The following is a 45,783-nucleotide window of genomic DNA, read 5'->3' as shown; positions in this document are numbered from 1 at the left end:
GCGCTATAATTGTGGGTGAAGGAGGCGCCGTCGCCATGACCCTCACCGCCCCGCCCGCAGCAGCCGGTTCAATCCCGGAGCCCGCCTCTCGGGTGGCGGCGATTGCTCAGGCCGGTGCGATTCTGGCAGGGGCGTTAGACGGGGTGCGGTTTGGTCAGCTGGATGACTCCGAAGCGGTGGCGGTGCTTGCGGCGCTCGAAGGGCTGGGCCGCAAGGTTGATGGAGCCAGGCTACGGTCGACCGCCGACATGGGTGCGCGGGCCGAAACCGACCTCGGCAATGGGTCGTTGGCCTACCGAAACGGATGCCGCAGCAAGGTAGATTTCATCACCCAGCTTGCCGGTATCTCTGGCCGTGAGGCCAAGCGGCGCCTGAAACTTGGCGAGACAGCGGTGGAACGCACGCCGCTGGGCCTGCCGGTCCCCGCTCGGTACCCGGTCATCGCCGACGCGCTGGGTAGCGGCGAACTCGGCATCGAGGCGGCCGAGATCATCGCGAGCACCCTCACCGCCCTGCACGGGAAGGTACTACAAGACGACCTCGACCACGTCGAACGTGCCCTCGTGGCGTCGGCGACCGGGGCGATCACGCCGGAGACCGCCGGGCTGCCGGGCGCGGGCATCCGCTTCGCGCCGGACATGCTGCGGGCGCAAGCTTTGGAGTGGCAGGGACGGCTCGACCCCGACGGCACCGCCCCGGGCGACGACGCCGTCGAAGCAAAAAGCACCCTCACATTCGGGCTGCTGCGCAACGGGCTCTATCCGCTGCGCGCCGACGTCACCCCCGAGCTGCGCGGCATCATGGACACCCTCTTCGATACTCATCTATCGGCTCGGTCGCGTACGCCGCGGTTTGAACCCACCGATCCGGCTGACAGCGCCGTCACCGCGTTGAGCGGCCTGCACATCGACGACCCGAACGCAGACGCCGGCGTCGACGGTGAGCGCTTCAGCGCCGACCCGTTCAGCGCCGACCCGTTCACCGGCGATACCCGTTTCGACGGCGACCACCGCACCGCGGGTGAGAAACGCGCCGACATCCTCCGCACTGTGTTCGAAGCGGCCGCCCGCGACCCGAAAACCCCGACCATGGGCGGCGCCGCCCCCACCGTCATGATCCACATCAACGCCAACGACCTCGACAACGACCGCGGTGTTGGCTGGATCGATGGCCTCGACGCACCCATCTCGATGCGCAGAGTGAAAGAAACCATCTGCACCGGTGGCGCCCAAAGCGTCATCATCGACGACCACGGCGCCATCCTCTACCTCGGCGAGAAGGTGCGGTGCTTCACCGCCAAACAACGCGCCGCAATCGCCGCGCGCGACGGAGGCTGCATCATTCCCGGCTGCACCATCCCCGCCCGCTGGACCGAAGTACACCACATACTCCCCTGGGAGCAGGGCGGCCCGACCGACCTCGACAACGGAACACTGTTGTGCTGGTTCCACCACCACACCATCAACACCAACGGCTGGACCATCCGCATGATCAACGGCCGACCCCAGGTACGCGGCCCACTCCTNCGGCTGGACCATCCGCATGATCAACGGCCGACCCCAGGTACGCGGCCCACTCCTCTGGGACCCAACGCAAACCTGGCGCCCCGCCCACACCCACCCAGCCAACACCCCCAGCCCAGAACCACCCTGGCGCACCTAGTAGGTGCTTGCCCTACGGTTGCCCAGTTTTTCCGTTCCTCTTCCTGCGAAACTCGGCAGTAGTCACGGCTGGAAGATCGTAGTCACTCCAAGCCCGCCAACTCGGCCACCCGTGACAGCGCCAGCTGGGTGTACAGGGCGGTTCCGTCGGCCAGGACATCGTCGTCGAAGGTAGTCGGGGGAGTGGTTGAAGGCGGCGGCCGCATCCGCTTTTCTTGGCACGGCCGAGAGAAAGACGAGGGTCCCGGAAACCTGTTGCAACACCCGCGAGAAGTCTTCGGAGCCGCTGAGCGGGTTCGCCATGCCCTCGCGCAGCCGGGGCACGACGCGTGCCAGCTTCTCCCGCGACTGGGGCGTGTAAGAACGCACGGTCGCCTCCAGCCGCGCTGATTCGGGAATGATATTGCGCTTGGTTCCGGCCTGCAGCAACCCGATCGAGAGCACCACCGGGTCGAACATATCGAACTGGCGAGTGACCAGCACCTGTAATGCGGTGACCATTTCGGCGATGACGGTCACCGGATCCTGCGCATTGTGCGGAGCGAAACCGTGCTCTCCGGCCCCATGTACCGTCACCGTCAGGCCATCGCTGGCCGACGTCAGGGTGCCGGCGCTGCTCGCGAATTGCCCGTTGGGGGCGCCGGTTATGAGAACGTGCAGGTCGTGACCGCAGGCGTGCATGGCGCCGTCGATGCGCGAGCTGAACTCAACCCCGGTGCGTTCTCGAAGGGGCAGCGCATCCATATCGCCGCGCAGCAAGACGACTGGCCGTTAAGCGGATGCCGCCGCGCCGGTTCCGCGCAGCACCGCCGTCACCGAGGTGGTGGCGGTCCCGAGCGTGATCTCGTCGGGAAGGCCGTGGGGCCCCGAGTACTTTCTCCTGGGTGCGCGTCAGCTGCAGCCCGATTTCGGGTTCCTGATGCAGTCGGTAACGCAGGTCGGGTTGGGTATGACAGCAATTTTGGCAGCGCCGCCTCAGGCGGTGGAGCGAAGGAAAGTGTCCTACCGTCGGGAGTATTTCACCGATCATCCTGTGCGACCACACCCTTTTTTGCTAGCATTGATAGCACTCTGCGGANTCTGGGACCCAACGCAAACCTGGCGCCCCGCCCACACCCACCCAGCCAACACCCCCAGCCCAGAACCACCCTGGCGCACCTAACCTCGACTGTTCCCAATATGGCGGAGCGTTGTCGGTGGCTTAGCGTCTATCGCTGAACGAGTCTGGCCTCGTTCTGAATTTGCCGCAGCGACAGCCGAGTGGGTCACACCCCCGCGCGAATGCACTGCGGATGCGATACTGGGCGCAACAAGCGAGTAATCATGGAATGGGTAGCGATGTCTATTGGCACCGTCACCGCTATAGCCGTGGTCGTCGTCGCCATCTGGCAGCTCATCATTCCGGCGTTTCCACTTATGGGTGCGTTCATCTGGATCTCCCGGGGACAGGACTCCGTCGCCCGCCGCGCCCCCAGCCCGCCGGACTGAACCTGTCAGTGCTTTCGACGGGCGAGGAAGGCGTCCATTCGAGTGAACTTGGCCTCGGATTCGAACAGAATCGACTGGGCGACATTGTCGACGAGTGGATGTGCCGCCCGCGGAGCGTGGAAAACTTCCTTGGCCAGACGGGTCGCCAGCGGGTCCTGCGCGGCGATGCGGTCGGCCAGCGCGTGGGCAGCAGTGAGCAGGTCGTCGGGGTCGTGCAGCTCGGTGACCAGATGCACGGCAAGGCATTCTAGGGCGCTCAGGATGCGTCCGGCCAGGATGATCTCCTTGGCCACCGGCTCACCGACGAGCTCGGCCAGTCGCCAGAGCGCACCGGCGGCAGGCAGAATGCCGAGGGCTGTCTCTGGATTTCCGATCCGGGCGCTCGTGGAGGCAATGCGAAAGTCGGCCGCATAGGCCAGTTCGGCGCCGCCGCCGAGCGCCCAGCCGTCGATCGCGGCGATCACCGGCATCGGCAGCTTCGCGATGCGTGAGAACAGCCCGGAATTGATGCCGAGCAGCGCGTCGTCGCGGCGGCGTTCACGCAGCTGGGCGATATCGGCGCCCGAGGCGAAGACACCGTTCACGCCGCTGATGATCAGGATGCGCGGCTGCTGCTCCAGTTCGGCGCAAATTGCATGCAGCTCACCGATCATGCTCTGGTCGATGGCGTTGCGCACGTCGGGCCGGTCCAGTTGCACGTGTACTCGGTCGTCGCGGCGCTCAATCGTGAGGGTGTTCGGGGTACTGGTCATTGTGGGACGTCTCCGTTGAGGTCGGGGCTGGAATCGGGGTCAGTCGTGCCGGCCGGGAACACCCGCTTGTAGCTGCGGCCGTCGGGCAGGGTCACCGTGCGGCTGACCAGGGTGCCACGCCGCACCTGCAGGTAGATGGCCTGGGCACTCACACCACGTTCGGCCGCTGCATCGGCGACGGACAGCCCGGGGAGGTCGGTCGGCACGCTGCTCGGCCGCACGGATCGTTTGCGGCCGGCTTCGAGGCGGGCGCTGATCTCGTCGTCGGTGCCGCCCCAACGCCATTTTGCCGCCGGAGGTTTGAGTCCGGTCGCATCAGCGATCTGATCCCATGGCACGTCGTCCGCGAGGGCGCCGCGAACGGCGGCGAGGGTGGCTGGGTCATTATCGAGAGCGGTCTGCAGCAAGCGGATGGCCCGCAGCCGATCCAGGGACGAGCCCGCGGCATCCGTTTGCAGCGTCAGCAACCGCTCGAGCGCGGCCGCCGTTGTCGGCGCCAGAAATGATCCCATGCGTGGTCCCTCGTCAAATCGGCTGCGACTGGAGGCAGCAGCCCTATCTTGCCAGACCCAAGGCGTCGTTTGAACAGATCAAGCCAGTACGACGACCGAGTGCGGGGCCAGCTGCAGGGCGTTGGGCAGTCGGCCCTGTACGGCATCGCCAGCGGTGGCGAAGGCGAGCACGATCTCTCCCCCGCCGGCCGGGATGCGCACCGAACGCTCGCCGAGGTTGATCAGAATCTTGGTGCGGCCACGATGCAGCCGCAGCCACCCCTCGGCCGCATCACATTCGACGGCGATCTGGTCGAACCGGGGATCGGTGACGTCGGGATGTGTGCGGCGCAGCACCGCCAGCGCACGGTAGAACTCGAGCAGTCGAGCGTGCTCGGGCTCGACCTGTTCGCTCCAGTTGAGCTTGGAGCGCTCAAGCGTCACCGGGTCCTGCGGGTCCGGGACGATCGGCGGATCCCAGCCCATGCGGGCAAACTCGCTGATGCGTCCGGTGGCCGTTGCCGTGCCGAGTTCGGGTTCGGGATGCGAGGTGAAGAACTGCCAGGGCGTCGTCGCTCCCCATTCCTCCCCCATGAACAGCATTGGCGTATACGGCCCGAGCAGGGTCAGCGCCGCGGCAATCGCGAGCTGGCCGACATCCAGCTGGGCGCTGAGCCGGTCACCAACTGCCCGGTTGCCGATCTGGTCGTGATTCTGGGAAGCGACGACCAGCCGCCAGGTGGGTGTCCGTTCCCGGTCGATACGGCGACCATGGGTGCGCTCGCGAAAACTCGAATAGGTGCCGTCGTGAAAAAACCCGTGGGTGAGTACCTTGGCCAGTGCGTCGAGCGGCTCGAAGTCGGCGTAGTATCCCGAGGTTTCCCCGGTGAGGGCGACGTGCACGGCATGATGAAAGTCGTCGCTCCACTGGGCGTCGATGCCGTAACCGTTCGCCTCTCGAGAGGTAATGAGGCGCGGGTCGTTCAAGTCGGATTCGGCGATCAGGGTGAGTGGCCGCCCGGTCTTAGCGCTGAGCGCGGCGACCTCGACGGCGAGTTGTTCGAGCAGGTGGGTGGCACTGCTGTCGCGCAGCGCGTGCACGGCGTCGAGTCGCAGGCCGTCGACGTGGTAGTCGCCGAGCCACATAAGTGCGTTGTCGAGAATGTAGCGGCGCACCGGGTCGGAGTGCGGCCCGTCGAGGTTGAGTGAGGATCCCCAGGTATTACCGGCGGCCTCACTCAGGTACGGACCGAACTGTCGCAGATAATTGCCACTCGGACCGAGGTGGTTGTAGACGACATCCTGAATGACACCGATACCACGCTGGTGACAGGAATCGACGAACGTCTGGTACGCGGCCGGACCGCCATAACCTTCGTGCACGGCGTACCAGAGCACACCGTCGTAGCCCCAGTTGTGGGTGCCGTTGAAGGCGTTCACCGGTAACAGCTCGACGAAGTCGACGCCGATCGATTGCAGGTGATCTAGCCGCGTGGCGGCCGCTTCGAGGGTGCCCTCTGGTGTGAACGTTCCGAGGTGCAGCTCATAGATGACGGCGCCGGCCAGCTGTCGACCGGTCCAGCTGGCGTCTTGCCAGATATGGGCCGACACATCGAAACTGCGCGACAGGGCGTGCACCCCGGCAGGCTGCCGCCGCGATCGCGGATCAGCGTACGGCCCGCGCCCGTCCACGATGAAGCCGTAGTCGAACTCGGAGTGCACCGCCGGTCGAGCGGATGCCGGGAGTTCCCACCAGCCGTCGTCGCGCGCGGCAAGTTCCAGCCGTCTAGTACCCAACATCAGGTGCATGGTCTGCGCGTCGGGTGCCCAGACCTCGAATTTCTGCTCATTCATGCGTATCGTCCGATGCGGTTGGGCGGGCGGACTCGGTCATCGGCAGCCACTAATAACGCCACCGGATAGCGGGCCAGCACATCGGCGACTCGCAGGCTCGGGCCGTCAAAGCGCTGGCGAGTGAGCACATCGACAACGGTGCGACCGGCCACGGCGATGGCCGTGTCGCCCCAGCCGCCGGCCTCATGCAGCCCAATCGGCAGCCGCGTGGTCAGGGTGATCGCCCCGCCGCGGTCGAACGCCACAACGTTGTTCGAGGCCGGGCCGAAGGCGGGTACGGGCAGGTAGCGGGTGAACAGGTCCGGCCGGTCGCGGCGCAGATGCAGGGCGCTGGAGGTGACCAGCAGCTTGGCCGCGCCGGTCTCGTCGACCGGCGGGAGCCATCCGTTCTCAAGGCGGGTCAGCAGGTCTCGGCGCCGCGCATAGTCGACCGGGCGACGATTGTCGGGGTCGACGAGCGATGTCTCCCACAGCTCGCTGCCTTGGTAGACGTCGGGGACGCCCGGCATGGTCAGCTGCAGCAGCTTCTGGGTGAGTGAATTGCTCCACCCGGGCTGCTGCAGCCGGTCAACCAGTGCGATGAGGAGTTCGCGGGTCGGCCCCGACGCGACGGCGGCCGTGACGAGGTCGCCGAGAGCCGCTTCGAAACCGGCGTTCGACTGCGTCCAGGTAGTCGCCGTGCCAGCTTCGCGCGCGGCCTTGAGCGCATAGGCGGCGAGCCGCTCCCTGCTGGCAGGCCAGGCACCCACGATGGCTTGCCAGAGCAGATTCTCGAAAGGCGCATCATTGAGCGGATGCGCCGCCCGCAGCTGCCCGAGCGCGGCCTCCCACTCGGCGGGGATCTCGGCGAACACCGCAATGCGTGCGCGCACGTCTTCGCCGCGTTTGGTGTCGTGGGTCGACAGCGTCGTCATCGAGTGCGGAAAACCCGCCTGCCGCGTGCGCTGCCGCTCGTGAAATTCAGGCGCCGTCACAGCGAACTCGTCGGGGTCGGCACCGACCTCGTTGAGCGAGGTCAGCCGACTGAATCGGTAGTAAGCCCGATCTTCCACACCCTTGGCCATGACCATGCCCGAGGTCTGTTGAAACCGCACTGCGGCCAGATGTCCCGGGTCGCCTAGCAGGGGCAGCAGCCGGTCGATCTCGGACTGCAGTTCCGGGCGCTGGAAGGCCGAGCGGCGAGCCGCCTCGCGCAGGTTCTCCAGGCCAACGGGCAGGTAGGAGCGATAGACCGGAAACCAGGCCAGCAGGTCGGCCAGAGCCTCAATTGTGGGTTCCAGGTTTTCCGCATCGCTCGGCACGAGTCGGGCGATACGCAGCACCTCGGAACGCAGAATGCCGTCGGTCACGTCACGCTTGTTGCGATAAACCAAGTCGGACCAGCCGGTGGCAACGCCCTGCAGCCTGGTCTCGAGCGCGTCGAGAGGCTCTTGGCCGGCCGGATCGACGAGCACCCGGTCGACGTCGGCGAGGGCGTCATAACCGGTGGTGCCGGCGGTCGCCCAGCTGGCCGGCACCGCCTCGCGCCCTTCCAGGATCTTCTCGATCAGAACGTAGCAGCCATTGGTGGCCCGCCGCAGGGATTCCAGGTAGCCGGCCGGATCGGCGAGCCCGTCGGGGTGGTCGACCCGCAGGCCCTGCACGAGGCCGTCGCGTACCCAGCGCACGATCTCACGGTGCGATTCCTCGAACACCCAGGGCACCTCGACCCGGATGCCGGCGAGACTGTTCACCGCAAAGAATCGGCGGTAATTCAACTCGGTGTCGGCGCGACGCCAGTTCACGAGCTCATAATTCTGTCGATCGTGCACGACGATGGGGCTTGCTCCATCGTCGGCGGTTCCGGAGGCCAGCGGATAACGCATGGAGAAGTAGCGCAGCTCGCCGTCCACGATCTCGAGCCGGTCGAGTTCCGTGCGGCCGTCCAAACCATCATCGCCGAGAACCGGAATACGAATCTTGCCATGACCGAACGCCCAGTCGACGTCAAAGGCCTCGGCGTAACGCGACTGCTGACCGTTCTGCAGCAGGTCCCACCACCAGGCGTTCTGCACCGGGCTGGCGACACCCACATGATTGGGCACAATGTCTACGAGCACGCCCCGACCGGCCTGATGCGCCGCCGCCGCAAGCCGGACGAGCCCCGCCGCACCGCCACGGGCCGGGTCGACCAGCGAGTGGTCAACCACGTCATAGCCGTGATCCGATCCGGGTTCGGCTTTCAACAGCGGCGACAGGTAGACCCAGTCGGCACCGAGAGAGCCCACGTAGTCCACGATTTTGGCCGCTGCATCAAGGTCGAATCCGGCCGTGATCTGCAGCCGGTAGGTACTCAGCGGCACCGACATCAGGTCAAGACCGGGAGGGTTATCAACCCGGTGTTGCCCGCGAGTGACGCGGCCACCGAATGATCCGGGTTAGCTTCGGGTTCGTGATAGGCGCGCATTACCACGAGGGACCGACCAGCTACCGTTTGACTGGCTCCGGCCGGACGGGCAATGGAATCGGCCCCCTCACCGGCGGTGTCGACGACGATCTCCCAGGCCGGGGCATATTCAACGGGCGGCAGCTTGAATTCGATGTCCTCGGCATCCGCGTTGAACAGCAGCAGAAAATTGACGTCGACGACGTCTTGCCCGCGCGCGTCACGCTCGCGGATTCCGTTGCCGTTGAGAAACTTGGCCAACGTGCGAGCCAAATTCTCGTCCCAATCTTCTGACGCCATCGGCTCACCGTCGGTGTTGAGCCAGACGATGTCGGGCAGGGACTCCCCCGCCACCCTTTTGCCCGGGCGCCCGTCGAAGAACCGGCTGCGCCGAAACGTCGGGTGCTCTCGGCGTAGGCGAGAGACCGCCGCTGTGAATTCGATCAGGGGCAGGTCGGCTTCGTCCCAGTGCACCCAGGTCAGTTCGGAATCCTGCGCATAACTGTTGTTATTGCCGAGTTGGGTGCGGCCCAGTTCGTCGCCGTGCAACAGCATAGGAACCCCCTGCGACAGCAACAGGGTGGCAATAAAATTGCGCGCCTGACGGGCACGCAGCCCACGAATCTCGGGGTCGTCTGTAGGACCCTCGACGCCAAGGTTCCAAGACCGGTTGTGCGATTCGCCGTCGTTGTTGTCTTCACCGTTGGCGTCGTTGTGTTTTTCGTTGTACGACACGAGGTCAGCGATGGTGAATCCGTCGTGCGCCGTGACGAAGTTGATCGAGGCCATCGGGCGACGCCCCGAATGCTCGTACAGGTCGGCCGACCCGGCCACGCGCGAGGCGAACTCGCCGAGTGTAGATGGCTCTCCGCGCCAGAAATCCCGCACGGTGTCGCGGTACTTGCCGTTCCATTCCGACCACTGCGAGGGAAAATTGCCGACCTGGTAGCCGCCGGGCCCGACGTCCCACGGCTCGGCAATGAGCTTGACCTGCGACACGATCGGGTCCTGCTGCACGAGCTCGAAGAAAGTGGAGAGTTTGTCGACTTCGTACAGGTCTCGGGCGAGAGCGGAGGCCAGATCGAACCGAAAGCCGTCAACGTGCATCTCGAGCACCCAGTAGCGCAACGAATCCATGATGAGCTGCAGCACGTGCGGGTGCCGAACATTGAGGGTGTTACCGGTGCCGGTGTAGTCCATGTAATAGCGCTTGTCGTCGTCCATAAGACGGTAGTAGGCCTCATTGTCGATGCCTTTGAACGACAGGGTCGGCCCCATATGGTTGCCCTCGGCGGTGTGGTTGTAGACCACGTCGAGGATGACTTCGATTCCGGCGGCATGCAGGCTGCGCACCATGCCTTTGAATTCCTGCACCTGCTGACCAAGATCGCCGGTGGAGGAATATGTGTTGTGCGGCGCGAAGAATCCGATCGAGTTGTAGCCCCAGTAGTTGTTCAGACCCTGCTCCATGAGGGTGCCATCGTTCACGAACTGGTGCACCGGCATGAGTTCGATGGCCGTCACCCCTAATTTCTGCAGATGGTCGATGACCGAGGGATGCGCCAATCCCGCGTAGGTACCCCGCTGGGTCTTCGGTACCGACTGATGCAGTTTGGTTAGTCCCTTGACGTGCGCCTCGTAGATCAAGGACTCACTGTATGGAGTGCGCAACGACCGGTCGCCGGTCCAGTCAAAGAAGGGGTTGACGACCACGCCGAGCATCACGTGCGAGGCGGAATCTTCGTCGTTCGGGGAGTCCGGGTCGTCGAAGTCATAGGAGAACAGCGACGGATCCCAGTCGATGGCCCCGTTCGTAGCTTTGGCATAGGGGTCGAGCAGCAGCTTGCTCGGGTTGAGCCGGTCGCCCGCTGCAGGGTTGTAATCGCCGTGCACCCGATAGCCGTAGCGCTGGCCCGGCTGCACGAGCGGCAGATAGCAGTGCCAGATATAAGCGGATGACTCGCTCACCTCGACGCGCGTCTCACCGCCGTCTTCATCAAAGAGGCACAGCTCGACGCGTTGGGCAGCTTCACTGAATAGGGCGAAGTTGGTGCCGCTCCCGTCAAAGGTGGCGCCGAGGGGATAAGCGGTTCCGGGCCAGGTTTCCATGAGACTCCTCAGAGTGAAAGGGACACGGTGTGAAGATGGAACACGGTTTAGATCGAACGGGAGCCGGACAGAATACGAGCACCTAGTTCAGACCGAGGCTCGCTTAAGGAATACGCTACAGGCATCCGCCGACATCTCTGCACACTCGCCGGTAAACCTACCGCGATGAAGTTCTGATCGCCCTGGTCGCTGGGGGAATGAGTTAGGAGATCGAGGTCGCAACGCGGCGATCACGGCGTGCGCGCCACCAAGCCCAGGCCCGAGTGACGATCCGTTTGAGGAACGCGCCCACCCGTCGAGCCGAGGCGAACTCCGTTCCAAGCACGGCGAAGCCCAGAAAAACGATGAGCCAGCCCGGCCCCGGCAGGGGGACCAGAATGATTCCTACCAGAACGACGAGGGTGCCCAGCAGGGCAACCGCAAGGCGATAGGCGAAGAGCAGATACGGATGCCCCTCAACCCACGCGCGTGCCCGACCCAGCGCGCGACGCACCGGGTGCCGGGGGTCGGTACCGGTTGCGATATCGCGGGAGAAGGCGTTAGACATATCATTCAATCTATGACGTATGGCTGGGAAGACGCTGCCGGGGGAGGTCAGTCCGCCGATTCGCCGTCGAGGTAACACCAACGCCCCGCCACCTTCTGAAAGCGGCTAACTTCATGCTGCTGCCCAGGAATACCATCTCGCCGATAGCGGGCAATGAATTCGACGACGCCGTCGCTATCGAGCATGCCCCCGGTCTCGGTCCGCAGAATGTCGAGCCGACGCCAAGTGACCGACGAGTCTAATTCGAGCGAGCTGGGCTTAGTGAGCGGATGCCAGCTGTCCAGCAGGTATTGCGCGTGACCGAGCGCAAAGGCACTGTAACGCGACCGCATCAACCACTGGGCAGTGGAAGGAACGGCCGTACCAACGTGAAACCGACCGCAGCAGGCGGAATAGGTGTCCCCGCTCAGGCAGGGACACCGCAAATCCTCGTGCAGTACGGAACCTGTCTTAATTGGCCTGTGCGCTCGAATAGGCCGCACGCACGGTCGCGGCAATGCGCCCGCGGTCGGAAACCTGAATGCCATTGGCTGCAGCCCATGCCCGGATTGCCTGGAGCTCACCACGATCCGATTTTGCTCCGCTGGCGGCTCGCGCTTTCGCGGGCACATAGCCAACTCTGCGGGCAACGTCGGCGTAGGGCTTCAAGGCTGCTCGAAATTCAGCGAGATTCTTTTCTGACAGATCGACCTCATAGGAGTTGCCCTCAAACGCGAAAGCAACGGATGCCCCCGAGCCATTCTCGATAACGGAACCGTCGAGGTCATCTAACAATTGAACGGTGGTCTTCTTCATGCTGTATATCTCCAATTTATGAGGGATGCATTCGGGACGCATATATTGAATTCGTGCCTGTGGGGTTAACCACTAAGAGATTATCGCTGACCAAAACTTTTTCCGATACCCGCCACGCGGTATTTCTTCGGCAGTTTTGAACCTGGCAAGGATGCCGCTATTGCGCAGGCAGGTCGTGGACTCAACTAACTCTGGCAATTGCCCGCAGAAACTCCCGAAAAAACTTGTCACGAAGATAGCAGCATTCTTCAGCCCGCTTCAGAAAACCGGGGAAAGAGTACAAAAAAGCCCCGACATTATCGGGGCTTTTTCTGTTTTGGTGGATCCGAGGGGATTCGAACCCCTGACCCCCTGCATGCCATGCAGGTGCGCTACCAGCTGCGCCACGGACCCAGATTGTTGTTTCAAACCTCTCCGAAACAACTTTGTTAGCTTACAACACAGAATGTGATCTGCGAAACCGAAGCTACTCCGCGACCTCTTCCACGTCGCCCTCTGCGCCAGCTTCGGCTGCCACTTTGGCCGGGATCCCGGTCGGAATCACCGGGCAGTCCTTCCAGAGGCGTTCCAAGGAGTAGTACTGGCGCTCTTCCTCGTGGAAGACGTGCACGACTAGGTCACCGAAGTCGACGAGTACCCAGCGTCCGGCAGCGCGCCCTTCACGACGCAGCGGCTTGTAACCGGCCTCGATCAGTTTGTCTTCAATCTCACCGGCAATGGCAACGACGTTGCGCTCTGAGCGCCCGGTGACGATGAAGAAGATATCGGCCAGGGGAAGCGGATTGGACACATCAAGTGCGACCAGATCTTCGCCTCCCTTCGAATCCGCGGCGGCAACGGCAATTTTGAGCAGCTCGAGAGCGTGAGGCGATGTGGTCATAACTGAATCCTTGAGATTATGCCGCGGGGCGTGAATGCGCACGCGGCGATGAAGGGGGGAACTGAGGAAAACGCGTCATATCGACGCGTCGGCAGAAATGAGGGGAACGATCCGCGCAGCGGCACTAGAAAATGCCTGACAGGTAGCCAGTGATAAAGAGCGTGAGAACACTGACCGCAAGAATCGCGGTCGTGATGACCAAAACCATGGGAAGCGACGCCCGCTGCTTCTTCGGCGGGGTCAGCATGCCGCGAGTAGACGCATGCGTACTCACGGCGCGACTGGCGCTGACCGGTGCCGAGTCGCCGCCAAGCTGGTCCGCATCGAGCTGGTCCGTCATGTGGTCCATCTCGGATGAATCAAACAGGTTGGGATGCGCCCCGGTCGAGCCAAGGCTGCGTGGCAGATCGAAAGATCCCGTGATCATGATCTCACCGGTGTTGGAGATCGGACTCACGTTGGGGCCCTGATGCGGAAGCGACGGTAAGATGAGCGCATTCGTCGTCGTCGGGATACCGCCGGCGCCGATTCCGCGATTGATCAGTTCATCTAGCGACTGTTCGGGTGCGTGCACCGGCGTTTGCTCGCCCGAATCAACGGACCAGTGACCGACGGGCGGAGTCCAACCGGTGGACTCATTCCGCTTCGGCTCGATCAGCTCGGGCTCGATCAGCTCGGCCTCGATCAGCTCGGCCTCGATCAGCTCGGCCTCGATCAGCTCGGCCTCGATCAGCTCGTGCTCGGAAACCTCGGTCGCGGGTACGACTGGCGCTGACACTGTCGGAACGGCATCCGCTAGCTCTGATTGGTTTTGACGCGCCTGCAGGGCTCGCAGTTCGCGGCGACTCAGGGTGTGCTCCGCGGCGGGAACGACAGACGGAGGTGTCGACGTTTCCACGGGTGCAGTGGATGCCTCAGGTTCTGCGGGCACGGCTGGTTCGCTGGCTTGGTCGGGCGTGTGATGGCGGCTGGACCGCCGCGCGGCTGGGGCATTCCCCTGGGCTGCCAGCGCAGCGGGACGCAGGGCTGCGGGGGTCAGCGCGGGCACGTCAAGGACGGGGACGGGCTCCTGATGACGCGCAAGTTCACGCGCCTGACGTCGGCTGAGCGGCTGAGGCTCTCCCAACGTCATGCCACACTCCGATACAGATGATGCTTTGAGATGTACTGGACGACCCCGTCGGGGACCAGATACCAGACCGGGAAACCCCGATTGACCCGTGCCCGGCAGTCAGTGGACGAAATGGCCAGTGCCGGAACTTCCAATAAGCTTACGTCCTGGTTAGGTAAACCCGAAACGCTCAACTCATGCCCCGGACGACTCACAGCGACGAAATGGGCCAGCTGCCAGAGCTCGTGTACGTCTTTCCACCCGAGGATCTGCGTGATGGCATCCGCTCCGGTGATAAAGAACAGTTCGGCGTCTGGTCGTTCCTCGTGCAGGTCCCGGAGCGTGTCGATCGTATAGGTCGGCCCAACCCGGTCGATATCGACGCGACTTGTGGTGAATCGCGGATTTGACGCGGTGGCGATGACCGTCATCAGATAACGATGTTCCCCGTGGGTCACACCGCTTTTCTGCCAGGGCTGCCCGGTGGGTACGAAGACGACTTCATCGAGGTCGAAGCTCTGAGCCACTTCGCTCGCGGCGACGAGGTGTCCGTGGTGGATGGGGTCGAAGGTACCGCCCATCACGCCGATGCGCGGACGACGAACTGTCACGTTACGATCAGGTTTCTAGTGGCCACCGGTGCTGGAGCCGTGTCCGCCGTGTGCTGCCGCGTAGGCGTCGGCCTTGCCACTGTGACGGTTGGAGACATCGCGAAAGCTCCACAGCACGACGCCCAGGGCGAGAAACAGCACGGCCGCCACCATCGGGTAGGCAATCAGGGGCAGGGGCAAGGCGATGTGCTCGACCTCGGTCAGCACGGCAGTCACAAAGGACATCGGTTCTCCATTCAGGCACAACGGCAAAGCACGTTACTCGAGCTCTTCATATCCAAATTACGGGTGCGACGTTTCACGCCGCCGCACCCATTCTAGCGGCAGCCAGCAGTTACCTGGCCAAAGCTACGAGCGCACCTGCCCGGTGCCGCGCACGATCCACTTGGTGCTGGTGAGCTCGGGCAAGCCCATCGGGCCGCGGGCATGCAATTTCTGGGTGGAAATACCCACCTCGGCTCCGAAACCGAACTCGCCACCGTCGGTGAACCGAGTCGAGGTGTTGACCATGACCGAGGCCGAATCCACCTCGTTCAGGAACCGCTCCGCATTCTGCAGGTCATTGGTGATGATCGACTCTGTGTGCCCGGTCGAATAGCGACGGATGTGCGCAATCGCCTCATCGAGAGAATCCACGATTGCAACCGAGAGGTCGAGACTCATATATTCGGTGGCCCAGTCATCATCGGTGGCCGGGACTGCGGTCGGGTGGAGGGCGCGGGTGCGGGCATCCGCGTGAATCGTGACCCCGGAGGCTTCCAGCTTGCCCAGCACGTCGGGCAGAAGTCGTTCGGCGGCGCTGCGGTGCACGAGCAGGGTTTCGAGGGCGTTGCAGACGCTGGGCCGGTGGGTCTTGGAGTTGTGCACGATATCGATCGCCCACTGCTTGGTGGCCGTTTCGTCGAGGAAAATGTGCACGACGCCGGCGCCGGTTTCAATGACCGGAACCTGAGACTCGGTCACGACGGTGCGAATGAGGTTGGCGCTGCCGCGAGGAATGAGCACATCGACATAGCCCCGTGCTTTCATGAGTTCGGTCGCGCCTGCGCGGCCGAAGGGATCGATGGTCTGCACCGAGTCTGGGTCGAGCCCGGCGGCCGCGATGGCGGCCTGTACGAGGTCGATGAGAACTCGGTTGCTGTTCTCGGCGGCGGACCCACCGCGCAGCACGACAGCGTTGCCGCTCTTGATGGCGAGGGCGGCGAGGTCGACGGTGACATTGGGGCGGGCCTCGTAGATGACGCCGATGACGCCGAACGGCACCCGCACCTGGCTAATCTTGATACCGTTGGGCAGGCTGCTACCGCGCACGACCTGGCCGACCGGGTCGGTCAACAGGGCGATCTGGTCGACGGAATCAGCGAGAGCCATGATGCGTGGCTCGTCGAGCTTGAGCCGGTCGAGCAGCCCCGCGATCAGACCGTTGGTCGTCCCGGCATCGAGGTCGACCTGGTTCGCTGTGACGATGGCCGTGACGTTTTCCCGCAAAGACTGGGCGATCAACTTGAGCGCCTTGTTCTTCACCTCCGTCGGTGCCGAAGCGAGTGACAGGGAAGCGGTGCGAGCGGCCTCAAGGGTGGGCGTGAGTTGGGCGACATCGTTCAGTGACTGCAACATGCCCTTTAGTTTACCGGAGGGCATGTCGAGAGGCTATTTCGATTTCCTCAGCGGATGCGCTGGGCCGACGGTGCCGACGAGGGTTCGAACCAGGTTCCGACCGGTTCGCCGCGCAACGCTTCAGCCACGAGACCGGTCGCGGTGACGAGCACGGCGGTTCCCGCCTGCGCGGCAATCCGGGCGGCCGTGATTTTGGTACTCGCTCCCCCGGTGCCTACCCCGTTGACCTTGGTTGCGCCGAATTCCATGCCGATCAGCGGATCGCCGGAGGCCACGTGGCTGATGCGCTCTGCTCCGGGCAAATGGGGCGGGCAGGTGTAGAGCGCGTCGACATCACTGAGCAGCACCAGCAGGTCGGCGTCGATCAGGATGGCCACAAGGGCGGCGAGTCGGTCGTTGTCGCCAAATCGAATTTCGTGGGTCGCCACCGTGTCGTTTTCGTTCACGATCGGCAGGATCCGCAGCGCCATCAGGCGTTCCATCGCCCGCTGGGCATTGCCCCGGTGGGTGGCGTTATCGAGATCGCTCGCGGTGAGCAGTACCTGCCCGGCGACGATGTCATAGCGGTCGAGACTGTCCTGGTAACGAAAGATCAACAGATTCTGACCAACGGATGCCGCCGCCTGCTGGGTCGCCAGGTCGGTGGGGCGTTCCTGCAGCTGCAGGTACGGCATGCCGATGGCGATCGCACCCGAAGACACTAAGATAACCTCGGTGCCGCGGCCATGGGCTTCGGCGAGGGCATCAACAAGGGGTGCGATCTGCCCGGAATTCTCGCCACTGATCGACGAGGACCCCACTTTGACGACGATGCGCGCCGCCGACCGAACCAGTTCCTGCGAGCGGGCCCTCACTCGGAAACCATGAACACTGCACGTACCAACGGATTGCAACCGCACATGTAACTGGTCCTCCGGCGAGAATTAGGGACGCAACGGAAGCGACCAGAGGCAGTTTAGCGCAGCCGGGTCGGGCCCCCAATCAGGCTCAGAGCAGCGCGCGACGCTCGTGGCTGGGCGTCGGCTCGAACCAGGTGCCGACGTGCTCGCCGCGCAGGGCAGCCGCGGCCAGCTCGGTCGATGTGACCAGAACGGCGGTTCCGGCCTTGGTCGCGAGCCGGGCGGCGACGACCTTCGTGCTCGCTCCTCCGGTGCCGACGCCGGTCGCTCCGCTCGAGCTGAACACGAACCCATCGAGCGGGTCATCCGCTGCGATGAAATCGAGCTTCTCGGCACCGGGCAGATGCGGCGGCTTGGTATAGAGCGCGTCGACGTCGCTGAGCATGATGAGCAGCTCCGCATGGATAAGCGTGGCTACCAGTGCGGCGAGCCGGTCGTTGCTTCCAAAGCGCAGGCCATACACGGCGACGGTGTCGTTCTCGTTGACGACGGGCAGGATGCGCAGGTCGAGCAGACGCTCCAGCGCACGCCGGGTATTGCTGCGGTGCGGCTCTTTGAGAGCGTCGCCCTCGGTCAGCAGCACCGTGCCGGCGGCGATGCCATACCGGTCCAGGCTTTCCTGGTACCGAAAAATGAGCACATTCTGCCCCACTGCAGCGGCCGCCTGCTGGGTGGCGACGTCACCGGGCCGTTCTTTTAGGTTCAGAAACGGCATGCCGGTGGCAACCGCGCCGGAGGAAATGAGCACGACTTCGGTTCCGCGACCATAGGCCTCAGCCAGCGCGTCGACCAGTGGGGTGATCTGGTCAGAATTATCACCGCTGATCGACGAGGAGCCGACCTTGACGACGACGCGTTTCGCGCCCGCGACGTTTTCTCTGGCTAAGCCAGTCACTTCTGAACTTCTTCCGTCGCTTCGCTGTCGACGTTCGCTTCCGCTTCGGCTTCGGCTTCGGCTTCGGCTTCGGCTTCGGCTTCGACCGTGGTGTCCGTGTCGACCTCGGTATCAGTGTCGGCCGTAGCGTTAGTGTCGGCCGGGGCAACACTGCCGTCCGCTGCCACCTTGACGTCGGCGAGGCGCACGTCTTCGTTGTACTCTTCTTCGCCGGTCTGCCACATGCCGGCTTCGCGCTCTCGAATGAGTTCGGCCCGTGCGGAGGACTTCGCATCCATGCGGCCGAAGTACTCCTCGCGGCGTTCGTTGCTGGTGCGGCGCTTGGGCTCGTCGACGCGGGGGTCCGTTCCGCGGGGAGCAGTGATGAGCTCGGCGGTCGAGGTAAGCGTAGGCTCCCAGTCGAAGACGACACCGTGGCCGGGGCCGATGATGACGGTCGAGCCGGCGATGGCACCGGACTTGTACAGTTCGTTCTCGATTCCGAGCTTAGCGAGCCGGTCGGCGAGGAAGCCGACGGCCTCGTCGTTGGTGAAGTCGGTCTGCTGAATCCAGCGTTCCGGCTTGGTGCCGAGGATGCGGTAGATGTTGCCGAAGGTGCCACCCTCGACCTTGATGACGAAACCACCCTCGTCGACGGCTTTGGGCCGGATGATGATGCGCGGCTTCTTCGCTTCGGCAGCAGCTGCCTCGACGCGGCCCTGTTCGACGACCTCGGCGAGGGCGTAGTTGAGCTGCTTGAGGCCCTCATGGGTGACGGTGGAGATCTCGAAGACGCGGTAGCCGCGGCCCTCGAGTTCGGCCTTGACGAAGGCGGCGAGTTCGCGGCCCTCTGGTACGTCGATCTTGTTCAGGGCGACCAGCTGTGAACGCTGCAACAGCGGCTTCTGACCCTCGGGCACCGGGTAGGCGTCCAATTCGCCGAGAATGACGTCGAGGTCGCTGATCGGGTCGCGGCCGGGCTCGAGGGTAGCGCAGTCGAGCACGTGCAGCAGGGCGGTGCAGCGCTCGACGTGGCGCAGAAACTCCAGGCCGAGACCCTTGCCCTCGCTCGCGCCCTCGATCAGTCCGGGTACGTCGGCGATGGTGTAGCGAGACTCGCCGGATTCGACGACGCCAAGGTTGGGGTGCAGCGTGGTGAACGGGTAGTCGGCGATCTTGGGCCGAGCCGCGCTCATGGCGGCGATGAGGCTGGACTTGCCGGCAGAGGGATACCCGACGAGCGCGACATCCGCTACAGTCTTGAGCTCGAGGTAGACATCGCCTTCCCAACCGAGCGTGCCGAGCAGGGCGAAGCCGGGGGCCTTGCGTTTGGTCGAGGCGAGGGCAGCGTTACCGAGCCCGCCTTGGCCGCCGGGCGCGACGACGAGGCGCAGCCCGGGTTCATTCATATCGAGCAGCTCGTTGCCCTCGACGTCCTTGACGACGGTACCGATGGGTACCATGAGCTCCCGCAGATCGCCATTGTGCCCGTTGCGGTGGTCACCCATGCCGGGGCCGCCATTGTCGGAGCTGCGGTGCGGTGAGCGGTGGTAGCCGAGCAGGGTGGTCGTGCTCGGATCGGCCACGAGCACAAGGTCGCCGCCGCCGCCGCCGTTGCCGCCGTCCGGGCCGGCGAGAGGTTTGAATTTCTCGCGCTTGACCGAAACGCAGCCGTTTCCTCCATTGCCCGCTCGTAAATGCAGCGTCACGTGGTCAACGAATGTGGCCATGGAGTGCCCCTTTCAGGTGGCGCAAGAAATGCTTCAAAACGAAGGTGCTATGAAACGTTGTGCGGTAAATCAGTACTGCGGTGAATCAGTACTGCGGTGAATCAGTACTGCGGTAATTCAATGCTGTGTTTGATCAACACCGCTGTGAAACACGTAAGGGCGGACCGAAGCCCGCCCTGACGATGTGCTGAAAAGCACCGTACTGTGAAAACCTACTCGGCTGCCACCACGATGTTGATGACCTTGCGGCCACCCTTGGCACCGAACTGCACGGAGCCGGCTTCCAGGGCGAAGAGTGTGTCGTCTCCGCCACGACCGACGTTGACGCCGGGGTGGAAGTGCGTGCCGCGCTGACGAACGATAATCTCGCCCGCTCCGACAACCTGACCGCCGAAGCGCTTTACGCCGAGGCGCTGAGCGTTCGAGTCACGACCGTTGCGAGTGGAACTCGCACCTTTTTTGTGTGCCATTTGTCTATCTCCTCAGGCCTAGGCGATGCCGGTAACCTGAACGCGAGTGAGCTCCTGACGGTGCCCCTGACGCTTCTTGTACCCGGTCTTGTTCTTGAACTTCTGGATGACGATCTTCGGACCGCGAAGGTTGTTCAAAACCTCGGCGGTGACCTTGATTTTGGCCAGCGACGCCCCGTCAGAGGTGATCTTGTCGCCGTCGACGAGAAGCACTGCGGCCAGCTCGACGATGCCGTCCTTGTCAGCCTTGATTCGGTCCATCGTAACGATGGTCCCGACCTCTACCTTCTCCTGCCGCCCTCCGGCGCGCACAACTGCGTAAACCACTTTACGTACCAATCTCTGGGGAGCCCAAGGCTCCGAATCTGAAAATTCACTAGCGTGAACTGACTGCTGTAATTGACTGCAGCGCACGAACCGGTTGGCTCAGCACACTCAGAAAACCTCGGCATTTGCGTTGATTTTGCCTAACGCACACCAAGGGTTGACTTTACCTGATTCGCTACCCGTGGTCAAACCAACAGCGCGGCGTGTCCGAACCACATCTGAAACACTGTGCGGCTCGTAGACTTCGATCATGGCAATACTTATCGACCAGCCTAGCTGGCCGGCGCACGGAACGGTATGGGCGCACCTCGTGAGCGACTTGAATCTTGACGAATTGCATGCCTTCGCCACCGCCGTCGACCTTCCGCGGCGCGGATTCGATCTGGACCACTACGACGTGCCGGAAGCCAGCTACGACGAGTTGGTCGCCGCGGGCGCCCTCCCGGTCACTTTTCGCGAGATGATCGTGCGGTTGCGCGCCAGTGGGCTGCGGGTGACCGCTCGGGAGCGACGCGGAATGTAACAGCCGCGGCGTCAGCCACCCGGCAACTACTGCCAGGTGGCGTCGAAACCGAGTACGCTGCGGCGCAACTCACCGGTCGCCACGTTCACAAACAGGGTCGTCGCATCCGTCGCCTGGGCATTCACCGGGTATTCGTCAGAGAGTTCGCTGTCGCGGTTGGGCACGACCTGCACCGCCAGGTACTGGTTGTTGGGTGAGATCTCGAATCCGACGATGGTTTCCAAAGCGGATACCGGCGCGTAGACAGTGCGCGCCTGGCCCCCCGCAACGAGTGACAGGTACTGCCGCACGGCACCGGTCGCGGGATCGAACTCGGCCACCCGCTGCACGTACCGGTCGGTCTCTGTATCTCTGTCTGTCCCAGCCAGAAACCGTAGCTCGGCGGTGTACTGCGTGGTGCCTTCCACGCTCTGCGGCACAATCGTCGACTCTGTCCCCTGCGAGAGGTCGAGCACGTATTGCCCGTCACGGTCGGAGACCGCGATGCGTACCCCGTCGGGGGCGAACGTGGTGAGGTTGGCGAACTGACCGAGTGGAACCGGTGCGTCGAACTCTGGTTCATTCTCGAGCGGGTTGCCCCCGGACTGGTCAAGCGGATTGATCAGCAGCAACGTCGAATCGTACTGCTGCGCGACGATATCGGCCCGACCGGCCATGAAATCCCAGGTCGTGACACTGAGCGGATCGCCGAACAGACCGGGCACCGGAGTAGACGCGTTGGTGCGCAGGTCGAGGACGAACAGCACGTTTTCGTAGCGGGGGCCCGCAGTATCCGCTGCGCTGGTGAATCGAAAGCCGAGCAGCGACTGGCCGGGGGCTGCCTGCAGGTCCTGAACGAGCCCCGTTCCTGGCAGGTTGAGCGCCTCGGCGGTGCCGTCGGCATCGACGCGGTAGAGCGCGTTGGTGAGGCCGCTACTGCCCTGCTCGGAGTTGACCGTAACGACGGCCAACTCTGCGCCGATCGGCACGAATTCCTGAATGTTCGCGGACTCAAAGGCAACGACGGTCTCGGCGGAACCGACCGTCGTGCGCAGAATGCGGTCGACTCCCCGAGCTTCGGCCCCGCTCGCCGGGGCGGCTCGGCTCAGATAATGGAGCGACGGTTCGGAGGTACTGAATTCTGCGCTGAGTGACGATTGGCGGTCAACTGACGACCCGGTGACGCCTCGCACGGAAACCGTGTAGTCCGTGTTGTAGGCGAGGGGCTGCGGGAAGGAAATAACGACCGAGTTGCCGCTCGTCGTGAGCTGGAAGTCCGTGGTCGGCGCGATGCTCACCTGGTCGCGCGTGACGTCCACCAGCTGGCGGTTGGTCGCGAGCACCAGCCGCTGGTTGGCCGAGGAAACGACGGCCAGGGTGTCGACATCAACGGAAGTGAGCCGGGGTCCGCTGCTCAGGTTCACTGCGACGAGGGCGAGGCAGACGACCACCAGTCCGCCCACGAGCAGCCAGAGAGCACGGCGAAACGGGCGCAGCTGCCCGGCCGACGCTAAATCAGTCGCTGTTAAATCAGTAGACATAGGGATCATTCGGCTGGTCAACGGGTAGAATTTCGACCGGCGTGATTGCGAGGGCGTCGCTTGCCGCGGCGCTCGCGTTCAGGTCGAAACGACCAGTGACCTGCACCCAGTCATCGACCTCGTACTCGTCCTGCCAGCCGGGCAGATAGACCGGGACGCCGATCGGCTGGGCATCGACTGCGCAGCAAGTCACGACGAACCGGGCAACGTAGAACACGTTCTCCGGATCATTGGAATCGGGGGTCACAAACCCGGTGACCTGTGCGGTTTTATCGGAGTAAAACGCTGGGTCGGATGATTGCGCGAGCAACGACACCCATTCCCGCACGCTCAGCTGCTCGAAATCGCCCGTACCGATGAGTGCAGCGGCCTGCTCGGCATCATCATCGGTGCCGAGTCCGCCGGAGTTCACCTCGCGCTGGGTAGCGGTTGCGCTCGTCAGTGTGGTTGGCGGCACCACGACCATGGCGACACCCATGACGAGCAGCAGCACGACACCCACACCGGTCAGGGTCGTTTCCACCCGGCCGGTGCGTTCCACCGCGAAGTGGCGACGGCGCGCGAAACCGGCGCTCACCAGCACGAGCCCGACGAGCGCCATCGCGATCGTGAAGACGAAGTAGCGCGGGTGGATATACAGCCCGAGCTGACCGCTCAGGCCGAGCCACAAGGTCGCCACAACGACGACGAGGCTGAGCACAACCCCCTGCCACCGCTCAGCCCAATAGCGCAGAACCTGACTTCCGCCCGAAATTTGGCTACGCCGCATAGTTCACCAACAGTCCAAGCGCCGCACTCATCAGACCCACCACGACGGTGATCTGCACGAGGGTGCGGCTCGTGAACGTCGTGCGCATCAGAGCCAGCATCTTCACGTCGATCAGGGCACCGAAGACGAGAAAAGCCACGATGCCACCGGGGAGAAAAGTGCTGCCAAAGGACAGCACGAAAAAGGCGTCGACGTTGGAACAGACTGCCACGATGAAGGCCAGGGCCATCATGGCCAGCACGGACCAGACCGGATTGCTGCCGAGGGCCAGCAGCACCGAGCGCGGCACGAACACCTGGGTAAGGGCGGCCACGGCCGATCCGATGAACAGGGCCGGCATGATGACCGAGGTCTCGCGAATGAAGATTTCGGTGGTTCGGCTGAACCGGCTCTCCCTGGCATGCTCATGGCTGTGCTCCTGAGCATCGTGCCCGCTAGTGGAACCGACAGCACAGGCCGCCGCGAACTTCGTCGTCAGCAGACTTTGCGGGTCCGGGTGCTTGCTGAACAGCCAGCCGACGACATTGGCGATAAGGAACCCGCCGAGCAGCCGGGCCACCAGGATGTGACCGTCCCAGCCGAACGCCTGGTGGGTGGTGATGATGGTGATCGGATTCAGAATGGGCGCGGCGAGCAGAAAGGTGATCGATTCGGAGACGGTGAACCCACCGACCATGAATCCGCGAGCGAGCGGAACATTGCCGCACTCGCAGACCGGAAAGAACATGCCAAGCAGCGAGATCGACGCCCGCCGCAGTACGGGGTTGCGCGGCAGATGCCGGGCAAGCACGCCGTGCGGCAGCCAGACCTGCACGACCGCGGACAGCAGAATACCCAGAAAAACGAACGGCACCGACTCGATGATGACGCTGATCGCGAGGGTCAGGGTGTCCTGCACTCGGTCCGGTAGCGAGAAACCGCTCAACTGCTCGTCGACGAAGGCCGGCGACAGGGCCCGCACGACGAAAACGGCGAGCACCACCAACACCCCTGCAGTGAGGCCGAAGTGCCATCGCCGCAGGAGAGGGAGCTGCCCGCCGATTTGCGTTACCGTCTAACTTTTCTCGGGACCTACTCGCCCGTTGCCGGCTGGCTCGTACTGGTGGCCGACGCGACCGGAGCCGCACCGGTCGCGGTCAGGATGGCCTGTCCGGTGGAACCACCGGCGGTTGTGACGCGACGGCTGCGGGCACGTCCCTGGCCGGGCAGTTTCGGCTCGGGCAGGGAGTCCAGTACGGAGTCCAACAGCTGGTCAGTGACCTGCTTGCTGGGGCGCCGCGTGTTGCGGGTGGACTTCTTCACCGGGATGTCGAGAATGTCGAGGGACTCCGACTGCTCGGGCGAGGGCGTTTGCACAGCCGGCGCACCGGCTGCTAGGTTGCTGCGACCGCGGCGGCTGCGCGGTGCTGCTTCCGCGGCTACGGACTCCACTGCCGGCTCGGGTGTTGCCACGAGTGCCGTCTCAGCGGCCGGGGCAGCGGATGCCGCTTGCTCGGTCTGCACGGTGTTCGCCTGAGCTGTGCCGGCCTGCTCTGCCTGGCGGGCGCGTGCCTGTTCGGATCGCGACTGCTGGCCGCGCCCACCCTGGCCACGCGAGCGCGACTGGCGACCACGCGAACGCTCGGTGCCTGTCGTCGGTTCGGCCGGTTCTGTACTGATCGAATCGGTGCTGATCTGCTCAGTCTGCGCCAAGTCGGCGGTCGACTGATCCATCGCTGTCTGTTCGGTACCGGCTGGCTCGATGCCAACCTGCGGGAACGCAGCTGCGGCAGCATCCGGCGCGGTCACAATGGCGATGGAACCGGTGCGGGTAATGGTGCGGGCGGCGATCAACGCGAGGGCATGCTTGGCGTCCTCGGTTATGCCGTGCGTGCCCGGCCCGTTCTTGGAAGCGTCGGACGATGAATTTGAACCCGCGTGCTGGTCGCGGTTGGAACCGTCACGCTGGCCAGAGTTGTGCGCGCTGTCACCGTTGGTCGTGCCCCCGTTGCTTCCGCTCTTGGCGCGCGGGCGTCGTTCCTGCGGCGGCTGCGCGGTCTGGCGGTGCTTGATGACCGTGTCGTGGTGCACGATGATGCCGCGGCCGGCGCAGGACTCACAGTTCTCGCTGAACGATTCGAGCAGCCCGAGGCCGAGCTTCTTGCGGGTCATCTGCACGAGTCCGAGCGAGGTGACCTCGGCCACCTGGTGCTTGGTGCGGTCCCGGCTGAGGCATTCTATCAGACGACGCGACACGAGGTCGCGGTTGCTTTCGAGCACCATGTCGATGAAGTCGACGACGATGATGCCGCCGATGTCGCGCAGGCGCAGCTGGCGCACGATTTCTTCGGCCGCTTCGAGGTTGTTTTTGGTGACAGTCTCTTCGAGGTTGCCGCCGCTGCCGACGAATTTGCCGGTGTTGACGTCGACGACGGTCATGGCTTCGGTTCGGTCGATCACGAGGGATCCCCCGGACGGCAGCCAGACCTTGCGGTCTAGGGCCTTTTCGATCTGCTCCGAGATGCGGTACTCGTCGAAGGCATCGACCTCGCCCTCGTAGGTTTCCACGCGCTCGAGCAGGTCGGGGGCGACTTGGCTGAGATAGTTCTCAATTGTCGAGCGCACGTCGGGTCCAGCCACGACCATCCGCTGAAAATCTTCATTGAAGACGTCACGCACGATCTTGACCAGCAGGTCGGGCTCGCTGTGCAGCTCGGCGGGCGCCTGGGCCGACTCGACCTGCTCGGCGATGTTCGCCCACTGCAGGCGCAGCCGATCGACGTCGACGGTGAGTTGCTCGTCGGTGGCCCCTTCGGCGGCGGTGCGCACGATGACGCCCACGTTGTCGGGCAGAACCTCCTTGAGAATCTTCTTCAAACGGACCCGCTCGGTGTCTGGGAGCTTGCGGCTGATGCCGTTCATCGACCCGTTGGGCACGTAGACCAGGTAGCGGCCGGGCAGCGAAACCTGGCTGGTGAGGCGGGCACCCTTGTGGCCGATCGGGTCCTTGGTGACCTGTACGAGAACCTTGTCGCCGGGCTTGAGCGCGAGCTCGATGCGGCGGGCCTGGTTGCTGCTGCCGGAGTTCTCGGCGGCGGCGTCCCAGTCGACTTCACCGGAGTAGAGCACGGCGTTACGGCCGCGTCCGATGTCGACGAAGGCGGCTTCCATACTGGGGAGCACGTTCTGCACCCGGCCGAGGTAGACGTTGCCGATGAGCGAGGCGTCCTGGTTCTTGGCAACGTAGTGCTCGACCAGCACGCCGTCCTCGAGCACACCGATCTGGATCTTGTTGTGCTTGGCGCGCACGACCATGAGGCGGTCGACGGACTCGCGGCGGGCGAGGAACTCGGCCTCGGTGATGACCGGGCGACGGCGACCGGCGTCACGGCCGTCACGGCGACGCTGCTTCTTTGCTTCCAGCCGGGTGGACCCCTTGATGCGCTGGGGTTCGGTGATGAGTTCGGGTTCGCGCGGTGCACGCACCTTGACGACGGTATTGGCGGGGTCATCGCTGCCCGAACGGTTCTCGTCGCCGGTGCGACGACGGGCCCGACGACGAACCGTCGTGGCCTCTTCTTCTTCGTCGTCATCTCGCTCGTGCAGCTCCTGGTGCGATTGCTGCTGGGACGAGCGGATACCGGTGCGCGCCGACAACGGCAGAATCTCCGGCGCCTGGAACAGCAGGGAGAACGACGGTCGAACCGGGGCTGTGGCCTGGTCGTCCTTCTGGTCGTCTGTCTTGTCGGCGCTGGCGGTGTCTGGGCTGGAGTCGGTCATCTGCTGTGCTCCGGTGACGTTGTTGTACTCGGCGATGGCCACCTTGGTAATCGGAGGCTCCGGCGGCATTGCGGGCGCTTCGATGACGGGCGCTTCGACTGCTGGCGCAGCGGTCGGCACAGTGACCGGCGCCTTCCGGGTTGACTTGCGAGTGCCGAACAGGCTCTTGCGTTTTTTGTTTTCGTTGTCTTCCACCATCACTGGTGCGCTCCTTGACCGCTGTGAATGACCGCGCCATCCACCGGTTAGTCTCTCGTGCGAGGTCTTCACCTGCGTGAAATCCCCGCGAATCTTTTACTGCTGCACCCGGCTTTGACCCCCGGTGTAAATTCGGGGACCTGTGCTCTGGCTGCTAATACTGCGGGTCGTGGGACCCTTCTACTGGGCGACTATTGCCCATTAAGCTCTGTACTCGTTAAGCACTGTGGCGTCTGCTTGAGCGCGGCTCAACGACTACCAATGATTATCGCATGCAATCGCACAAAGCCACGCCGTGCGGGTGGCATAATCACAAGCGTGCCACAGACAGAGCGTTATCACCGTCCAACCGGGCTGGCCTTTTTCCTGATCATCGCCGGAATTATCGCGTTTGCCGCTGCATTCGCTCTCACGCTGGACAAGATCCACCTGCTGGAGGATCCCAATGCGCAGCTCAGCTGCAGCTTCAGTGTGTTGATCGGCTGCGCGACGAATCTGTCCTCGCCCCAGGGAGCCATTCTGGGCTTTCCCAATTCGCTGATCGGGCTGGCCGCCTGGAGCGTCATGATCACGATCGGCGTGGTCATCCTCGCTGGCGCCCGCCTCGTCCGCTGGTTCTGGGTCGGTCTCAACATCGGAGTTCTCGGCGCGATGATCTTCGTGATCTGGCTGATCGGCGAGAGCATCTTCGTGCTCGACGTACTCTGCCCGTGGTGCATGGTGACCTGGGCGGTGACCATTCCGGTCTTTTTAGCCGTGACGCTGTACAACTTCAAGGTCGGCAACCTGCCGGGTGGGGCATCCGTTCGCCGCGCGGCTGCCGGGGCTTATTCGTGGATGTTCGTCATCACGATCGTCTGCTATATCGCGTTCTTCCTCGTCGCCCAGGTCAACATGGACGTGCTGAACCGCCTCTAACGCGTCGCGCGGGAGTTGCGCCTCCGCGCAGCGGCGCAAGTCCCGCGCAGGCCGAAAATGCTCTCAGTCGAACCAGAGCGCAAGTTCGCGGGCTGCGGATTCGGGCGAATCGGAGCCGTGCACGAGGTTCTGCTGAACCTTGGACCCCCAGTCGCGGCCGAGGTCACCGCGAATGGTGCCCGGAGCGGCAGTCGTGGGGTCTGTGGTTCCGGCCAGGGCGCGGAAGCCCTCGATGACGCGATTGCCGGCAACACGGAACGCGACGATGGGGCCGCTCTCCATGAATTCGACGAGGGGCTCGTAGAACGGCTTGCCCGCGTGCTCGGCGTAGTGCGCTGCGAGCAGTGAGCGGTCCGGTTCGACGAGCTTGACGTCGACCAGGGAGTATCCCTTGGCCTCGATGCGGCGCAAAATTTCGCCGGTCAGGTTACGGGCGACGCCGTCGGGCTTGACCAAAACGAGGGTTTCTTCAATCGGGGTGTTCATTCAATCTCCTTCTGTTGATCTCGATGCGTGTGATCTATGCGCGAGCCGGTGACCATGCAGTAGGTCCACATGGCGGCAAACAGAGCGCCGACAAAAAACATGGCCGGGGTGACGAACCCGGTGGCGATAATGATCGCCTGCAGCGCCCAGCCGATCGGGTAGGACCAGCTGTAGCGGAGCAATGGGATCAAGGCCACCATCGCTGCACAGAGCAGTACGCCGCCGATGATCACACCGAGCGGTGAGACCGGGCCGGGCTCGGTCGCCACGGACACCAGCCCCAGGGTGACGACGGCGCCCAGAAAGACGACGATGGTCTCGAAACCGAGCAGGATGGTTGCGAGCGACCGCTTGACCGAGCGGCGACCGCTCACTTCTCCATCCACTCACCGGCGGCGGCGAGGGTGATCGCGTCGCCGACGAGCACGATCGAACCGGTGACGAGCACGGCACGCTTCGGTGCCTCGGCTGCCCATTCGCGGGCGCTCTCCAGGGCACCAGCTAGGTCATCGAAGCGGAAGGTGACCTGTTCGCTGGTCCACTCGGCGATATTATCGGCGAGGTCGTCCATGCGCACGGCCCGCGCGGAGTGCGGCTCAGTGACGTAGAAGCGGTCGACCTGCGGCGCGAGCGCAGCGATGATTCCCTGCGCGTCCTTCTCGACCAGAACTCCCACGACCACGGCGATTTCGTCAAAGTCGAAGTAAACCTCGAGGGCCGCGGCGAGGGCGGTGGCGCCGTGCGGGTTGTGCGCGGCGTCCACGAGCACGGTCGGTTCGATACCGACGAGCTGCAAGCGGCCGGGGGACGTCGCCGTCGCCAGGCCCTCGGCGAGGAGATCGCTGGCGAGAGCCTGATTTCCGGCGCCGAGAAACGATTCGACGGCCGCAATGGCCACTGTTGCATTCTGCGCCTGGTGCGTGCCGTAGAGCGGCAGGAACAGTTCGTTATAGGTACCGGCCAGACCGCGCACCGAGATGACCTGCCCGCCGACTGCGACGGTGCTCGAGAGCAGTTCGAACCCCTCATTCTCGCGGGCCAGCGTCGACTCGGTCAGTTCGGCGGCACGATCGAGTTCGGCCTGCACCTCGATGCTCTGCGCCGCCGAGACAACGAATGCCGCCGGCTTGATGATTCCACTCTTGGTGCGCGCGATCTCGGCGACGGTATTTCCCAGGCGCAGCGTGTGATCGAGAGCGATCGGGGTGAACACGGCAACCTGGCCGTCGGCGACGTTGGTGGAATCCCACTCGCCGCCCATGCCGACCTCGATCACGGCGACATCCACCGGCGCATCAGCGAAGCAAGCGAAGGCCAGCACGGTGAGTGCCTCGAAGAAGGTCAATGGTTCTTCGCCGGCGGCTTTAAGTTCGCCGTCGACGAGTTGCAGGTAGGGCTGGATATCGGTCCAGTTCGCGGCGAGGATCTGGTCGCTGATCGGTTCGCCATCGATGACGATGCGCTCGTTCAGCCGCACCAGGTGCGGACTGGTCAGCAGGCCGGTACGCAGACCGTAGGCGCGCACGATGCTCTCGACCATACGGCTCGTGCTCGTCTTGCCGTTCGTGCCGGTGATGTGAATGATCGGATAGGACGTCTGCGGGTCGCCGAGGAATTCCAGGGCCCGACGCGTCGGTGCGAGGCGCGGCTGCGGCTGGGCCTCGCCCACGCGCTGGAGCAGGTCGGCGAACACGGCGTCGCCTGCCTCCCGAAAAGCATCCAGCGGAGCCGGCTGGTTCATCGGCTCAGCGTCGTCACCGCGACCGGTGATGTTCTTCCAATCGGTGCTTTCGGCATCGTTGTTCTCGATGTCGTTGTGGTCAGACAAAGACTGCTCCATTCACGCGTGCGACGGCAACAATGACGGCGCCCACATTAACATAGTGATCGGCTTCAAACCGTACGTAGTGCTCGACGGGCGCGCCGACGCGCGCTTCGAGCCACTCGGGCGGCAGAGTGGCGGAGAATTCGCCCTGCGACGGGCGATGGGTGGTGAACGTCGTGGCAAGGGTTTCGTGCGCAACGTTCACCTCGAGAGCGAGGTCGAAGGAGTCGGCATCCGCTTCATTCTGAAACAGCAGATCGAGACGGATACGGTCGCTCACCGAAAAACCGGCCGACTTGCGGGTGTCCTGCACGGCCCGAATGAGGTCGCGGGCAAAACCCTCGGCCTCGAGTTCGGGCGTGGTGCTGGTAGCGAGCAGGGCGAAACCGCCGCCGGGCAGCAAGGCCAGGGCGGTTGCACCGTCACCCGCCTCGTTGTTCGCCTCAAGGGTCAGTTCGAACTCGCTTGGCTCGAGAGCGACGCCGCCGGCCGTCACGATGCCGTCGGTCTCACTCCAGTCACCGGCGCTAGCGGCCTTGATCACCTGCTGCACCTGCTTGCCGAGGCGGGGACCAGCGGCCCGAGCGTTGACGACGAGCTTGCTCGTGACACCGTAGGCGGCAGCGCTGTCATCTTCGAACTCGATCAGCGTGACCGTTTTCACGTTGAGTTCGTCGCGCAGGATGCCGACGAACGCCGATAGTGCGGCGGTGTTGCCGGTGACGACGGTGAGGTTGGTCAACGGCAGGCGCACGCGCAGGCCGGCCTGTTTGCGCAGCGACAGCACGGTGCTGCTGATCAGGCGAACCTGGTCCATCGCGGTGACGAGTTCTTCGTCGGCCGGGAACAGGGTGGCATCCGGCCAGTCTTCCAGGTGCACACTGCGACCGCCGGTGAGGCCCTGCCAAATGCGCTCTGTAACGAGCGGCAGCAGCGGAGCCGTGACCCGGCAGACGGTTTCGAGCACGGTGTACAGGGTGTCAAATGCCTCGTGGGCGGTGGCTTCGGCGGCGGCGCCACCCCAGAATCGGTCGCGGGACCGGCGCACATACCAGTTCGTGAGCACGTCGGCGAAGTCCCGCAGGCGGGCGGCGGCGACCGTGCTGTCGAGCGCTTCGAGGTCGTTGGTGACGCCGACGATGAGGTCGCGGGTCTTGGCGAGTAGGTAACGGTCGAGCACGTCGGTGGAATCGGTGCGCCAGCTGGCGTTGTAGCCGGTGGTACCGTCGGTGCCGGACGCGTTGGCGTAAAGGGAGAAGAAATACCAGGTGCTCCAGAGCGGCAGCATGACCTGGCGGGCGGCCTCGCGGATGCCTTCCTCGGTGACGACGAGGTTGCCGCCGCGCAGCACCGGCGAGCTCATCAGGAACCAGCGCATGGCGTCGGCGCCGTCGCGGTCGAAGACCTCGTTGACGTCGGGGTAGTTACGCAACGACTTGCTCATTTTCTGGCCGTCGTTGCCGAGCACGATGCCGTGACTGACGACGTTCTTGAAGGCGGGCCGGTCGAACAGTGCGGTAGAGAGTACGTGTAGCAGGTAGAACCAGCCTCGGGTCTGTCCGATGTACTCAACGATGAAGTCGGCCGGGTTGTGCGCTTCGAACCATTCCCGATTCTCGAACGGATAGTGCACCTGGGCGAAGGGCATCGAGCCGGAATCGAACCAGACGTCGAGCACGTCATCGATGCGGCGCATCGTGGACTGGCCGGTGGGGTCATCGGGGTTCGGGCGGATAAGTTCGTCGATGTAGGGCCGGTGCAGGTCGGTAGGGCGCACGCCGAAGTCGGCCTCGAGCTCGTCGAGCGAGCCGTAGACATCCGTTCGGGGGTAATCGGGGTTGTCGCTCTTCCAGACAGGGATGGGTGAACCCCAGTAGCGGTTGCGGCTGATCGACCAGTCGCGGGCATTGCCGATCCACTTGCCGAACTGTCCGTCTTTCACGTTCTCCGGAACCCAGTTCACCTCCTGGTTGAGCTCGACCATGCGCGGGCGAAAGTCGGTGACGCGCACGAACCAGCTCGACACGGCCTTATAGATGAGCGGGTTGCGGCAGCGCCAGCAGTGCGGGTAAGAGTGCTCGTAGCTGGCCTGGCGCAGCAGCCGGCCGTTGGCTTTGAGCAGCGCGGTGAGAGGCTTGTTGGCGTCGCTCCAAAGCTGACCGGCCACCTCGGGAATGTCGCTGAGAAACTTTCCGCCGTCGTCGAGGGAGAGGATGACTGGGATACCGGCGGCCTCGCAAACCTTCTGGTCCTCCTCACCGTAGGCGGGAGCCTGGTGCACGATGCCGGTGCCGTCGCTCGTGGTGACATAGTCGGCGATGACAAATCGCCAGGCCTGCTCGGTGCCCCAGACTGCGGTGTCGGCGTAGTAGTCGAACAGGCGATCGTAGCCGACGCCGGCGAGCTCGGTGCCGGTAACAGTGCGCGAAACGGATGCGACGGCGTCCGCCGCCGACTCGTAGCCCAAGTCCTTGGCATAGTTGCCGACTAGGTCGATAGCGATCAGGTATTCGGCGCCGAGTACTTCTACCAAACCGAGCGGGGCGGCAGCCGTGGAGTCAGCGCTTTCCCGCAGCACCTCGGCGTCCGGGGTGCCGTTTGGGCCGGCTGGAACAACGGCGTAGACGATGTCGGGGCCGACGGCGAGGGCCATGTTGGATGGCAGGGTCCACGGGGTGGTGGTCCAGGCCAAGGCGCGCACCGCGGTCAGGCCGAGGGCTTCGGCCTTGGTGCCGATCAGCGGAAAGGTGACCGTGACGGTCTGGTCCTGGCGCATCTTGTAGACGTCGTCGTCCATGCGCAGTTCATGGTTGGAGAGCGGGGTCTGGTCACGCCAGCAATACGGCAACACCCGGTAGCCCTCATAGGCGAGTCCCTTGGTGTGCAGCTGTTTGAAGGCCCAGATCACCGACTCCATGAAGGTGATGTCGAGGGTCTTGTAGTCGTTGTCAAAGTCGACCCAGCGGGCTTGGCGAGTGACGTACTCTTCCCAGTCCTTGGTGTACTCGAGCACCGACTCCCGGGCGACCGTGTTGAACGCGGCGAGGCCCATCTCTTCGATTTGGCTCTTGTCGGTGATGCCGAGCTTGCGTTCGGCCTCCAGTTCGGCCGGCAGACCGTGGGTGTCCCAACCGAACCGGCGGTGCACCTGCTTGCCGCGCATGGTCTGAAACCGGGGGAATAGGTCTTTGGCGTAGCCAGTGAGCAGGTGCCCGTAATGCGGCAGGCCGTTGGCGAACGGCGGGCCGTCGTAGAAGGTCCATTCCTCGGCACCGTCACGCTGGTCGATCGAGGCCTGAAAGGTGTCGTCGTTCTTCCAGAATTCGAGCACCTCGTTTTCGAGTGCGGGAAAGTTCGGGGAGGGAACGATGGCCCCGCTAGACACGCTGTCAGGGGCGTTTCGGTTCTTCGGGTACAAAATGTTTCTCCTACCGGGACGGGTCGCTGGGGCCCTGCTCCACGAGGACGAACGATTCTGTAGAAATCGCCGCGGTACCACCTCGCTTGCCGCCCAATACCGCGAGCGACCGCTTGTTCACAGGCTGTAACGGGCCCGACTCGTTCGGTTCTACTAAGACGTTTACCCGAGGGTGAACATTCGTTCTTCCGAAGACTTCCCGGTGATGGCCGGGTCACTGTCATCCAGCTTCGATTATACCGGAGCGAAACGGCGTTAGTGTTATGGGTCGGCCCATTCGCACGATGGGTCGGTTCAGTTGAGACCAACTCGGCAACGGATGTCGGGGAAAGAGTTTGTGAATGCCCGCTCAGCTCGCCCCGATCACTACTGCAACGCGCACCACTCGCGCCCTCGGAGCTCTTGTCGGCCTGGTCACCGTCGGCCTGCTGGTCGCCGGCTGCACGCCGACCTCCTCAAACGACCCCGTCGGCGAGCCGCGAAGCAGCGGCACCCTCACCTATGCCTCGGGCGACGCCGAACCGAACTGCCTCGACCCGCACGTCGGCGGAAACTTTCCGCAGGGAATGATTAGCGCGCAGTACCTGGAGTCGCTGGTCTCCCGCGATTCCTCCGGCCAGATCATTCCGTGGCTGGCCGAGTCCTGGACGCCGAGCGGCGACGGCCTGACCTGGGACTTCACCCTGCGCGGCGACGTCACTTTCACCGACGGAACCGTCTTCGACGCCGCAGCCGTGCAGGCGAATATCGCCCACCTGCAAGACCCCGAAACGCTGTCCTCGACCGGATACCTCGCCCTCGGCAAAGTTGCCCGAGTTGAGGCCGTCTCCCCCACTGTTGTGCGTTTTACGCTGACCGAACCCGACAGCGCTCTGCTCGAGTCGCTGTCGCAGGTGTGGCTTGCGATGGAATCCCCTGCGGCGCTTGAGCGCAGCCAGGACGAGAACTGTGCCACCCCGGTGGGCACCGGCCCGTTCGTCGTTGAGAGCTGGGTCAAGCAGAACGCGATCACGCTCGTGCGCAATGAGAATTATGTCTCCCCGCCGGAGGATGCCGCTCATTCCGGCCCTGCCTACCTCGACAAGGTTATCTGGCGCTTCATTCCCGACTCGGCCTCCCGTTACGCCGCGCTGCAGTCCGGCGAGGTCGACGTGATCGACAACGCCCAACCCGACACCATTGTGCAGGCCAAGCAGAGCGATTCGATCGAGCAGCTGGACTCGCCGCGCCCCGGCGCCTCCAACCGCATTGAACTGAACTCGGGTCAGGCACCGTTCAACGATGTGCGGGTTCGTGAGGCGTTCATCCGCTCGGCGAACGTCGACGCCGCCGTCTCAAGCCTGTTCCAGGGCACCGCCACCCGGTCGTACTCGGCCCTGTCGAGCGTCGAGACCATGGGCGTGTCGAACGATGCCCTGTTTGACTACGCCCCGTCCGCTGCCGAGGAACTGCTTGATGCGGCCGGCTGGAGTGAAACGGATGCCGCCGGCTACCGTGTCAAAGACGGCGTGCGACTCTCGGTGGAATTTCCAGTGAGCACCAACCAGTCCATTCCGGCCGAGCAGAGCGTGTTTGAACAGATCCAGGCCACGGCCAAAGAGACCGGTTTCGAAGTGAAGCTCGCCCCGATGGATCTCTCCAGCTGGTACGCCGCGCTCGCCACCAACGACTACGACGCCGTAAGCGCGCCGTATACCAAGGTCGGCCCCGACGTGCTGCGTATTCTGTATCACTCCGACAGCATCGTGCCGGCCCCGAGCGGGTACTTCGCCAACCTCGCCCAGGTCAACGACCCCGAGATCGATGAACTGCTCACGACTGCGGCCCAAACCGCGGATGAGAAGGAGCGCACGTCGCTCTACGCCGAAGCGCAGGAGCGCATTTTAGAGGGCTTCTACATTCTGCCTCTCTACGACCAGCAGAACCACTATCTGCTGCGCAACGACGTTGTTGGCCTGCGCACGCTGCCGACCGTGGCCGTGCCCACGCTGTACGACGCGTGGCTGAACCGGTAGCGTCGACCGATCGCTCCGGGCTGCGGATGCTCGGCCGACTCGGCGTGCGCCTGGCCGGAGCGGTCTTCGTGCTATGGGCCGTGGCATCCGTCACTTTTTTTGCGGTGCGGTTGATTCCCGGCGACCCGGCCCAGGCTGTGCTCGGTGGCCCTGGTTCGCAGGCCTCTCCCGAAGCACTCGCGGCGGTCACCGCCGAATACGGCTTCGACCAGCCCGTCTTCACTCAGTACCTCACCCAGCTTGGTCGCCTCGCGACCGGTGACCTCGGGCGGTCCTACGCCCTTAATATGGAGGTCGGTCCGCTCGTTCTGGCCCAGCTCGGCGGCACCCTGCTGCTCGCCGTGCTCGCCCTCGGCCTGGCCTGGGTGATCGCGCTGGCACTGGCCACCTGGTCGACGCGCGGTGGTCGGGTCGCCGCGCGGGTGGGGTCGAGCCTCGAAATCGTCGCCGCGGCGCTGCCGCACTTCTGGCTCGCGACCTCACTCATCGTCGTGTTCAGCATCTGGCTCGGCGTCCTGCCCCCGATCAGCACCGCTGGAGTGGCCGGACTGGTCTTACCGGTGTTCACCCTGGCCATTCCGCTGGCCGGCTTCCTCGGGCAGATCATGCGCGAATCATTGCTGATCGCCCTGGAAAGCCCGTTCGTGCTCTCGGCGCGGGCGCGCGGCGAGGGCGCGCGCGGTGTGCGCTGGATCCACGCGCTGCGCCATGCCTCCCTGCCGGCGATCAGCCTCTCCGGCTGGGCCTTTGGCTCACTGATCAGTGGCGCTGTCGTCGTCGAGACCATTTTCGCCCGGCCAGGGCTTGGCCGCACCCTGCTGAACGCGGTTACCCTGCGCGATGTTCCGGTGGTAATCGGCGTCGTGATGATCGTCGCCGTTGCCTATATTCTGATGACTTTGCTGACGGATGCCGTCAGTCGCCTGGTCGATCCCCGGCTGCGACTCTCGTGAGCGATCTCGAGGTGCAGGCCGAGCTGGCCGCGTATTCCAGCCAGTCCGTTCGGCCACGACGTCTGGCAGTGGCCGAGGGCCTGGCCGGCTTGCTCGCCCTCTTTCTGTTGATCGCGGCAGTGGTGCCGCAGTTTCTGGCCCCTGGCGATCCACTCGCAATCGACCCGCTGGCGGCGTTTTCGCCGCCGACCTTCGCGCACGGTTTTGGCACCGACGAATCCGGTCGCGATATTTATACCCGGGTCGTGCATGGCACCCAGTACTCGCTCGTGATCGGTCTCGCCGCGACGGCGATCGGCCTGGGGCTCGGCGTGGTACTCGGCACCCTGGCCGGAATGCTCGGCCCGGTCGTCGACTTCACCGTGAACCGGTTTCTTGAGGTGCTGTTCGCGTTTCCCGGTCTACTGTTAGCCCTGCTGTTCATCCTGGTGTTCGGCCCCGGCGTGGCGACGGCGACGATCGCGGTCGGGCTGTCCACCGCCCCTGGCTACGCTCGCATCATTCGCGCGCAGCTTATCGCCGTGCGCGGTGCCGCCTTCGTCGAGGCCGCGACCGTGCTCGGCCGCACCCGCTGGCAGATATTGGCGCGTCATATTCTGCCCAATACGCTCGCGCCGCTGTTCGTGCTCGCGACTCTCGGCGTCGGCCAGGCGATCGTCTGGGCCGCAACACTGAGCTATCTCGGCCTCGGTGCCGAACCGCCGACCGCAGAGTGGGGCGCGATGCTCTCGGCCGGACGTACCTACATCACCTCGGCCTGGTGGATGAGTTTTTTTCCCGGTGTGTTCATCGTGCTCACCGCCGTGACCGCCACCGTGCTCGGCCGCAGCATCGACCGACGAATGCGGCACGCATGAGCGCCACCGCAGCGCTGACCGTACACAACCTGCGTGTTGGCTTCGGCGCCGCCGAGCCGGTTGTGAGAGGAGTGTCGTTCGAGATAGCGCCGGGCGAGTGCCTCGCCATCGTCGGCGAATCCGGTTCGGGCAAAAGTGTCACCGCGCGCAGCCTGCTCGGACTCGCCGGCGGTAACGCCCGGGTACAGGCCGACCGGCTCGACCTCGGCGGGCGTAGCGTGCAGGGGTTGACCGACCGGGCCTGGGAGTCTCGGCGCGGCAAGGACGTCGGCCTGGTGCTGCAAGATGCCCTGGTCTCCCTCGACCCGCTTCGGCCGATCGGGCGGGAGATCGCCGACTCGCTGCGGCTGCACACGACCCTGGGGGCTGCGGCTCGTGCCCGCCGAGTGATCGAACTGCTCGATGCGGTCGGGTTGCCCGACCCTGCCCACCAGGTACAGAAACGGTCGGGCCAGCTTTCCGGCGGAGAACGCCAGCGGGCGCTCATCGCAGCCGCGATCGCACTGGATCCACCGCTGCTCATCGCCGACGAACCGACGACGGCGCTCGACGTGACCGTGCAGGCGCAGATTCTGGCGTTGCTCGAGCAGATCAAACGGAGCGGCACCGCCCTGCTTTTGATCAGCCACGACCTTGCAGTGGTGAGCCGTATCGCCGATCGGGTTGCCTTGATGCACGACGGCCTGCTCATTGAATCCGGCCCGACCGAACAGGTGCTGGGTTCCCCGCAGCACGAACAGACGCGCAGCATGGTCGCTGCTGTTCCGGCCGATAAGCCGCGCGGCACCCGGCTGAGCCCCATGGATTCCCCCGCCGCCCGCACTATTCCCCGTTCACCGGCTCCAGCCCCGACCGCCACAGAGCAGGGCGAAATCGTGCTTGAGGCCATCGGCCTGACCAGGAGTTTTCGGCGTCCAGATGGCAGTCGGCAGCTCGCCGTCGACGATGTCTCGTTCGCGTTGCACCGGGGCAGCACCCTCGGTATCGTCGGTGAGTCAGGCTCCGGAAAAACCACGACGGCTCGCCTGGTGCTCGCGCTGCTGGAGCCGGAGCAGGGCGAGGTACAGCTGTTCGGCCGGCCGTGGAGTTCGATCGCCGAGAAGAAACGGCGGGGGCGGCGTCCAGGCGTTGGGGCGATCTATCAGGATGCCCTCGGCTCGTTCGATCCACGCCGCAGCGTCGCGGAGATTCTCGCGGATGCCCTCGGTTCCGCGCTCACCCACTCACGGGGTTCGCGGCGGTCGCCGCAGAGCCTTGCCCGGCTCACGACGCTGTTAGACGAAGTCGGACTGGCCGGAACAGTGCTGTCGCGGCGCCCGCTCGAACTTTCCGGCGGACAGCGCCAGCGCGTCGGTATCGCCAGGGCACTGGCCGGGCGTCCCGAAATCCTTATCTGCGACGAGCCCGTCTCTTCCCTCGACGTGAGTGTTCAGGCGCAGGTGCTCGATCTCCTCGACGACGTGCAGCGGGAGCGCGGACTCAGCCTGATCTTTATTTCGCACGACCTCGGGGTCGTGCAGCATATCAGCGACGATGTCGCGGTGATGCGCAGCGGACGCATCGTGGAGAGCGGACCGGCGGCGCGCGTGTTCGCCGCACCGCAGCATCCGTATTCGGTGCAATTGCTCAAGGCTGTGCCCCGATTACTCGGGTAAACACCTGCCGACGCGCTCCACGGTTCTGCCCGTTCAAGGAAAAAGAGCCGATCGGGTAGATTGGATGGGCAGACTTAGGCACCTCATCATCGACACGGTGCCACATACGAACCGGAGAACTATGACCACCGCCGATCGCGTCCCAGAAAAGCCCGTCCTCGAAGGGCTTGAAGCCAAATGGGAGTCCCGCTGGGAGTCCGATGGCACTTATCGCTTCGCTCGGGAGAACGCCACCCGCGAGTCGATTTACTCGATCGACACTCCCCCGCCGACCGCCTCCGGATCGCTGCACATCGGCCACGTGTTCTCGTACACCCACACGGATGTCATCGCCCGCTTTCAGCGCATGCGTGGCAAGAACGTGTTCTACCCGATGGGCTGGGACGACAACGGCCTGCCCACCGAGCGTCGGGTGCAGAACTACTATGGTGTGCGCTGCGACCCCTCCCTCGGCTATACCGACAACTTCGTTCCGCCGTTCGAGGGCGGCGACGGCAAGAGCTCGAAGGCCGCCGACCAGCTGCCGATCAGCCGCCGCAACTTCATTGAACTGTGCGAGACCCTCACCAAAGAAGATGAGAAGCAATTCGAGGCACTCTGGCGCACCCTCGGCCTGAGCGTTGATTGGACCCAGACCTACCGCACCATCGGCAAGGAAGCGCTGTACACCTCGCAGCTGGCCTTCCTCGGCAACGTCGAGCGCGGCGAGGCCTACCAGGCGATGGCACCGACCCTGTGGGACGTCACGTTCCGCACCGCGGTGGCCCAGGCCGAACTCGAAGACAAGGATATGCCGGCCGCCTACCATCGGGTATCGTTCCTGAAGCCGGATGGCACGACAATCGAGATCGAAACGACCCGTCCGGAGCTGATGCCGGCCTGCGTGGCCCTGGTGGCGCATCCGGATGACGAACGGTACAAGCACCTGTTCGGCACCACGGTGACCACCCCCGTGTTCGGTGTCGAGGTTCCCGTTCTCGCCCACCACCTCGCCCAGAAGGACAAGGGCTCGGGGATTGCCATGATTTGCACCTTCGGCGACGTGACCGACGTCGTCTGGTGGCGGGAGCTGAACCTGCCCAACCGTGCCATCATGGGCTTCGACGGCCGCATCATCGCCGAGATACCCGAGGTGATCACCTCCGAGGCCGGCCGCGCAGCCTACACGCAGCTCGCCGGTAAGACCGTGTTCGGCGCCAAGGCCGCCGTGGTCGAGCTGTTGAAAGCCAGCGGCGACCTGATCGGCGAACCAAAACCGATCGTGCACGCGGTGAAATTCTTCGAAAAAGGCGACAAGCCGCTCGAAATCGTCTCGACCCGACAGTGGTATATCCGCAACGGCGCTCGCGACGAAGAGCTGCGCGCCCGCCTGCTCGAGCACGGCACCGAGCTGGCCTGGCACCCCGAATTCATGAAGGTGCGCTATGAGAACTGGGTCAATGGCCTCACCGGCGACTGGCTCGTCTCTCGCCAGCGCTTCTTCGGCGTCCCCCTGCCGGTCTGGTATCCGCTCGACGCTGACTCCAACCCGGTCTTCGACCAGCCCATCGTCGCTACCCGCGACCTGCTGCCGGTTGACCCCTCATCGGATGCCGCACCCGGCTACACCGACGGCCAGCGCGGCCAGGCCAACGGTTTCGTCGGCGAAGTCGATGTGATGGATACCTGGGCCACTTCCTCGCTCACGCCGCAGCTCGCTGGCGGCTGGGAGCAGAACCCGGAGCTATTCGACCTGGTCTTTCCGTACTCGCTGCGCCCGCAGGGCCAGGACATCATTCGCACCTGGCTGTTCTCGACCCTGCTGCGCGCCGAGCAGCAGCACGGCAAGTCGCCGTGGCAGCACGCCGCGCTCAGCGGCTTCATCGTCGACCCTGACCGCAAGAAGATGTCGAAGTCGAAGGGCAACGTGGTCACCCCGGCTGACATGCTTGAGAAGCACGGATCCGACGCGGTGCGCTACTGGGCGGCCTCCTCACGTCTCGGCACCGACGCGGCCTTCGACCCGCAGAACCCGACGCAGATCAAGATCGGCCGTCGCCTCGCGATCAAGATTCTCAACGCGAGCAAGTTTGTGTCGATGTCGCAGGGCAGCATCGACGCACCGGTGACCGAGCCGGTCGACCAGAGCATGCTCGCCGGGCTGACTGCCGTCGTTGCCCAGGCCACGATCGCGTTCGAGAACTACGACCACGCTCGCGCGCTGGAAACCACCGAGAGCTTCTTCTGGACGTTCTGCGACGACTACCTCGAACTGGTCAAGGAGCGCGCCTACGGCGAGCCCGGAACCGGCCAGGCATCCGCTGTTGCTGCGCTGCGCACCGCGCTGGCCACCCTGCTGCGCCTGTTCGCACCGTTCGTGCCGTTCGCGACCGAAGAAGCTTGGTCTTGGTCGCACGAGGGTTCGGTGCACACCGCGCCGTGGCCGGTCGCGGCTGACCTGCTCGGCAGCGATGGGGTTGCCACCGGCAACATCGCCCTGCTGGATTTGGCCAGTCGCGCGCTCACCGGCATCCGTCGGGCAAAAACGGATGCCAAGGCCTCCCAGAAGTCCGAGCTGGATTCCGCCGTAATCTGCGGTGCACCCGCCGAAATCGCGCTCCTGACCCTGGCTTCCGCCGATCTTAAAGCGGTCGGCCGCATTCAAGAATTAACCTTTGTCGACGGCAGCGAACTCGCCGTGACTGACATCGTGTTCGCCACCGTGTTGGAAAGTTAGGAAACCAAATGTCAGTTACCGTACGCCCGCTGGGCGACAAGGACTTCTTCCCCTGGCTGGGCCTGTTTGAGGGTTACAGCGCGTTCTACGAGAGCGAGTTGACCGACCAGATCGCGCTGCAGGTCTGGAGCTGGATCATCGACGCGAACAACCCCCTCTACGGTGCCGTCGCGGTCAATGACGCCGGCGACTTCGTCGGTTTCGCACACTTGCGCACCGTGCCGCGTACGCTCAGTGGCGATCTTGCACTCTTTCTCGATGACCTGTTCGTGACCGAGGAGTCCCGTGGCCAGGGTGTGGCCACTGCGCTGATGGACTTCAGCAAGGCCTACGCGCGTGAGCACAAGCTGGCCCAGCTACAGTTGCTGACCGCCGCCGACAACGCCACCGCCCAGGTGCTCTACGACCAGGTCGGCACCCGCACCGACTGGGTCACCTACGAGATCGACGTCTAGTCATGCAACTCGGCACTCGTTGGTCGCTCGGCGGCACCTTGCCGGCCGGCCTCCCCCACGTCGTGGAAATCGCTGTGCAGGCTGTGCAGGAGGACCTCGCTGCCCTCGCCGTGGACACCAGCACCTGGCGCTGGACGCTGACTTGGCTGGAGTCCAAGCCGGTGATCGAGCTGGACGATGGCACCATCATTCGATTCAACCCGGTCGATGACAGCGCCACCATCACCCAGCCTTCCACCAACACGGATGACGATGACGATGACTGGATCTGAAACCGCAGGTGTAGCAGAGGATTGATACACGTGCTAGTCTCACGTGTATTGCTTAATTGATACACATAAGGTGGCGCGCATGATCTTCCTGGCTTTTATTCTGCTGACGCTTGTCATCGTGGCGATCGTGGGGGTCACTAGCCGCAAGCGCACCGCGGCGCTTAGCATCACGGTCTCCGGCACCGGGACCGCCGCCGCCCGGCGCTTCGCCCGAACGATCCTGCTGCGCAATATCGGTGTCCTCGCGGTGACCGGCGTAGTTCTCGGCCTGCTCAACCTGGTCAATGACGCGCAACCCGGCTGGTACGGCTTGCCGCTGATGCTCGCGCCCGGTCTGGCCGCCGTCGCCGGCCTGCTGGTCTTCGCCCTGGCTCCGACCCGCATGGTCAGCACCGGGTCATCTAGACGTTCGGCCGACCTGCTGCCACGCCGGCCATGGAGCTACGGCCCAGCCTGGGGATTTCTGCTTCCCCTGATCGCGGCCGCGGCGGTCATCGCCTTCGCCATCGTTGCCGGATTCGCCTCGAGCCCGACGCCGGATGGCAGCTATCGCTCGATCACCGTGGGGTCGAGCACGTCCGGCCCCTACCCCGGCTGGTTCTACGGGCTGCCCTTGATTGGCCTGACCGTGCTACTCGCCGCCGCCACCCTATTCGCACTCGGGCGGATCGCCTCATCCCCGCGCTCCGAAAGTTTCGGCGAACTCGACCGGATTGTGCGTGTTTTGGCCACCCGGGTGGTCATGCAGCTGAGCTCCGGGGCGTTGTTTCTTTACTTCGGCGGCGTGCTCCTGTTCGCCGGCTGGGCCACGACGAACGCCGCGACGGTTTTCGCCCCCGGCGACGGTGGGGTCGTCTCCAACGTGCAGCCGGCGGCCTTCATCGGCCTCAGTGAGGTCATCGTCGGGCTGCTGATGGCACTCCTTGGCGGCGTCCTAGTAGTGCTGTCCCTGCTCGATGCAACCAGGCAGCCGCTGGCGCGCGTAGCCGGAACGGGCAACAAGAAAGCGGATGCCGCATCCGCTCACCCAGCATGATCACCATCGACGACGGCGATCCCAGGCCGCCGTTCGAACAGATTCGCGGGCAGCTGGCCGACCAGATTCGCGCTGGAACGCTCGCCGCTGGGCAACGACTGCCAGCGGTGCGCCAGCTCGCGGTTGATCTGCGCGTGGCCGCGGGAACTGTCGCTCGCGCCTACGCCGCCCTGGAGACCGCGGGTCTGCTCACGACCAGTCGTGGCAGCGGCACCAGGGTTCGGCCCGATCAGGAGCTCGGTGCTGACTCCCGCTCCAGCGCTCGGCGCTTCGTGCAGGCGCAACGGCGAGACGGTGCCAACCTCGATGAGGCCCTCAGCGCGGTGCGCGTCGAGTGGACGCGGGATACTCCCGCGTAGGGTGCGGGTACGCGGTCAGGACCGGGCGAGAATCTCGCCGTGGGGCATACCGAACCAGTCGGTCGAATCGTGCACCCACGCCCGCCAGGCAGCGGCTATCCGTTTCTGGTCGGCCAGGTCTGCCACGCCGGCTTCAATGGCGTGGGCTGCGAAAGCCGACTCGGTCACCCGCACGGCACAGGCTTTGAGTAATCGCCCGGGGTCGGGTTCGCCGCCGTTCCAGTAATGCACCTCGCGGTAGACCGCATCCACTCGGACAGGCCGTCGCTGGCCGGGGCGTTGATGGCCGGGGCGATCATCACTCCGCCGTAGTCGATGTCGCGGGCCGCGAACACGCCACCGGGGCGCAGCACCCGCCGAATCTCAGCCATGGCGGCAATGGGACGAGCCAGGTGTTGCATCACCTGGTGGGCATGCACGATGTCAAAGGATGCGTTAGCAAAGTCGAGTGCGTAAACGTCGCCGATCTGAAAACTCACATTGTGCACGCCCTCATCGGCAGCCAGCTTCGCCGCGTGGTCGATGATCTTTGAAGAAACGTCGATACCGACCACCTGGCCGGGCGAGACGCGTCGCGCCAAATCGACCGTGATCGTGCCGGGGCCGCACCCCACGTCAAGCAGCTTGGCGCTGGCGGTCAGTTCCGGAATCAGGCGAGCGGCAGAGTTGACCACGGTGCGCCAGGCATGTGAACGCAGCACACTTTCGTGGTAGCCGTGAATGCACTTGTCCCGTGGAGCGGACTCGGAGCTTCCGGGCTGGTTCGTCATGGTCAAATTTTACGTCTTGCGGTGCGGCCTGGGCGCAAGCCCGGAAGTCGATCATCCGGCACGGCTTACCGCTGTCAGGATGGCCGCGCCAAGATCAGTTGGCCGGGTGAATTGCGGCCAATGTCCGGTCGGTAAGTCAACGTATTCCACATCAAGAATGTGCCTCAATTCGGACACATGCGCGTCTCCCTGTTCGATCCACGCGGCCAGCATGCTCGACGAAAACTCGCAGGCGATGACCGTGACCGGCAGGGCATACCGTCTGAGGTCGTACAGTTTCTGGCGGTCAACGGGCCCATTGAGAGCGTCGAACACCGCAATGACAGCATCAATGTGCGTGCTCAGACCCACCCCCGCGCGCGGATTCCTTCCAGCCCGGGCAGCGTTAGCGGGTACACCCGATGTCCTGCCGAGACGAGCGTCGGGGTCACCGCCGACCATGACGAACCGTCCAGCCAGAATCCGGGAACCAGAATGATGTCCATGGAGGCACTGTATAGCGGGCCACCGACAGATGCAGCCCAAGCGGCCAGGTCGCAAGCCTTGGCTAGTCTGGGGATATGGCTTCCACCGCAAACAATCCCTTTTTCGCCCGTAGCACCCTGCCCCACCAGCTGCCACCCTTCGCCGAGATTGAG

Annotated in this window: 40 protein-coding genes, 1 tRNA gene and 3 pseudogenes (1 of these 44 cut by a window edge); 14 read left to right on the top strand and 30 right to left on the bottom strand. The window is 64.3% G+C overall.

What is annotated here, in order from left to right; all coding sequences use genetic code 11:
• On the top strand, positions 1–1,724 hold a 1,724-nt coding region (locus CXY73_RS11050), incomplete at its 5' end, for an HNH endonuclease signature motif containing protein (RefSeq protein ID WP_233198267.1).
• Positions 1,725–1,744: 20 nt separating this feature from the next.
• Here the strand turns inward: CXY73_RS11050 and CXY73_RS11045 are convergent.
• Positions 1,745–2,640, bottom strand: a pseudogene (locus tag CXY73_RS11045) (M20 family metallopeptidase).
• A gap of 359 nt (positions 2,641–2,999) precedes the next feature.
• Here CXY73_RS11045 and CXY73_RS21975 point away from each other — a divergent pair.
• The gene (locus tag CXY73_RS21975; protein ID WP_158254107.1) at positions 3,000–3,149 is read left to right on the top strand and encodes a hypothetical protein; all 150 of its coding nucleotides are present in this window, start codon (positions 3,000–3,002) and stop codon (positions 3,147–3,149) included.
• A gap of 5 nt (positions 3,150–3,154) precedes the next feature.
• On the opposite strand, the gene CXY73_RS11040 is transcribed toward CXY73_RS21975, so the two are convergent.
• The 19 genes from CXY73_RS11040 to rplU form a co-directional block, all read right to left on the bottom strand.
• Positions 3,155–3,901: an enoyl-CoA hydratase/isomerase family protein gene (locus CXY73_RS11040; RefSeq protein ID WP_104177730.1), complete on the bottom strand. Its 747-nt coding sequence runs from the start codon at positions 3,899–3,901 to the stop codon at positions 3,155–3,157.
• On the bottom strand, positions 3,898–4,413 hold the full coding sequence (locus tag CXY73_RS11035) for a hypothetical protein (RefSeq protein ID WP_104135678.1): 516 nt from the start codon (positions 4,411–4,413) through the stop codon (positions 3,898–3,900). The genes CXY73_RS11040 and CXY73_RS11035 overlap by 4 nt, the downstream gene beginning before the upstream one ends.
• Before the next feature lie 78 nt (positions 4,414–4,491).
• Entirely contained in the window at positions 4,492–6,246 is a 1,755-nt protein-coding gene (gene treZ, locus CXY73_RS11030; RefSeq protein WP_104177729.1) for a malto-oligosyltrehalose trehalohydrolase, read from the bottom strand.
• A complete protein-coding gene (gene treY / locus CXY73_RS11025; protein WP_104135680.1) occupies positions 6,243–8,594 on the bottom strand; it encodes a malto-oligosyltrehalose synthase in 2,352 nt (783 codons plus the stop codon). The genes treZ and treY overlap by 4 nt, the downstream gene beginning before the upstream one ends.
• On the bottom strand, positions 8,594–10,780 hold the full coding sequence (gene glgX, locus CXY73_RS11020) for a glycogen debranching protein GlgX (protein WP_104177728.1): 2,187 nt from the start codon (positions 10,778–10,780) through the stop codon (positions 8,594–8,596). Before glgX ends, treY begins: the two co-directional genes overlap by 1 nt.
• A 202-nt stretch (positions 10,781–10,982) precedes the next feature.
• Positions 10,983–11,327 (bottom strand): TIGR02611 family protein, encoded by a 345-nt coding sequence (locus tag CXY73_RS11015; RefSeq protein WP_104135682.1) that lies wholly within the window; start codon positions 11,325–11,327, stop codon positions 10,983–10,985.
• A 47-nt stretch (positions 11,328–11,374) separates the two neighbouring features.
• On the bottom strand, positions 11,375–11,854 hold the full coding sequence (locus CXY73_RS11010; protein ID WP_146071730.1) for a YchJ family metal-binding protein: 480 nt from the start codon (positions 11,852–11,854) through the stop codon (positions 11,375–11,377).
• Positions 11,778–12,122 (bottom strand): Lsr2 family protein, encoded by a 345-nt coding sequence (locus tag CXY73_RS11005; protein WP_158253065.1) that lies wholly within the window; start codon positions 12,120–12,122, stop codon positions 11,778–11,780. Before CXY73_RS11005 ends, CXY73_RS11010 begins: the two co-directional genes overlap by 77 nt.
• Positions 12,123–12,439: 317 nt before the next feature.
• Positions 12,440–12,515: transfer RNA gene (locus tag CXY73_RS11000), tRNA-Ala, on the bottom strand.
• 73 nt (positions 12,516–12,588) lie between these two features.
• Positions 12,589–13,002, bottom strand: a complete 414-nt coding sequence (gene rsfS / locus CXY73_RS10995; protein WP_104135684.1) for a ribosome silencing factor — start codon at positions 13,000–13,002, stop codon at positions 12,589–12,591.
• A gap of 124 nt (positions 13,003–13,126) precedes the next feature.
• Entirely contained in the window at positions 13,127–14,134 is a 1,008-nt protein-coding gene (locus CXY73_RS10990; protein WP_146071729.1) for a hypothetical protein, read from the bottom strand.
• Positions 14,131–14,724: a nicotinate-nucleotide adenylyltransferase gene (nadD, locus tag CXY73_RS10985; protein WP_104135686.1), complete on the bottom strand. Its 594-nt coding sequence runs from the start codon at positions 14,722–14,724 to the stop codon at positions 14,131–14,133. Before nadD ends, CXY73_RS10990 begins: the two co-directional genes overlap by 4 nt.
• 15 nt (positions 14,725–14,739) lie before the next feature.
• Positions 14,740–14,949 carry a hypothetical protein gene (locus CXY73_RS10980; RefSeq protein WP_104177726.1) on the bottom strand — a complete coding sequence of 70 codons (210 nt, stop codon included), beginning with the start codon at positions 14,947–14,949 and terminating at the stop codon, positions 14,740–14,742.
• A gap of 123 nt (positions 14,950–15,072) precedes the next feature.
• Positions 15,073–16,341, bottom strand: a complete 1,269-nt coding sequence (locus CXY73_RS10975) for a glutamate-5-semialdehyde dehydrogenase (protein ID WP_104135752.1) — start codon at positions 16,339–16,341, stop codon at positions 15,073–15,075.
• A 47-nt stretch (positions 16,342–16,388) separates the two neighbouring features.
• Positions 16,389–17,195: a glutamate 5-kinase gene (gene proB / locus CXY73_RS10970; protein ID WP_104135688.1), complete on the bottom strand. Its 807-nt coding sequence runs from the start codon at positions 17,193–17,195 to the stop codon at positions 16,389–16,391.
• A 133-nt stretch (positions 17,196–17,328) separates the two neighbouring features.
• Positions 17,329–18,135, bottom strand: coding sequence for a glutamate 5-kinase (gene proB, locus CXY73_RS10965; protein WP_104135689.1), 807 nt, complete (start codon positions 18,133–18,135; stop codon positions 17,329–17,331).
• Positions 18,132–19,844: a GTPase ObgE gene (gene obgE, locus CXY73_RS10960; RefSeq protein WP_104177725.1), complete on the bottom strand. Its 1,713-nt coding sequence runs from the start codon at positions 19,842–19,844 to the stop codon at positions 18,132–18,134. Before obgE ends, proB (CXY73_RS10965) begins: the two co-directional genes overlap by 4 nt.
• Positions 19,845–20,056: 212 nt before the next feature.
• Complete coding sequence (rpmA, locus tag CXY73_RS10955; protein ID WP_035836705.1) at positions 20,057–20,314, bottom strand: 50S ribosomal protein L27; 258 nt, start codon at positions 20,312–20,314, stop codon at positions 20,057–20,059.
• Positions 20,315–20,332: 18 nt separating this feature from the next.
• The gene (rplU, locus tag CXY73_RS10950; protein ID WP_104135753.1) at positions 20,333–20,641 is read right to left on the bottom strand and encodes a 50S ribosomal protein L21; all 309 of its coding nucleotides are present in this window, start codon (positions 20,639–20,641) and stop codon (positions 20,333–20,335) included.
• Positions 20,642–20,891: 250 nt separating this feature from the next.
• On the opposite strand from rplU, the gene CXY73_RS10945 reads away from it, so the two are divergent.
• Complete coding sequence (locus CXY73_RS10945; RefSeq protein WP_104135691.1) at positions 20,892–21,164, top strand: DUF4031 domain-containing protein; 273 nt, start codon at positions 20,892–20,894, stop codon at positions 21,162–21,164.
• A 26-nt stretch (positions 21,165–21,190) separates the two neighbouring features.
• Here the strand turns inward: CXY73_RS10945 and CXY73_RS10940 are convergent, their stop codons facing one another.
• From CXY73_RS10940 to CXY73_RS10925, 4 genes are all read right to left on the bottom strand, one after another.
• A complete protein-coding gene (locus tag CXY73_RS10940) occupies positions 21,191–22,684 on the bottom strand; it encodes a hypothetical protein (protein WP_104177724.1) in 1,494 nt (497 codons plus the stop codon).
• Positions 22,674–23,453: a TIGR03943 family protein gene (locus CXY73_RS10935; protein ID WP_104135693.1), complete on the bottom strand. Its 780-nt coding sequence runs from the start codon at positions 23,451–23,453 to the stop codon at positions 22,674–22,676. Before CXY73_RS10935 ends, CXY73_RS10940 begins: the two co-directional genes overlap by 11 nt.
• Positions 23,443–24,435 (bottom strand): permease, encoded by a 993-nt coding sequence (locus tag CXY73_RS10930; RefSeq protein ID WP_369831237.1) that lies wholly within the window; start codon positions 24,433–24,435, stop codon positions 23,443–23,445. The genes CXY73_RS10935 and CXY73_RS10930 overlap by 11 nt, the downstream gene beginning before the upstream one ends.
• 89 nt (positions 24,436–24,524) lie before the next feature.
• Positions 24,525–27,410, bottom strand: a complete 2,886-nt coding sequence (locus tag CXY73_RS10925; protein ID WP_104177722.1) for an Rne/Rng family ribonuclease — start codon at positions 27,408–27,410, stop codon at positions 24,525–24,527.
• Between the two features lie 318 nt (positions 27,411–27,728).
• On the opposite strand from CXY73_RS10925, the gene CXY73_RS10920 reads away from it, so the two are divergent.
• A complete protein-coding gene (locus CXY73_RS10920; protein ID WP_233198266.1) occupies positions 27,729–28,328 on the top strand; it encodes a vitamin K epoxide reductase family protein in 600 nt (199 codons plus the stop codon).
• 63 nt (positions 28,329–28,391) lie between these two features.
• Here the strand turns inward: CXY73_RS10920 and ndk are convergent, their stop codons facing one another.
• From ndk to ileS, 4 genes are all read right to left on the bottom strand, one after another.
• Positions 28,392–28,814 carry a nucleoside-diphosphate kinase gene (ndk, locus tag CXY73_RS10915; protein WP_092450801.1) on the bottom strand — a complete coding sequence of 141 codons (423 nt, stop codon included), beginning with the start codon at positions 28,812–28,814 and terminating at the stop codon, positions 28,392–28,394.
• Positions 28,811–29,188, bottom strand: a complete 378-nt coding sequence (locus CXY73_RS10910; protein ID WP_158253066.1) for a DUF4233 domain-containing protein — start codon at positions 29,186–29,188, stop codon at positions 28,811–28,813. Before CXY73_RS10910 ends, ndk begins: the two co-directional genes overlap by 4 nt.
• Positions 29,185–30,555 carry a folylpolyglutamate synthase/dihydrofolate synthase family protein gene (locus tag CXY73_RS10905; protein WP_104135754.1) on the bottom strand — a complete coding sequence of 457 codons (1,371 nt, stop codon included), beginning with the start codon at positions 30,553–30,555 and terminating at the stop codon, positions 29,185–29,187. Before CXY73_RS10905 ends, CXY73_RS10910 begins: the two co-directional genes overlap by 4 nt.
• A gap of 79 nt (positions 30,556–30,634) precedes the next feature.
• The gene (ileS, locus tag CXY73_RS10900) at positions 30,635–34,060 is read right to left on the bottom strand and encodes an isoleucine--tRNA ligase (RefSeq protein ID WP_104177735.1); all 3,426 of its coding nucleotides are present in this window, start codon (positions 34,058–34,060) and stop codon (positions 30,635–30,637) included.
• Positions 34,061–34,398: 338 nt separating this feature from the next.
• Between ileS and CXY73_RS10895 the strand changes: the two genes are divergently transcribed.
• The 9 genes from CXY73_RS10895 to CXY73_RS10855 all read left to right on the top strand — a co-directional run bounded on the left by CXY73_RS10895 (position 34,399) and on the right by CXY73_RS10855 (position 44,375).
• The gene (locus tag CXY73_RS10895) at positions 34,399–36,072 is read left to right on the top strand and encodes an ABC transporter substrate-binding protein (RefSeq protein ID WP_104177721.1); all 1,674 of its coding nucleotides are present in this window, start codon (positions 34,399–34,401) and stop codon (positions 36,070–36,072) included.
• A 26-nt stretch (positions 36,073–36,098) separates the two neighbouring features.
• Positions 36,099–37,025, top strand: a complete 927-nt coding sequence (locus tag CXY73_RS10890; protein ID WP_104135756.1) for an ABC transporter permease — start codon at positions 36,099–36,101, stop codon at positions 37,023–37,025.
• Positions 37,022–37,882 carry an ABC transporter permease gene (locus CXY73_RS10885; RefSeq protein ID WP_369831236.1) on the top strand — a complete coding sequence of 287 codons (861 nt, stop codon included), beginning with the start codon at positions 37,022–37,024 and terminating at the stop codon, positions 37,880–37,882. Before CXY73_RS10890 ends, CXY73_RS10885 begins: the two co-directional genes overlap by 4 nt.
• Positions 37,879–39,537 (top strand): ABC transporter ATP-binding protein, encoded by a 1,659-nt coding sequence (locus CXY73_RS10880; RefSeq protein ID WP_104177720.1) that lies wholly within the window; start codon positions 37,879–37,881, stop codon positions 39,535–39,537. Before CXY73_RS10885 ends, CXY73_RS10880 begins: the two co-directional genes overlap by 4 nt.
• A gap of 121 nt (positions 39,538–39,658) precedes the next feature.
• Complete coding sequence (gene valS / locus CXY73_RS10875; RefSeq protein ID WP_104177719.1) at positions 39,659–42,253, top strand: valine--tRNA ligase; 2,595 nt, start codon at positions 39,659–39,661, stop codon at positions 42,251–42,253.
• Positions 42,254–42,261: 8 nt separating this feature from the next.
• Positions 42,262–42,708, top strand: a complete 447-nt coding sequence (locus CXY73_RS10870) for a GNAT family N-acetyltransferase (protein WP_104135702.1) — start codon at positions 42,262–42,264, stop codon at positions 42,706–42,708.
• 2 nt (positions 42,709–42,710) lie between these two features.
• Positions 42,711–42,980, top strand: coding sequence for a hypothetical protein (locus tag CXY73_RS10865; RefSeq protein ID WP_104135703.1), 270 nt, complete (start codon positions 42,711–42,713; stop codon positions 42,978–42,980).
• Positions 42,981–43,059: 79 nt separating this feature from the next.
• The gene (locus CXY73_RS10860) at positions 43,060–44,016 is read left to right on the top strand and encodes a hypothetical protein (protein ID WP_104177718.1); all 957 of its coding nucleotides are present in this window, start codon (positions 43,060–43,062) and stop codon (positions 44,014–44,016) included.
• Positions 44,013–44,375 (top strand): GntR family transcriptional regulator, encoded by a 363-nt coding sequence (locus tag CXY73_RS10855; protein WP_104135705.1) that lies wholly within the window; start codon positions 44,013–44,015, stop codon positions 44,373–44,375. Before CXY73_RS10860 ends, CXY73_RS10855 begins: the two co-directional genes overlap by 4 nt.
• A gap of 15 nt (positions 44,376–44,390) precedes the next feature.
• On the opposite strand, the pseudogene CXY73_RS10850 reads toward CXY73_RS10855, so the two are convergent.
• Together CXY73_RS10850 and CXY73_RS10845 are read right to left on the bottom strand one after the other, a co-directional pair.
• Positions 44,391–45,145, bottom strand: a pseudogene (locus CXY73_RS10850) (class I SAM-dependent methyltransferase).
• Positions 45,146–45,196: 51 nt separating this feature from the next.
• Positions 45,197–45,630: pseudogene (locus tag CXY73_RS10845) on the bottom strand (alpha/beta fold hydrolase).
• A 75-nt stretch (positions 45,631–45,705) separates the two neighbouring features.
• Between CXY73_RS10845 and CXY73_RS10840 the strand changes: the two are divergent.
• On the top strand, positions 45,706–45,783 hold the beginning of the coding sequence (locus CXY73_RS10840; RefSeq protein WP_104177717.1) for a M3 family metallopeptidase. Its footprint extends 1,986 nt past the window's final position; only the first 78 of its 2,064 coding nucleotides appear in the window; its start codon is at positions 45,706–45,708; the stop codon falls past the right edge of the window.

Source organism: Cryobacterium sp. Y50 (assembly GCF_002929805.1).
Taxonomy (GTDB): Bacteria; Actinomycetota; Actinomycetes; order Actinomycetales; family Microbacteriaceae; genus Cryobacterium.
This window is presented reverse-complemented; position numbering and strand designations above follow the sequence as displayed.

Excerpts from the sequence above, each read along its gene's own strand:
- CXY73_RS10980 (WP_104177726.1), bottom strand. The coding sequence starts at position 14,949 with ATGTCCTTTGTGACTGCCGTGCTGACCGAGGTCGAGCACATCGCCTTG.
- CXY73_RS21975 (WP_158254107.1), top strand. The coding sequence starts at position 3,000 with ATGTCTATTGGCACCGTCACCGCTATAGCCGTGGTCGTCGTCGCCATC.
- CXY73_RS10880 (WP_104177720.1), top strand. The coding sequence starts at position 37,879 with ATGAGCGCCACCGCAGCGCTGACCGTACACAACCTGCGTGTTGGCTTC.
- rpmA (WP_035836705.1), bottom strand. The coding sequence starts at position 20,314 with ATGGCACACAAAAAAGGTGCGAGTTCCACTCGCAACGGTCGTGACTCG.
- CXY73_RS11010 (WP_146071730.1), bottom strand. The coding sequence starts at position 11,854 with ATGGCATTCAGGTTTCCGACCGCGGGCGCATTGCCGCGACCGTGCGTG.
- treZ (WP_104177729.1), bottom strand. The coding sequence starts at position 6,246 with ATGAATGAGCAGAAATTCGAGGTCTGGGCACCCGACGCGCAGACCATG.
- CXY73_RS10935 (WP_104135693.1), bottom strand. The coding sequence starts at position 23,453 with ATGCGGCGTAGCCAAATTTCGGGCGGAAGTCAGGTTCTGCGCTATTGG.
- treY (WP_104135680.1), bottom strand. The coding sequence starts at position 8,594 with ATGTCGGTGCCGCTGAGTACCTACCGGCTGCAGATCACGGCCGGATTC.
- CXY73_RS10890 (WP_104135756.1), top strand. The coding sequence starts at position 36,099 with ATGCTCGGCCGACTCGGCGTGCGCCTGGCCGGAGCGGTCTTCGTGCTA.
- valS (WP_104177719.1), top strand. The coding sequence starts at position 39,659 with ATGACCACCGCCGATCGCGTCCCAGAAAAGCCCGTCCTCGAAGGGCTT.
- CXY73_RS10870 (WP_104135702.1), top strand. The coding sequence starts at position 42,262 with ATGTCAGTTACCGTACGCCCGCTGGGCGACAAGGACTTCTTCCCCTGG.
- CXY73_RS11035 (WP_104135678.1), bottom strand. The coding sequence starts at position 4,413 with ATGGGATCATTTCTGGCGCCGACAACGGCGGCCGCGCTCGAGCGGTTG.
- CXY73_RS11015 (WP_104135682.1), bottom strand. The coding sequence starts at position 11,327 with ATGTCTAACGCCTTCTCCCGCGATATCGCAACCGGTACCGACCCCCGG.
- CXY73_RS10940 (WP_104177724.1), bottom strand. The coding sequence starts at position 22,684 with ATGTCTACTGATTTAACAGCGACTGATTTAGCGTCGGCCGGGCAGCTG.
- CXY73_RS10945 (WP_104135691.1), top strand. The coding sequence starts at position 20,892 with ATGGCAATACTTATCGACCAGCCTAGCTGGCCGGCGCACGGAACGGTA.
- glgX (WP_104177728.1), bottom strand. The coding sequence starts at position 10,780 with ATGGAAACCTGGCCCGGAACCGCTTATCCCCTCGGCGCCACCTTTGAC.
- CXY73_RS10895 (WP_104177721.1), top strand. The coding sequence starts at position 34,399 with ATGCCCGCTCAGCTCGCCCCGATCACTACTGCAACGCGCACCACTCGC.
- CXY73_RS11005 (WP_158253065.1), bottom strand. The coding sequence starts at position 12,122 with ATGAAGAAGACCACCGTTCAATTGTTAGATGACCTCGACGGTTCCGTT.
- obgE (WP_104177725.1), bottom strand. The coding sequence starts at position 19,844 with ATGGCCACATTCGTTGACCACGTGACGCTGCATTTACGAGCGGGCAAT.
- CXY73_RS11040 (WP_104177730.1), bottom strand. The coding sequence starts at position 3,901 with ATGACCAGTACCCCGAACACCCTCACGATTGAGCGCCGCGACGACCGA.
- ndk (WP_092450801.1), bottom strand. The coding sequence starts at position 28,814 with ATGAACACCCCGATTGAAGAAACCCTCGTTTTGGTCAAGCCCGACGGC.
- CXY73_RS10855 (WP_104135705.1), top strand. The coding sequence starts at position 44,013 with ATGATCACCATCGACGACGGCGATCCCAGGCCGCCGTTCGAACAGATT.
- CXY73_RS10925 (WP_104177722.1), bottom strand. The coding sequence starts at position 27,410 with ATGGTGGAAGACAACGAAAACAAAAAACGCAAGAGCCTGTTCGGCACT.
- CXY73_RS10865 (WP_104135703.1), top strand. The coding sequence starts at position 42,711 with ATGCAACTCGGCACTCGTTGGTCGCTCGGCGGCACCTTGCCGGCCGGC.
- CXY73_RS10975 (WP_104135752.1), bottom strand. The coding sequence starts at position 16,341 with ATGTTGCAGTCACTGAACGATGTCGCCCAACTCACGCCCACCCTTGAG.
- CXY73_RS10990 (WP_146071729.1), bottom strand. The coding sequence starts at position 14,134 with ATGACGTTGGGAGAGCCTCAGCCGCTCAGCCGACGTCAGGCGCGTGAA.
- CXY73_RS10860 (WP_104177718.1), top strand. The coding sequence starts at position 43,060 with ATGATCTTCCTGGCTTTTATTCTGCTGACGCTTGTCATCGTGGCGATC.
- CXY73_RS10905 (WP_104135754.1), bottom strand. The coding sequence starts at position 30,555 with ATGAACCAGCCGGCTCCGCTGGATGCTTTTCGGGAGGCAGGCGACGCC.
- rsfS (WP_104135684.1), bottom strand. The coding sequence starts at position 13,002 with ATGACCACATCGCCTCACGCTCTCGAGCTGCTCAAAATTGCCGTTGCC.